Annotated in this window: 54 protein-coding genes (1 of these 54 only partly in view); 30 read left to right on the top strand and 24 right to left on the bottom strand. The window is 67.9% G+C overall.

Going from position 1 to position 54,822, the window contains the following annotated elements; genetic code table 11:
* Positions 1-322: the final stretch of a LysR family transcriptional regulator gene (locus AC1DMS_RS28825; RefSeq protein ID WP_307597294.1), read on the top strand. 650 nt of this gene lie to the left of the window's left edge; only the last 322 of its 972 coding nucleotides appear in the window; its start codon lies off the left edge, out of view; the stop codon is at positions 320-322.
* A gap of 5 nt (positions 323-327) precedes the next feature.
* Here the strand turns inward: AC1DMS_RS28825 and AC1DMS_RS28820 are convergent, their stop codons facing one another.
* The 7 genes from AC1DMS_RS28820 to AC1DMS_RS28790 form a co-directional block, all read right to left on the bottom strand.
* Positions 328-1,362 (bottom strand): serine/threonine protein kinase, encoded by a 1,035-nt coding sequence (locus tag AC1DMS_RS28820; RefSeq protein WP_478182032.1) that lies wholly within the window; start codon positions 1,360-1,362, stop codon positions 328-330.
* A gap of 33 nt (positions 1,363-1,395) precedes the next feature.
* Positions 1,396-2,514, bottom strand: coding sequence for a DUF2855 family protein (locus AC1DMS_RS28815; RefSeq protein ID WP_478182031.1), 1,119 nt, complete (start codon positions 2,512-2,514; stop codon positions 1,396-1,398).
* A gap of 202 nt (positions 2,515-2,716) precedes the next feature.
* Complete coding sequence (locus AC1DMS_RS28810) at positions 2,717-3,142, bottom strand: organic hydroperoxide resistance protein (protein ID WP_015867717.1); 426 nt, start codon at positions 3,140-3,142, stop codon at positions 2,717-2,719.
* Positions 3,143-3,231: 89 nt separating this feature from the next.
* On the bottom strand, positions 3,232-3,690 hold the full coding sequence (locus AC1DMS_RS28805) for a MarR family winged helix-turn-helix transcriptional regulator (RefSeq protein WP_062364206.1): 459 nt from the start codon (positions 3,688-3,690) through the stop codon (positions 3,232-3,234).
* Between the two features lie 662 nt (positions 3,691-4,352).
* Positions 4,353-5,195 (bottom strand): ABC transporter permease, encoded by an 843-nt coding sequence (locus tag AC1DMS_RS28800; protein ID WP_062364207.1) that lies wholly within the window; start codon positions 5,193-5,195, stop codon positions 4,353-4,355.
* Positions 5,196-5,207: 12 nt separating this feature from the next.
* Positions 5,208-6,191 (bottom strand): ATP-binding cassette domain-containing protein, encoded by a 984-nt coding sequence (locus AC1DMS_RS28795; protein WP_018905112.1) that lies wholly within the window; start codon positions 6,189-6,191, stop codon positions 5,208-5,210.
* 56 nt (positions 6,192-6,247) lie between these two features.
* Entirely contained in the window at positions 6,248-7,138 is an 891-nt protein-coding gene (locus AC1DMS_RS28790; protein ID WP_018905111.1) for a LysR family transcriptional regulator, read from the bottom strand.
* A gap of 132 nt (positions 7,139-7,270) precedes the next feature.
* Between AC1DMS_RS28790 and AC1DMS_RS28785 the strand changes: the two genes are divergently transcribed.
* Together AC1DMS_RS28785 and AC1DMS_RS28780 are read left to right on the top strand one after the other, a co-directional pair.
* A complete protein-coding gene (locus tag AC1DMS_RS28785) occupies positions 7,271-7,930 on the top strand; it encodes a glutathione S-transferase family protein (protein ID WP_018905110.1) in 660 nt (219 codons plus the stop codon).
* Positions 7,927-8,898 carry a pyridoxamine 5'-phosphate oxidase family protein gene (locus AC1DMS_RS28780; RefSeq protein WP_307595056.1) on the top strand — a complete coding sequence of 324 codons (972 nt, stop codon included), beginning with the start codon at positions 7,927-7,929 and terminating at the stop codon, positions 8,896-8,898. The genes AC1DMS_RS28785 and AC1DMS_RS28780 overlap by 4 nt, the downstream gene beginning before the upstream one ends.
* A 21-nt stretch (positions 8,899-8,919) precedes the next feature.
* On the opposite strand, the gene AC1DMS_RS28775 is transcribed toward AC1DMS_RS28780, so the two are convergent.
* The gene (locus AC1DMS_RS28775) at positions 8,920-10,101 is read right to left on the bottom strand and encodes a cytochrome P450 (protein WP_307595054.1); all 1,182 of its coding nucleotides are present in this window, start codon (positions 10,099-10,101) and stop codon (positions 8,920-8,922) included.
* 83 nt (positions 10,102-10,184) lie between these two features.
* Between AC1DMS_RS28775 and AC1DMS_RS28770 the strand changes: the two genes are divergently transcribed.
* A complete protein-coding gene (locus tag AC1DMS_RS28770; RefSeq protein ID WP_018905107.1) occupies positions 10,185-10,886 on the top strand; it encodes an ArsR/SmtB family transcription factor in 702 nt (233 codons plus the stop codon).
* Positions 10,887-10,895: 9 nt separating this feature from the next.
* Here AC1DMS_RS28770 and AC1DMS_RS28765 read toward each other — a convergent pair whose 3' ends face one another.
* Together AC1DMS_RS28765 and AC1DMS_RS28760 are read right to left on the bottom strand one after the other, a co-directional pair.
* Positions 10,896-11,855: a Bug family tripartite tricarboxylate transporter substrate binding protein gene (locus tag AC1DMS_RS28765; RefSeq protein ID WP_018905106.1), complete on the bottom strand. Its 960-nt coding sequence runs from the start codon at positions 11,853-11,855 to the stop codon at positions 10,896-10,898.
* Positions 11,856-12,005: 150 nt separating this feature from the next.
* On the bottom strand, positions 12,006-13,523 hold the full coding sequence (locus AC1DMS_RS28760) for an AMP nucleosidase (RefSeq protein WP_015867707.1): 1,518 nt from the start codon (positions 13,521-13,523) through the stop codon (positions 12,006-12,008).
* Positions 13,524-13,631: 108 nt separating this feature from the next.
* Between AC1DMS_RS28760 and AC1DMS_RS28755 the strand changes: the two genes are divergently transcribed.
* Positions 13,632-14,528 carry a ketopantoate reductase family protein gene (locus AC1DMS_RS28755; protein ID WP_478182030.1) on the top strand — a complete coding sequence of 299 codons (897 nt, stop codon included), beginning with the start codon at positions 13,632-13,634 and terminating at the stop codon, positions 14,526-14,528.
* Here the strand turns inward: AC1DMS_RS28755 and gorA are convergent.
* Both gorA and AC1DMS_RS28745 read right to left on the bottom strand, forming a co-directional pair.
* Complete coding sequence (gene gorA, locus AC1DMS_RS28750; RefSeq protein ID WP_369663705.1) at positions 14,525-15,883, bottom strand: glutathione-disulfide reductase; 1,359 nt, start codon at positions 15,881-15,883, stop codon at positions 14,525-14,527. The two genes, AC1DMS_RS28755 and gorA, sit on opposite strands and share 4 nt — an antisense overlap.
* Before the next feature lie 98 nt (positions 15,884-15,981).
* Positions 15,982-17,928, bottom strand: a complete 1,947-nt coding sequence (locus tag AC1DMS_RS28745) for a DUF6600 domain-containing protein (protein WP_436037297.1) — start codon at positions 17,926-17,928, stop codon at positions 15,982-15,984.
* Positions 17,929-18,066: 138 nt separating this feature from the next.
* On the opposite strand from AC1DMS_RS28745, the gene AC1DMS_RS28740 reads away from it, so the two are divergent.
* A complete protein-coding gene (locus tag AC1DMS_RS28740; RefSeq protein ID WP_369663703.1) occupies positions 18,067-20,130 on the top strand; it encodes a PEP/pyruvate-binding domain-containing protein in 2,064 nt (687 codons plus the stop codon).
* Positions 20,131-20,179: 49 nt separating this feature from the next.
* Here AC1DMS_RS28740 and AC1DMS_RS28735 read toward each other — a convergent pair whose 3' ends face one another.
* The 3 genes from AC1DMS_RS28735 to AC1DMS_RS28725 all read right to left on the bottom strand — a co-directional run bounded on the left by AC1DMS_RS28735 (position 20,180) and on the right by AC1DMS_RS28725 (position 23,988).
* Positions 20,180-22,093 (bottom strand): TRAP transporter large permease, encoded by a 1,914-nt coding sequence (locus AC1DMS_RS28735; RefSeq protein ID WP_369663702.1) that lies wholly within the window; start codon positions 22,091-22,093, stop codon positions 20,180-20,182.
* On the bottom strand, positions 22,090-22,758 hold the full coding sequence (locus AC1DMS_RS28730; RefSeq protein ID WP_478182029.1) for a TRAP transporter small permease subunit: 669 nt from the start codon (positions 22,756-22,758) through the stop codon (positions 22,090-22,092). The genes AC1DMS_RS28735 and AC1DMS_RS28730 overlap by 4 nt, the downstream gene beginning before the upstream one ends.
* Positions 22,759-22,878: 120 nt before the next feature.
* The gene (locus tag AC1DMS_RS28725; protein WP_015867700.1) at positions 22,879-23,988 is read right to left on the bottom strand and encodes a TRAP transporter substrate-binding protein; all 1,110 of its coding nucleotides are present in this window, start codon (positions 23,986-23,988) and stop codon (positions 22,879-22,881) included.
* A 221-nt stretch (positions 23,989-24,209) separates the two neighbouring features.
* Between AC1DMS_RS28725 and AC1DMS_RS28720 the strand changes: the two genes are divergently transcribed.
* Entirely contained in the window at positions 24,210-24,623 is a 414-nt protein-coding gene (locus AC1DMS_RS28720; protein ID WP_062364223.1) for a rhodanese-like domain-containing protein, read from the top strand.
* A gap of 176 nt (positions 24,624-24,799) precedes the next feature.
* Here the strand turns inward: AC1DMS_RS28720 and lysM are convergent, their stop codons facing one another.
* Complete coding sequence (gene lysM / locus AC1DMS_RS28715; RefSeq protein ID WP_278874158.1) at positions 24,800-25,261, bottom strand: peptidoglycan-binding protein LysM; 462 nt, start codon at positions 25,259-25,261, stop codon at positions 24,800-24,802.
* A gap of 134 nt (positions 25,262-25,395) precedes the next feature.
* On the opposite strand from lysM, the gene AC1DMS_RS28710 reads away from it, so the two are divergent.
* On the top strand, positions 25,396-26,166 hold the full coding sequence (locus tag AC1DMS_RS28710; RefSeq protein WP_436288181.1) for a type III pantothenate kinase: 771 nt from the start codon (positions 25,396-25,398) through the stop codon (positions 26,164-26,166).
* A gap of 18 nt (positions 26,167-26,184) precedes the next feature.
* On the opposite strand, the gene AC1DMS_RS28705 is transcribed toward AC1DMS_RS28710, so the two are convergent.
* The 3 genes from AC1DMS_RS28705 to AC1DMS_RS28695 are packed head-to-tail and all read right to left on the bottom strand — an operon-like array spanning position 26,185 to position 29,228.
* Positions 26,185-27,519, bottom strand: coding sequence for a serine hydrolase domain-containing protein (locus tag AC1DMS_RS28705; protein WP_436288180.1), 1,335 nt, complete (start codon positions 27,517-27,519; stop codon positions 26,185-26,187).
* Between the two features lie 10 nt (positions 27,520-27,529).
* The gene (locus tag AC1DMS_RS28700) at positions 27,530-28,345 is read right to left on the bottom strand and encodes a crotonase/enoyl-CoA hydratase family protein (protein ID WP_436288179.1); all 816 of its coding nucleotides are present in this window, start codon (positions 28,343-28,345) and stop codon (positions 27,530-27,532) included.
* A gap of 34 nt (positions 28,346-28,379) precedes the next feature.
* Positions 28,380-29,228 carry a 3-hydroxybutyryl-CoA dehydrogenase gene (locus AC1DMS_RS28695; protein ID WP_436288178.1) on the bottom strand — a complete coding sequence of 283 codons (849 nt, stop codon included), beginning with the start codon at positions 29,226-29,228 and terminating at the stop codon, positions 28,380-28,382.
* Positions 29,229-29,408: 180 nt separating this feature from the next.
* Here AC1DMS_RS28695 and purT point away from each other — a divergent pair, with 180 nt between their 5' ends.
* The 10 genes from purT (at position 29,409) to AC1DMS_RS28645 (ending at position 40,252) form a co-directional block, all read left to right on the top strand.
* Entirely contained in the window at positions 29,409-30,611 is a 1,203-nt protein-coding gene (gene purT, locus AC1DMS_RS28690; protein WP_015867693.1) for a formate-dependent phosphoribosylglycinamide formyltransferase, read from the top strand.
* A 63-nt stretch (positions 30,612-30,674) separates the two neighbouring features.
* The gene (locus tag AC1DMS_RS28685; protein WP_018905093.1) at positions 30,675-31,613 is read left to right on the top strand and encodes an alpha/beta hydrolase; all 939 of its coding nucleotides are present in this window, start codon (positions 30,675-30,677) and stop codon (positions 31,611-31,613) included.
* 110 nt (positions 31,614-31,723) lie between these two features.
* Entirely contained in the window at positions 31,724-32,554 is an 831-nt protein-coding gene (locus AC1DMS_RS28680; protein ID WP_478182028.1) for a helix-turn-helix domain-containing protein, read from the top strand.
* 17 nt (positions 32,555-32,571) lie between these two features.
* Entirely contained in the window at positions 32,572-33,447 is an 876-nt protein-coding gene (locus AC1DMS_RS28675) for a branched-chain amino acid ABC transporter permease (RefSeq protein WP_369663700.1), read from the top strand.
* A 94-nt stretch (positions 33,448-33,541) separates the two neighbouring features.
* Positions 33,542-34,618, top strand: a complete 1,077-nt coding sequence (locus AC1DMS_RS28670; protein WP_018905090.1) for a branched-chain amino acid ABC transporter permease — start codon at positions 33,542-33,544, stop codon at positions 34,616-34,618.
* Positions 34,615-35,445: an ABC transporter ATP-binding protein gene (locus tag AC1DMS_RS28665; protein WP_369663699.1), complete on the top strand. Its 831-nt coding sequence runs from the start codon at positions 34,615-34,617 to the stop codon at positions 35,443-35,445. The genes AC1DMS_RS28670 and AC1DMS_RS28665 overlap by 4 nt, the downstream gene beginning before the upstream one ends.
* 469 nt (positions 35,446-35,914) lie before the next feature.
* Positions 35,915-36,688, top strand: a complete 774-nt coding sequence (locus tag AC1DMS_RS28660; RefSeq protein ID WP_478182027.1) for an ABC transporter ATP-binding protein — start codon at positions 35,915-35,917, stop codon at positions 36,686-36,688.
* A gap of 4 nt (positions 36,689-36,692) precedes the next feature.
* Complete coding sequence (locus tag AC1DMS_RS28655) at positions 36,693-38,573, top strand: AMP-dependent synthetase/ligase (RefSeq protein ID WP_369663698.1); 1,881 nt, start codon at positions 36,693-36,695, stop codon at positions 38,571-38,573.
* A 43-nt stretch (positions 38,574-38,616) separates the two neighbouring features.
* A complete protein-coding gene (locus tag AC1DMS_RS28650; protein ID WP_018905086.1) occupies positions 38,617-39,783 on the top strand; it encodes an ABC transporter substrate-binding protein in 1,167 nt (388 codons plus the stop codon).
* 7 nt (positions 39,784-39,790) lie between these two features.
* A complete protein-coding gene (locus AC1DMS_RS28645; protein WP_369663696.1) occupies positions 39,791-40,252 on the top strand; it encodes an EVE domain-containing protein in 462 nt (153 codons plus the stop codon).
* 6 nt (positions 40,253-40,258) lie between these two features.
* Here AC1DMS_RS28645 and AC1DMS_RS28640 read toward each other — a convergent pair whose 3' ends face one another.
* Together AC1DMS_RS28640 and AC1DMS_RS28635 are read right to left on the bottom strand one after the other, a co-directional pair.
* Positions 40,259-40,912: a MarC family protein gene (locus tag AC1DMS_RS28640; protein WP_015867683.1), complete on the bottom strand. Its 654-nt coding sequence runs from the start codon at positions 40,910-40,912 to the stop codon at positions 40,259-40,261.
* Positions 40,913-40,914: 2 nt separating this feature from the next.
* Positions 40,915-41,661, bottom strand: a complete 747-nt coding sequence (locus tag AC1DMS_RS28635) for an SDR family oxidoreductase (protein ID WP_369663695.1) — start codon at positions 41,659-41,661, stop codon at positions 40,915-40,917.
* A gap of 73 nt (positions 41,662-41,734) precedes the next feature.
* On the opposite strand from AC1DMS_RS28635, the gene AC1DMS_RS28630 reads away from it, so the two are divergent.
* Positions 41,735-42,340 carry a 2-hydroxychromene-2-carboxylate isomerase gene (locus tag AC1DMS_RS28630; protein ID WP_174545063.1) on the top strand — a complete coding sequence of 202 codons (606 nt, stop codon included), beginning with the start codon at positions 41,735-41,737 and terminating at the stop codon, positions 42,338-42,340.
* A gap of 40 nt (positions 42,341-42,380) precedes the next feature.
* A complete protein-coding gene (locus AC1DMS_RS28625; RefSeq protein ID WP_278879459.1) occupies positions 42,381-43,064 on the top strand; it encodes a dienelactone hydrolase family protein in 684 nt (227 codons plus the stop codon).
* 21 nt (positions 43,065-43,085) lie between these two features.
* Here AC1DMS_RS28625 and AC1DMS_RS28620 read toward each other — a convergent pair whose 3' ends face one another.
* Positions 43,086-43,985, bottom strand: coding sequence for a LysR family transcriptional regulator (locus AC1DMS_RS28620; RefSeq protein ID WP_478182026.1), 900 nt, complete (start codon positions 43,983-43,985; stop codon positions 43,086-43,088).
* 259 nt (positions 43,986-44,244) lie between these two features.
* Here AC1DMS_RS28620 and AC1DMS_RS28615 point away from each other — a divergent pair, with 259 nt between their 5' ends.
* Positions 44,245-44,613: a LamG domain-containing protein gene (locus AC1DMS_RS28615; protein WP_278879461.1), complete on the top strand. Its 369-nt coding sequence runs from the start codon at positions 44,245-44,247 to the stop codon at positions 44,611-44,613.
* Between the two features lie 88 nt (positions 44,614-44,701).
* Here AC1DMS_RS28615 and AC1DMS_RS28610 read toward each other — a convergent pair whose 3' ends face one another.
* Both AC1DMS_RS28610 and hemB read right to left on the bottom strand, forming a co-directional pair.
* The gene (locus AC1DMS_RS28610; protein ID WP_436037287.1) at positions 44,702-45,862 is read right to left on the bottom strand and encodes a magnesium transporter CorA family protein; all 1,161 of its coding nucleotides are present in this window, start codon (positions 45,860-45,862) and stop codon (positions 44,702-44,704) included.
* Between the two features lie 3 nt (positions 45,863-45,865).
* On the bottom strand, positions 45,866-46,855 hold the full coding sequence (gene hemB, locus AC1DMS_RS28605; RefSeq protein ID WP_478182051.1) for a porphobilinogen synthase: 990 nt from the start codon (positions 46,853-46,855) through the stop codon (positions 45,866-45,868).
* A 364-nt stretch (positions 46,856-47,219) separates the two neighbouring features.
* Between hemB and AC1DMS_RS28600 the strand changes: the two genes are divergently transcribed.
* The 9 genes from AC1DMS_RS28600 to AC1DMS_RS28560 form a co-directional block, all read left to right on the top strand.
* On the top strand, positions 47,220-47,648 hold the full coding sequence (locus tag AC1DMS_RS28600) for a CopD family protein (RefSeq protein ID WP_015867675.1): 429 nt from the start codon (positions 47,220-47,222) through the stop codon (positions 47,646-47,648).
* A 14-nt stretch (positions 47,649-47,662) separates the two neighbouring features.
* Positions 47,663-48,778 (top strand): VanZ family protein, encoded by a 1,116-nt coding sequence (locus AC1DMS_RS28595; RefSeq protein ID WP_018905078.1) that lies wholly within the window; start codon positions 47,663-47,665, stop codon positions 48,776-48,778.
* A gap of 32 nt (positions 48,779-48,810) precedes the next feature.
* Positions 48,811-49,164: a (2Fe-2S) ferredoxin domain-containing protein gene (locus AC1DMS_RS28590; protein WP_015867673.1), complete on the top strand. Its 354-nt coding sequence runs from the start codon at positions 48,811-48,813 to the stop codon at positions 49,162-49,164.
* A gap of 72 nt (positions 49,165-49,236) precedes the next feature.
* Positions 49,237-49,869, top strand: a complete 633-nt coding sequence (locus AC1DMS_RS28585) for an alpha/beta hydrolase (RefSeq protein ID WP_015867672.1) — start codon at positions 49,237-49,239, stop codon at positions 49,867-49,869.
* A gap of 52 nt (positions 49,870-49,921) precedes the next feature.
* Complete coding sequence (locus tag AC1DMS_RS28580; protein ID WP_015867671.1) at positions 49,922-51,091, top strand: D-alanyl-D-alanine carboxypeptidase family protein; 1,170 nt, start codon at positions 49,922-49,924, stop codon at positions 51,089-51,091.
* Between the two features lie 190 nt (positions 51,092-51,281).
* A complete protein-coding gene (rpsL, locus tag AC1DMS_RS28575; RefSeq protein ID WP_013543948.1) occupies positions 51,282-51,659 on the top strand; it encodes a 30S ribosomal protein S12 in 378 nt (125 codons plus the stop codon).
* A gap of 153 nt (positions 51,660-51,812) precedes the next feature.
* On the top strand, positions 51,813-52,286 hold the full coding sequence (gene rpsG / locus AC1DMS_RS28570; RefSeq protein WP_007829591.1) for a 30S ribosomal protein S7: 474 nt from the start codon (positions 51,813-51,815) through the stop codon (positions 52,284-52,286).
* Positions 52,287-52,382: 96 nt separating this feature from the next.
* The gene (fusA, locus tag AC1DMS_RS28565) at positions 52,383-54,482 is read left to right on the top strand and encodes an elongation factor G (protein ID WP_015867670.1); all 2,100 of its coding nucleotides are present in this window, start codon (positions 52,383-52,385) and stop codon (positions 54,480-54,482) included.
* Positions 54,483-54,678: 196 nt separating this feature from the next.
* Positions 54,679-54,822, top strand: a 144-nt coding sequence (locus tag AC1DMS_RS28560) for a GTP-binding protein (protein ID WP_341888899.1), incomplete at its 3' end; no start/stop codon positions are given.

The following is a 54,822-nucleotide window of genomic DNA, read 5'->3' as shown; positions in this document are numbered from 1 at the left end:
CGAGGTGCGGCACGAGGTGCGCCACTGGCTCGCGGTGGTCTCGCTGGTGTCGCAGGGCATGGGCGTGGCACTGGTGCCGCAGGCCATGCGGCATTCGGCCCTGCGCGGCGCGGTGTTCCGGCCGCTCGACCGCGCGGTGGCGCAATCGGAGGCGCATGGCGTGTGGCGCAGCGGGCCGCCGAACGTGCTGGCCGAACGGCTGCTGCAGGGCGTGGCCAACGTGCAACCGGCCGCCGCCGGGCCGCCCCAAGGCGACCGGGCCTCCCCCTCGGGGGGTGGAGAATTACACGCAGCGAAGCGAAGTGAAAAGCCGGGGGGCTGACATTTCTAGGCGTAGAGCGGCTCTTCGGCCATCTGCTCGCACTGCTCCTGCAGCACGAGGATCTGGCCCTTCCAGTAGTCGCTGGAGCCGAACCACGGGAAGTTGATCGGGAAGATCGGGTCTTCCCAGCGGCGCGCGAGCCAGGCGCTGTAATGGATGAGCCGTAGGGTGCGCAGCGGCTCGATCAGCGCGAGCTCGCGGCGGTCGAATTCGCGGAACTGCTCGTAGCCGTCGAGCAGCCCCGAGAGCTGCGCGGCGCGCTGCGCGCGCTCGCCCGACAGCAGCATCCACAAGTCCTGCACCGCGAAGCCGGTGCGCGCATCGTCCAGGTCGACGAAGTGCGGCCCGCCGCCGGGGCGGTCAGTGGGGGTCCAAAGGATGTTGCCGGGATGCACGTCGCCGTGCAGGCGCAGCTTGCGCGGCTTGAAATCGGAGGCCGGGGCGCTCACCGCCAGTGCCGTGGCGGCAATCATGTCCAGTGCTTCGTTGCAGGCCTTTTCCCAGTCGCGCTGCACGTCGAGCGGCACCTTGTCGTTGGCCAGCAGCCAGTCGCGCGAGGCGATGCCGAAGGTCTGCAGGTCGAGCGCGGGCCGGGCCTCGAAGGGCCGTGCGCTGCCCACCGTGTGGATGCGCGCGAGAAAGCGGCCGACCCACTCGAGCACTTCGAAATCGTCGAGCTCCGGCGCGCGGCCGCCGCGGTAGGGGCTCACGCTGAAGGCGAAGCCGCCGTGGCGGTGCAGCGTGCTGCCGTCGAAGGCCAGCGGTGCCACGGCGGGCACTTCGGCCGCCGCCAGTTCGAGCGAGAAGCCGTGCTCTTCGAGGATCTCGGCTTCGCTCCAGCGCTCGGGGCGGTAGAACTTGACCACCACCGCACTGCGGTCTTCCAGGTAGACCTGGTAGACCCGGTTCTCGTACGAGTTCAGGCCCGTGAGCCGGCCATCGCCGTGCAGGCCGAGCGTTGCCAGGGCGTCCAGCACCACATCGGGCGTGAGGTTCTCGTAGGGATGGGTATTCGCGGGCGCAGCGGGGGAAAGGGTCATGCGGCGATTGTCGCTACCCCGGCGCCCGGAATGTCAGAGGCCGCCCGGTTGTTTGTAAAGCGAAAGGACATGGCCGATGCGCGGGTCGCCCTTGCCGGCCAGCACCTGCGCATAGGCGGCCTGCACCGCTTCGCCGCCGTGGTGGTGCTCGGCGCGCAGCCAGGGGTTCTTCGCGTCGGTCACGCTCGCCAGGAAGTGGTGCCAGGCGGCCACCATGCGCCGGCCGAATTCGTCGGCGCCCCATTCGGCGGTGCGCTTCTTGATCTGCGCCGGCGCAAAGAACAGCGTGGCGCGCGGACCGGCCAGGTCCTTGCCCGCGCCCTTGGCCGCGAGCTGCTCCACGTGCGTGCCGCCGATCGAGCAGCTGTACTTGAGGTTGGAAAAACGCGTGTGGATCGCGTTGCGCAGCCCGGCGTTGCCCGCAAAGTCCACATAGACGCAGGGCGTGGCGGCCGCGATGTCGTCGAGCGCGTCGTAGCTCAGCACGCGGTGGTAGCAGCCCAGGCTTTCGCAGAAGGCCACGTTGGCGGCGGAGGTCAGGCCGATCACCTCGACGCCTTCGCGCTGGTGCAGCTGGAAGGCGGTGCCGTAGGCCGTCTTGCTCGATGCGCTCGACAGCAGCATGGTGTTGGCGCCGAAGAAATCGTTGTCGGCCATGAAGTCGTCGATCAGCCACGAGGTGATGAACAGCGGGCGCAGCAGCGCCTGCACGTCCTCGGTGTCCGCGGTGTAGAGCGGATCGGCGTTGCAGCGGAAGTACTGGTTGTAGACCGCGGGCAGCTCGGCACGGTGCGCGGCGGCGTAGGTAAAACGCCCGGGCGAGAGGCGGTCGGGGCTCAGCACAGCGCCCGACGACATCGGCCAGTAGCCGTAGAGCCGCTCGCCCGCCGCCACGCCCGGGTGCAGCGACTGCACCACGCTGGCAAAGCCCCACACCGGGATGCTGCCCCAGCCTTCTTCCGTGGACGGAAAGAACTGCCAGTAGCTCATCGCATCGCCGAAGGCGGCGTAGGTGATGTTGTTGGAGGTGAGCGCAAAGCTGTCGATGCGCACGCGCACCTGGCCGTCGGCCAGCGGCTGGTCGGTGGCCGTGTGCAGTTGCGTGGTGGCGAGTTCGCCCTTGCGGACCAGGAAGCTGGTGGTGGTGCTCATGGTGTGGATCTCCATGGTGGTGGTGTGAGTTGCGCGGGATGGCGCGTGCTGCAGCCACATTAGCCAAGCTCGATGAAAGGCGCTATCGCGTTTCCCTGTTCCGCGTCACCCGCGGGACAACGCCGGCCATGAAAAAGAAAAAGCGCCCCGGCTTGTGGCCGGGACGCTCTTCTTTTTTTAACCCCTTGCGCAGGGGGCGGAATCAGGCGATCGAGAGTTCGACGTCGATGTTGCCGCGCGTGGCGTTCGAGTACGGGCAGACCTGGTGGGCCGCATCGACCAGCTTCTGCTTCTGCTCGGCGTCCAGGCCCGGCAGCGTGATGGCCAGCTTCACCGCAATGCCGTAGGCGGCGCCGCCGTTCGTCGGGCCAAGGGAAACGCTGGAGTCGATCGCCACGTCCTCGGGCACCTTCACGCCGATCTTCGGGCCGACGGCCTTCATCGCGCCGATGAAGCAGGCGGCATAGCCGACCGCGAACAGCTGCTCGGGGTTGGTGCCGGGCTTGCCCGAACCGGGCGAGCTGAGCTTGACGTCGATGGCGCCGTCGCTGGACTTGCCTGCGCCGTCGCGGCCGCCGATGGTGTGGGCTTCAGCGGTGTAGAGAACCTTGTCGAGCTTGGTGGTCATGGTGGTGATTCCTTGGGTTGGTGAGGGTGGTGAAAAAGAGCTTCTTTTTTGAATCGAAGCGGGGGAAACCTGTCTTGGGTGCGTGCGTGTCAGGCCGCTTTCCTGATGCGGTCGCGCAGCGTCTGGATCTGCTGGGTGAGCGAGATGAGTTCAGGCACCGAGCATTGCGCCGCGGCCATGAGGCAGCCGGGCACGCTGGCGGCGCGCGCCTTGAGCTTGCGGCCCGCGGCGGTGAGCGTGATGTGTACGCGGCGCTCGTCGGCCACGTCGCGCAGCCGTGTGACATAGCCGATGGCTTCGAGCCGCTTGAGCAGCGGCGTGAGCGTGCCGGAATCGAGCGAGAGGCGCTCGCCGAGCTCGGAGACCGTGGGGCCGTCTTGCTCCCACAGCGCGAGCATGACGAGGTATTGGGGATAGGTGAGCTGCAGCTTTTCCAGGACCGGCTTGTAGAGGCGGGTCATGGCCAAGGAGGCGGAATAGACGGCGAAGCAGAGCTGGTTGTCCAGCTTGAGCATTTCGTCTGAGGCTTGCTTGGTGCTGCTGCGCATGGCTGGAATTGTAGTTCGCAATTGAATTGCGTGCAATGTAATATTTTTGGATGCTGTTGTCGGGTTATTTTCCGGCCGGGTCTCGCCCCGGCGGGCGACCTACTTTTCTTTGCTTCGCCAAAGAAACGTAGGCAAAAGAAAGGCGACCCCACTGTCTGCGTCCCTTCGCTTCGCTACGGGCAACCTGCGGTGCTCGCGTTTCGCGGGGTCTCGCCCAAACTCGCTTCGCTAACAAGGGCGAGCCCTGATCCGCAAAACGCTGCGCTCCTCGGCGCATACAGAGGGGAGGGCAAACCACTCGGGCCTTTGCTTCGCTCGGCCACCAAGCCACCGCGGCGCGCAGCGCCGCGGTGGTTGGGATTGGATTGGGCCGTTGGTATTGGCTGTTGGTATTGGGGCCGAGCGAAGCGAAGGCTGCCCGTTCCCACCCCTTCTGTATGCGCCGAGGAGCGCAGATGGAGGCGGGATCAGGGCCGCAGCTGTCTGAGCGAAGCGAGTTCTGCGGACCCCCGCCGTAATCGAGCACCGCAGGTTGCCCGTAGCGAAGCGAAGGGACGCAGACAGTAGGGGTCGCCTTTCTTTGCTTACTTTCTTTGGCGAAGCGAAGCAAAGAAAGTGAGTCGCCCGCCGGGGCGAGACCCGGCCCCGGAACTCCAAAAAACCTACCCCCGAAACCTCTTCCGAGTCAAAGCCAACGCCACCCAAAAAGAAACAACCCCATAAACCACCAGCACCCCCGCATGCACCCACCACCCGCCAGGCCATTGATCCATGAACAGCGGCCGCACCAGCGCCACCGCATTGGTCAGCGGCAGCCACGCCGCCACGGCCCTCACGGCGGAAGGCAGCTGCTCCAGCGGAAAGAACACGCCGCTCAAGAACATCATCGGCGTCATGAACAGCGTGAAGTAATAAGTGAAGAAGTCGTACCCCTTCGCGAGCGCATTGAAGATCAGCGCAATCGACGAGAAGGTGATCCCCGCGCCGATCAGCACCATCCACGCGACGATCAGCTTGGGGCTGTGGCTGATGCCCAGCCCGAGCATCACGAACAGGATCGCGGTCACGGTGAAGATCGACTTGAACGCGGCCCACAGCATCTCGGCCAGCACGATGTCGTCCAGGCCGACCGGCGCGTTCATGATGCCGTCCCAAGTCTTCTGCACATGCATGCGCGAGAACGCCGAATACAGCGCCTCGAAGCTCGCGGCATTCATCGCGCTCATGCAGATCGAGCCGCTCGCGAGGAACAGGATGTAGGGCACGCGGGTTCCGTCGACCGACACCTCGCCGACCAGCGCGCCCATGCCGTAGCCGAAGGCCACGAGCCAGATCAGCGGCTCGGCGATGTTGCCGATGAGGCTGGGGATCGCGAGCTTGCGCCACACCAGCAGGTTGCGCAGGAACACGGGCCACCAGCGCAGCGAGAGCTCGGGCGCGCGCCACACGGAACGGGCCGGCGGCGATGGCGCGGCAGAAGAAGAACTTGCAGTCGTGGTATTCATGATCGTCGTGGCCTAGCCGTCCTCGCGGATCTGCCGGCCCGTGAGCTTGAGAAAAAGGTCTTCGAGGTTCGCGGGCCGATGAAAGGTGCGCAGACGGCCGTGCCGGCTGAGCGCGTCGAGCAGCCGGCGCGCATCCTGCGTGTAGAAGAACACGGTCTCGCCGCTCACTTCCACGCGCGCTGCCATCGCCTTCAGTTCGGGCGATTCGGCCAAGGACAGCGCGCCGTTGCCATACACCTCGACCACGTCGGGCTCCAGGTGCTCGGCGATCAGGTCGCGCGGGCGGCCCTCGGCGATCTTGCGGCCGTGGTCGAGCACCAGCAGGCGCGAGCACAGGCGCTCGGCCTCGTCCATGAAGTGCGTGGTCAGCAGGATCGACTTGCCCTGCTGCAGCAGCACCTGCAGGCGCTCCCACATCAGGTGGCGCGCCTGCGGGTCGAGCCCGGTGGTGGGCTCGTCGAGCAGCAGCAGCTTGGGGTCGTTCACCAGCGCGCGCGCCAGCGAGAGGCGCCGGCGCATACCGCCCGAGAGCTCGCCCGGCTTGGCATCGGCCTTGTGAGAGAGCGCCGCAAACTCCAGCAGCTGCGGCACGCGCTCGCGCACCTGCGCCTTGCTGAAGCCGAAGTAGCGGCCGTACACCACGAGGTTCTCGGCGCAGCTGAAGTCGGGGTCGAGCGTGTCGAACTGCGACACCACGCCGAGCTGCGCCTTGATGGCCAGCGCATCGCGCGGCATCTGCAGGCCCAACGCGCAGATGTCGCCGCCGTCGGGCGTGGTGAGGCCCAGGCACATGCGGATGGTGGTGGTCTTGCCGGCGCCGTTCGGGCCGATCACGCCCAGGCATTCGCCGGGCGCGATCTCGAACGACAGGTCGTCCACGACCGTGGTGCCGCCGTAGCGCTTGCAAAGGCGGCTGGCGTGGAAGAGCGGGGCGGAGGAAGAAGAAGAGGAGGGCACGCGGCCATTCTGACGCAGGCCCGCGAAGCCTGCCGCCATCGCTTCAACCGATGGACAAGCCGCGCGAGTTCGGAGCCACTGCTGCCGCCGCCGCCCTACATGCGCAGGCCGCTGAACTCGGTCTTCATCCAGTCGATGAAGGCGCGCGTGCGGGCCGGCAGCAGCCGCGCGTTCGGGTAGATCACGCTCACCGGCCGCGGCGGCGGCTCGAAGTCTTCCAGCACCAGCTTCAACCGGCCCTGCGCCACATGCGGCAGCACCTGGTAGGAGAAGAAGGTGCCGAAGCCCATGCCCGCGGCGCAGGCTTCGATGGCCGGCGCGAGGTGGTTGAACTCGAGGCGGCAGCTCGGCGTCACGCTCACGGTCCTGCCGCGTTCGTGGAACACCCACTGCGGCGGCGCGTCGACGCGGCCGCGCACGCAGGGCGCGCCATGGAGCTCGCGCGGATGGCGCGGCATGCCGTGGCGCGCGAGGTACTCGGGGCTCACCGCCACCACGCGCCGGATGGTGCCGAGCGTCTGCGCCACGAGCGACGAATCCGCGAGCGGGCTGATGCGGATGCCCACGTCGATGCCTTCCTCCAGCAGGTTCACCGTGCGGTCGTGCAGCAGCACGGTGCAGCGCACCTTGTCGTGGCGCTGCATGAAGCGCGTGATGGCGGGCGCCACGTACATGTGGCCGAACAGCACCGGCGCGGTGATGGTGAGCTGGCCCGCGGGCTCGCGCGCCTCGGCCTTGAGCGCGAGGTCGGCGGCGTCCGCGGCCAGCAGCACCTCGCGCGCGCTCGGCAGGTAATGGCGGCCCTCCTCGGTGAGCGAGAGGCGGCGCGTGGTGCGGTGGAACAGGCGCACGCCCAGGTGGGCCTCCAGCGCGGCGAGCGCGCGCACCACCGCGGGCAGCGAACTGCCGAGCGCCTCGGCGGCGCGGGTCAGGCTGCCCTGGTCGGCAATCTGCACGAAGGTCTGCATGGCCTTGAAACGATCCATGGCGCCATTAAACCGGAATAAACCGGATTAAGCCGATTTACGCAGCAGTCAAATGCAATAACGGCTATTCCTTCATTCAGCGCAAGAGAGAAGAATCCGGATCACGCCCACTCCACATTGCAGAGAACCACCATGAACGCCATCGCCTCCCCGCCCGCACAACCCATCAAGCTCTACGGCAGCGCCATCTCGGGCCACGTGCACCGGGTGCGGCTGTTCCTCTCGATGCTCGGCCTGCCTTTCGAAGTGATCGAACTCGACCTGAAGCAGCGCGCCCACCGCACGCCCGAGTTCCTGGCGCGCAACCCTTTCGGGCAGGTGCCGGTGATCGAGGACGGCGAAACCACGCTGGCCGATTCCAACGCGATCCTGGTCTACCTCAACGAGCGCTATTCGCCCGATCCGGCGCGCTGGATGCCGCGCGACCCGGTGGGCGCGGCGCGCGTGCAGCGCTGGTTCTCGGTGGCCGCGGGGCCGCTGGCCTACGGGCCGGCCGCCGCGCGCGTCATGGCGCTGTTCGGCCTGGCCGCCGATCCCGCCGAGACGGTCACGCGTTCGCATGCGCTGCTCGCGGTGATGGAGATTCACCTGGGGCAGCAGCCCTTCCTGGCCGGGCCCGCGGCCACGCTGGCCGACATCGCGAACTACGCCTATGTCGCGCATGCACCGGAAGGCCGCGTGTCGCTCGACGCCTACCCGCAGGTGCGCGCCTGGCTCGCGCGCGTGGAGGCGCTGCCCGGCTTCGTGCCGATGGTGCGCACGCCGGTCGGCCTTGCGGCGGCTGAATCATGATCGCCGCACCCTTTCACGCCGGCGAGCGCGCGCTGCAGGTACAGACGGGCTGGCGCGACCGCATGGAGACCATGGGCCCGCGCGTGATCCGCGACTACATGCCCGACCAGCACCGCGAATTCTTCGCGCAGCTGCCCTTCCTCGTGGTCGGCAGCCTCGACGCCAATCTGCAGCCCTGGGCCAGCGTGCTCGCGGCGCCCGCCGGCTTCGCGCATTCGCCCGATGCCACGCACCTGCGCGTCGATGCGCTGCCGGCGGCCGGCGATCCGCTGGCGGGGCAGCTCGTGCAGGGGGCCACGCTCGGCCTGCTGGGCATCGAGCCGCACACGCGGCGGCGCAACCGCATGAACGGCACGGTCGAGTCGCTCGATGCGGGCGGCTTCATGGTCGCGGTGCAGCAGAGCTTCGGCAACTGCCCGCGCTACATCCAGGCGCGCGAACCGGAACTGGTGGCCGCGCGCGGCGGCCGCGCGCCCGTGCAGCGGCTCGATGCGCTCGACCTCGATGCGCAGCGCCTCATCGGCAGCGCCGACACGCTGTTCATCGCCACCGCGTACCCAGGCGATGCGGCCAGCGGCGACGCGGCCGATGCGCGCTCGCACGGTGTCGACGTGTCGCATCGCGGCGGGCGGCCCGGCTTTGTTCGCGTCGACGCGGGCGGCGTGCTCACGGTGCCCGACTTCAACGGCAACCGCTTCTTCAACACGCTGGGCAACCTGGTGGCCCATCCGCGCGCGGGGCTGCTGTTCATCGACTATGACAACGGCGATCTGCTGCATGTGGCGGCCACCGCCGAGCTGGTGCTGGACGGCCCCGAGATCGCCGAGTTCGAAGGCGCCGAGCGGCTGCTGCGGCTGCATGTGGAGCACGCACTGCGCCGGCCCGCCGCCCTGCCGCTGCGCTGGGGCGACGCGGCGCTGTCGCCGCACCTCGAAGGCACCGGGCGCTGGGCTGCCGCGCGCGCCTGAACGGCCTTCGCGCTCCCGTCATCAATGAAAGACGGGAATGCGCGCGGCGACCGAGGGCCGGTAGTGCCAGCCGCGCGCGCGCAGCGCCGCGAGATCGGGCGTGCGATGCAGCACGGCCTCCAGACCCGCGGCGGCCAGCGTGCAGGCCAGCGCCTGGCCCGGGCAGGCGTGCATGCCGTGGCCGAAGCCCAGCATGCGGCGCCGCGCGCGCACGAGGCTGAAGCGCTCGGGCTCCGGGTTGAGCGCGGGATCGCGGTTGGCCGCGGCCAGCACCAGCAACACCGCATCGCCCGCCGCCAGCGGCGTGCCCGCGATGGTGACGGGCTCGGCCACGAAGCGCCGCGTGTTGTGCACCGAGGGGTCGTGCCGCGCCGTTTCTTCCACGATCGCCAGCAGCCCGACCTGGGTCTGCGCGGCCTCTTGCAGCGACGGTTCGCGCATCACCGCGATCAGGCTGTTGCCCAGCAGGCCGGCCGTTGCGTCGCAGGTCTGCGAGAGCAGGCCGACGAGGTTCGCGAGCAGCGCGCGCGAGAGCGGCGCGCTGGCCTGGCTCTCGGCGAGCGCGGCCGCGAGCAGTGTTCCATCGCGTGGCGTTGCGCCTGCGGCCAGCGCCTCGAAGCGCGTCATGAGTGCGCCCGCGGCCGCGCTCGCATCCTGCAGCTGCTCTGCCGTGGACAGCGGCGACAGGCAGGCGACAAAATCGCGCATCCACCGGTCCACCTGCGGCAGCGCCTCATCGGCAAAGCCCAGCAGGTGCGCGACGGTCCGCACCGGCATGGAAAACAGCGCGTCCGACACAGGCTGCACCGGCACATCGCGGGCGACCCGCAAGGCCGCGGTGCGCACTGCGCCCAGGTCCAGCCCCGCCAGCGCACGCTGCAGCGCGGGCCGATGGGCCTGGTGCGCCGTGCCGTCGTTCATGCGCACGAGGTGGCCGAACACCTCGCCTGCCGCGCTGCCCGCAATGGCGCGCGGCACCGGCTCGGCCGCCGGCCGCACGCGCAGCGCGCCGCCGTGCGCGAGCAGCAGCGATTCGATCACCTCCGCGCGGCTCGCGACCCACAGGCGCAGCGCCTCGTTCCACGCGAGCGGCGGCCCCGCGCGCAGTTCGGCGTAGTAGGGATAGGGATCGGCATGCGTGACGGCCGCGACGGGGTCGAGCGGCATGCCGTCGAAGGCGGAGGGCGTGGGGCTTGTGTTCATGCCGCGCAGTGTGCAATTGCCGCCGCCGCCACACTTCGGCCGCGAACGAAGTGTGGGATGCGGCGGCGTCTTAGGATCGGCGCATGGACACGAGCTCTTCTTCTTCCTCCAATGCCGACGTGCAGCTGGCCCGCCTGGCCGGTGCCATCGCCGAGCCCGCGCGCGCCCGCATGCTGAGCTGCCTGATGGACGGCCATGCGCGCACCGCGACCGAGCTGGCCACCGTGGCCGAGGTGGCCGCCTCCACCGCCAGCGCGCACCTCGCGCGCCTCAAGGAAGAGCGGCTGGTCGAGCTGCTCGTGCAGGGCAAGCACCGCTACTTCCGGCTGGCGGGCGACAACGTGGCGGCCGCGCTCGAAAGCCTGATGGTGGTGGCCGGCGCGCCGCGCACCGCGCAGTTCAAGCCCAGCACGCCGAGCCGCCTGCGCGCCGCGCGCACCTGCTACGACCACATGGCCGGCGCCGCCGGCGTCGCGCTGCACGACCGGCTGCACGCGCAAGGCTGGCTCAGCGGCCTGCAGAGCGGCTCGTACGAGCTCACGCCCGAAGGCGCCATCGCGCTGGAGAGCCTGGGCGTGGAGGTGGATGCGGTGCGCCGCTCGCGCCGGCGCTTTGCCTGCGCCTGCCTCGACTGGAGCGAGCGCCGCCCGCACCTGGGCGGCGCGCTCGGCGCGGCCTGGCTCCAGCTGTCGCTGCGCCGCGGCTGGGTGCGCCAGGAGCTCGACGGCCGCGCGCTTGCGCTCACGCCCAAGGCGCAGCGCGAGATGCCCGAGCTCTTTGCCTGAAGCGCGCGCTCAGGCCTTCAGCTTGAGCAGGTAGATCATCGGACCGGCCATCGCCAGGTCCAGCTCGAGGAAGCTCTCGAAATCCTTGCCCGCCATCCAGTACGCATCCCAGTTGTTGCGCTTGATGGTCTTCTGCCAGACATCGGCGTTGGTGGCGCGGTGCACCGCCTCGAGCAGCACGGCCCGGCGCTCCGCCGTCACCTTCTTGCCGGTGAGCACGCCGCGCCAGTTGGCCAGGTCGGCGTCCACGCCCTGCTCGCGCACCGACGGAATGCCCAGGAACGGCCGCTTCGACGACACGCCGATGGCGCGCAGCGTACCGTTGGAAAGACCCGCGCTGAACTCGCTGAAGCCCGAGATGCCCGCCACGGCCTTGCCGGTGGCAAGTGCTTCCACCACCTGCGCGCCGCCCGGGTAGGGCTGGTAGACCAGGCCCGCGGTGTTGCCGGCCACGCGGGCCAGCATGCCGGCGTACATGTGGTCCACGCCGCCGGCCGAGCCACCCGCGATGACCGCCTTGGCCGCATCGGTGCGCAGCTGGGCGATCAGATCCTTGGGCGTCTTGATCGGCGAATCGGCCTTCACGGCCACCACCTCGTAGTCGCTGGTGAGGCGCGCGACCGGCGCCACCTGCGCCATGGTGACAGCCGGCTTCTGCAGCGCCACCGCGCCGACCATGACCATGCCGCTCATCAGCAGGGTGTCGGGGTCGGCATCGTATTTCTCGACGTACTTTGCGAGGCCGATGGTGCCGCCCTTGCCGCCGATGTTCTCGTAGACCACATCGCCCGCCGCGCCCGAGGCCAGCAGCGCCGCGCCGAGCGCGCGGCCGGTCTGGTCCCAGCCGCCGCCTTCGTTGGCCGGAATCACGATGCGCAGCTTCGAAACGAGCTGCGGCTCGGCCGCGCCGGCCAGGCGAGGCCACAGCAGCGCAGGCCCGGCCCCGGCGGCAGCGGCCGCGCCCGCCATCCATGCATTGAAGTTGCGGCGAGAAAGCTTCCCGGGCGACGAGCGAGACATTTTGTTTCCGGTTGTGAGAAAGGTTGCCGGATGATGTCCGCGAAATGCGTCGCCCACCTACTTTCAAAAGTAGGTGAAAACCCTAGGTAAGCCCGGCGGTTACTGGAAGGCGACCTCCGCGAAGCTGCGCAGCTTGCGGCTGTGCAGCCGGGTCGAACCCTGCTCGCGCAGGATGTCGATGGCCCGCATGCCGATGCGCAGGTGCTGCTCCACGCGCTCGCGGTAGAAGTGGTTGGCCATGCCCGGCAGCTTGATCTCGCCGTGCAGCGGTTTGTCGCTCACGCACAACAAAGTGCCGTAGGGCACGCGAAAGCGGAAGCCGTTGGCCGCGATGGTGGCGCTTTCCATGTCGAGCGCCACGGCCCGGCTCTGGCTGAAGCGGCGCTGCGGCTGGTTGCCCGGCAGCAGCTCCCAGTTGCGGTTGTCGGTGCTCGCCACCGTGCCGGTGCGCATGATCTTCTTGAGGTCCGGGCCGGTGTAGCGCGTGACGTCGGCCACCGCTTTTTCCAGCGCGAGCTGGATTTCCGACAGCGCCGGAATCGGCACCCACAGCGGCAGTTCCTCGTCGAGCACGTGGTCCTCGCGCACATAGGCATGCGCCAGCACGTAGTCGCCGAGCTGCTGCGCGTTGCGCAGGCCCGCGCAGTGGCCCAGCATCATCCAGGCATGCGGGCGCAGCACGGCGATGTGGTCGGTGATGGTCTTGGCGTTGGCCGGGCCGACCCCGATGTTCACCATGCTGATGCCGCTGCAGTCCTCGCGCACCAGGTGGTAGGCCGGCATCTGCGGCAGGCGCGGCGGCGCCGTGCCCTGGCTGCCGTCGAGCAGGCCGCCGTAGTTGGTGCTGGCGCCCGCGGCCAGCCCGCGCCGGCGCGTGACCACGTTGCCGGGCTCGATGAAGGCCACGTACTCGCTCTTCTCGTCGGCCATGGCCTCGTGGCCCAGGCGCACGAACTCGTCGATATAGAACTGGTAGTTGGTGAACAGCACGAAATTCTGAAACCACTCGGGCGCGGTGCCGGTGTAGTGCCGCAGCCGGTGCAGCGAATAGTCCACGCGCGCGGCCGTGAAGAGCGACAGCGGCTGCGCCTCGCCCGCCAGCGCTTCGTAGGTGCCGTTGGCAATGCCGTCGTCCATCACGCCCAGGTCGGGCAGGTCGAACACGTCGCGCATCAGCGCGCGGCGCTCCTCGCTCATCGTGCCTTCGATGTGGTCGTTCTCGGCAAAGGAGAAGTGGATGGGGATCGGCTGCGTGCTGGTGCCCACCTCGATCTCGACCTGATGGTTCTCCAGCAGCAGGCGGAACTGGTCGAGGTAGTAGCGCGAGAACAGGTCGGGCCGCGTCAGCGTGGTCTCGTAGCGGCCCGGTCCGGCGACGAAGCCGTAGCTCAGCCCCGCGTTGGCCGGCGGCGTGTGGCGCGAGACGGTGTGCGTGTGCACCCGCACGAACGGGTAGCAGGCCCGCACCCGGCCCGGCAGCGCCTCCCCGGCCACGAAGCGCAGCATCGATTCGCGCAGGTGCGCGAGGCCCCCTTGGTAGATGGACTTGACCTGTTCGAGTGCGGCGGCGGCGTCGTTGAAGCGGGCGGGAGCGACGAAAGTGGGCATGTAGGGCATGACGGCATTGTGCAATGCCAATGCGGCGCCGGCATGCCCGCCCGCTGCGGCGCGGCGGCCGAACGGCTAACCTCGAAGCCTCCTGCAGACAACCAAGGAATCGAATCGATGAAAGTCGCAGTCATGGGCGCCGGCGCAGTCGGCTGCTACTACGGCGCCATGCTGGCGCGCGCGGGCCACGAGGTGGTGCTGATCGGCCGGCCTTGGCACGTGGAGGCCGTGCGCGCCCACGGGCTGCGGCTGGAGACGAAGACCTTCGACGAGCAGGTGCCGCTCGGCGCAAGCACCGAGCCGAATGCGGTGCAGGGCGCCCAGCTTGTGCTGTTCTGCGTGAAGTCCACCGACACCGAATCGGCCGCGGCGCAGATCGGGCCGCATCTGTCGCGCGATGCGCTGGTGCTCACGCTGCAGAACGGCGTCGACAACGACGAGCGCGTGCGCGCGGCGCTGCCGTCCAGCGAGGTGGCCGCCGCCGTGGTCTATGTCGCCACCGAGATGGCCGGCCCGGGCCACGTGAAGCACCACGGCCGCGGCGAGCTGGTGATCGCGCCTTCGCGCCACAGCGAGCAGGCGGCGCAGCAGCTGGTGGCCGCCGGCGTGCCCACGCATATTTCGGGCAACGTGCGCGGCTCGCTCTGGGCCAAGCTGGTGCTGAACTGCGCCTACAACGCGCTGTCGGCCGTGTCGCAACTGCCCTACGGCGAGCTCGTGAAGGCCACGGGCGTGGCCGAGGTGATCCGCGACGTGGTCGCCGAATGCCTGGCCGTGGCCAGGGCCGAGGGCGTCGAGATTCCAGGCGATACCGATGCGGCCGTCCGCGGCATCGCGCAGTCGCTGCCCTCGCAGTATTCATCGACCGCGCAGGACCTCGCACGCGGCAAGCCCAGCGAGATCGACCACCTCAACGGCTTCGTCGTGCGCCGCGGCGAGGCGCTGGGCGTGCCCACGCCCGCCAACCGCGTGCTGTTCGTGATGGTGAAGCTGCTCGAGGGCAAGCAGCGCTAGCCTGGCATGGGTTCGCGCATAGTCACGAACTCTTCGGCCGCCGTCGGGTGGATGCCGATGGTGCTGTCGAACAGCGCCTTGGTCGCGCCCGCGCGCATCGCCACGGCAAAGCCCTGCACCACCTCGCCCGCATCGGCGCCCACCATGTGCAGGCCCACCACGCGGTCGCTGGCCTTGTCGACCACCAGCTTCATGAAGGTGCGCTCGGTGCGGCCCGACAGCGTGTGGCGCAGCGACTTGAATTCGCTCGAGAACACCGCCACGTCGCCGAACTTCGCGCGCGCGTCGAGCTCGGTGTAGCCGCAGGTGCCGATGTTGGGGTGCGTGAACACGGCTGTCGGAATGAACTCGTAGTCGAGCCGGCGCCGGCCCTTGCCGAACAGTTCGTCGACCACCACCATCGCCTCGGCCAGCGCCACCGGCGTGAGCTGCACGCGCGTGGACACGTCGCCCACCGCATGGATCGACGGCACCGAGCTGCGGTAGTGCGCATCGACCGCGATGGCGCCGCGCTCGTCGAGCTTCACGCCCGCCGCGTCCAGGCCGAGACCCTGGGTGTTGGGCACGCGGCCGGTTGCAAAGAGCACCGTGTCGGCTTCGATCTGCTGGCCGCGCGCGAGCGTGACCGTGAGCCCGTGCGCCCCGCGCGTGATCGAGGTGGCCTCGCAGTTCAGCCGCACGTCGACGCCCGCCTTGCCCATCTCGTTGGCCAGGAACTGCCGCACGTCGTCGTCGAAGCCGGTGAGCAGGTGCGCGCGGCGGTGCAGCTGCGTCACCTGGGCGCCCAGGCCGTTGAAGATCGATGCGAACTCGCAGGCGATGTAGCCGCCGCCCACCACCAGCAGGCGCTTGGGGAACGGGTCGAGGTCGAACATCGCATCGGAACTGGCGATGTGCTCGCGGCCCGGAAAGTCGGGCACGTAGGGCGTGCCGCCGGTGGCCACCAGCAGATGGCGCGCGGTGTGGCGCTTGCCGTCGACCTCGACCGTGTGGCCGTCGAGCAGCTGCGCCCAGCCGGTGACCAGCACCACGCCGGAATTCTTCAGCAGCGAGGCATAGACGCCGTTGAGCCGCTTGATTTCCTTCGCGCGCTGCGCCTTGAGATGCGCCCAGTCGAACTGCGGCGCCTGCGGCAGCTGCCAGCCGTAGCCCGCGGCTTCCTCGAAGGATTCGGCATAGCCGGCCGCGTAGCTGTAGAGCTTCTTCGGAATGCAGCCCACGTTGACGCAGGTGCCGCCAAGGTCGGCCGCCTCGGCCAGGCCCACGCGCACCCCCTGCTGGGCCGCCATGCGCGCGGCGCGCACGCCGCCGCTGCCGCCGCCGATGACGAAAAGATCGAAGTCGAATGTGGGCATGAAAAGACGCTCCTTGGCGGCGACTGTAGCCGCCGGCCGAGGGCGCCGCTTGCGGCGGGACTTGCGCGGAGCGATGGCGCCGTGCAAGCCCTGGAGGTTCAGCGCTGGTCCGGAGAGGTCATCAACCTGCGCCGGTCGTCGCCGCCGCGCTGGCCTGGCTGAAGCTGCGGCTGCTGCTGCGGTGAAGGCGGTGCAGGCGCGAAGCCGCGCTGCTGCTGGAGGGCGCGCACCTGCGCTTCCTGCGCCTGGCGCATCGCGTTCTGCTGGGCCTGCTGTTGCGCCTGCACGGCGCGTTGCTGCATCTCCTGCTGCTGGCGCAGCATCTGTTGCTGGGCCAATGCCTGCTGCTGCGCCGCGCGCTGTTGCTGCTGCATCTGCTGCATTTGTTGTTGCTGCTGCAGGGCTTGCGCCTGGGCGCGCTGCTGCGCCTCCTGCTGCTGCCGCAGCGCCTGTTGCTGCTGTTGCTGGACCTGCAACTGCTGCTGCTGCTGCTGCTGCTGCCGCTGCTGTTGCCACTGGTCATGCGCGCCGCGCTGCTGCCAATCCTGCTGCTGGCGCAAGCCCTGCTGGCGCTGCCATTCCATTTGCTGCTGCTGCTGTTGTTGCTGCATCGCCTGCACCTGCTGCGCCTGCTGCATCTGCCGGGTTCGCCGTGCCTGCTCGTAGCGCAGTTCCTGCTGTTCGCGCGCCATCAGCTGCGTCGGCGGCAGCGCAGCGGCCGGCCGGCCGAAGCCGCCGCCGAAGCCTTGCATCGGGACGCCCGGCGCCGGCGCCACCGGCACCCGCGCGAAGCGGTCGTCCGGCAGCCGCACCAGGTCGCGCCGGCCGAAGGGGCCGCGGCCGAAGCGGTCGGCCGGCAGCACGGTCACGGCGCCCGCCATCTGCTGGTTGGCATAGAAGCCGTTGCGCAGCTCGGCCTGGCGGTTGCGGTAGGCCGCCATGCGGTTCACCTGGTCGAGGTAGCGCTGGCTCGCGTCATAGCCGGGCCGCCATGCCTCGCCGGGGGCCAGCGGGAACCAGCCCACGCCGCTGCGGCCGTTGCCGATCTGCAAGGCGGCATTGGCGCCGCTGCCGCCCACGAAGCCCACCAGCGCGGGCGAGTACACGGGCCGTGCGGCCGGCCGCCCCGGCACCCAGGCCCAGCGCGGTCCCAGGCGCGCCCAGCGGCCATAGTGGAAGGGCGCAAAGCCCCAGGGCGCAGCGTCGACCCAGGTCAGGCCCCAGGGTGCGATGTTGACCCACTGGCCGTCGCGGTAGGGCGCCCAGTCGGCATCCACGCTGCGCGGGAACCAGACATCGCCGTAGGTCGGGTCGCTCTGCCAGTCGCCGTAGGCGTCGAGCTGCTGGTAGCCGACGACTTCGCGCGACACATAGCGTGCGGAGATCGACTGGTCCTCGATGCGGTTGCGCTCGGCCACCCAGGCATCGAAGCTGCCGCTTTGCGCCGGCGCGCCGCCCACCGCGGCCAGGTTGCGGCCCGACACGGTGAGCTGCTGCCGCGCACCCAGCGATTGCGATTCGCCGTTCTCGCCGTGCAGCGTGACGCGGCCCGAAGCCACTGCGATCCAGGTGGTGCCGGCAGCGGGGTCGGCCGCCACGCGGTATTCGCCGGGCGCATCGATCACGACCGCGAGGTTGCCGGTGTCCACCTCGACACGCTGGCCCGCCAGCTCGTCGCGCACGCGCAGCTGCAGGTTGCCCTGGCTCGCGGTGAGGCGCACGGTGTCGTCGTCGAGTTCGGAGAATTCGATGTGCGTCTGCCCGTCCATGCGCAGCGCCGCAGAGCCGATGTGGACTTCGGCGCGCGCATTGCGGTCGGTCCAGAGCCGGTCGCCGGTGGTGAGGGGGCGGTTGGGCTGCGCGTCGTACCAGCTGTCTTCGCCGGCGGGCGCGAAGCTCACGGTGCCCTGCTGCAGGTTCAGGCGCGCCACGCGTCCCGGCGGGTCCTGCTGCGCGCTGGCGGCCGCACCGAGGCACAGCAGCACGAGGCCGAGCAGCCATCGGTGCCATGGCCGGTGAAGATCGAGAAAGGCGGGGCGGTTCATGGTTTGTCTCCGGTTCCCGGGGGCGGATGAAAGCGGTGGATATGTAACGCGCGAGAATCCGCTGCCGCTGTCAGCGCATGTCCCCTGCTTGGTGAAGCGCGCGCACATTCGGCAACCGCTTGTAATCGAGGACTCGGCATGAAAAACAACAAGAACGCCTGTGCACCGGGCGAATTGCGCTACCCAAACCATAGCGCGGCGCAATGGACCGCGGCGCTCGCGTGCGCCGCCATGGCCATGGCCGCCGCGCCCGCGCACGCGCAGCTCGCGCGCAAGCCTTCCTACTACCAGCAGCAGAACAGCAACAAGTCCGCCCCGGAAGGCGCACAGCTTCCCGCGCGGCCGGCTGCGCCCGCCTCGCTGCCGGCGCTGCGCAGCCGCGGCGACTTCGACACGCTGGCCCGCGTCTACGACGCCGGCACGCCGATGCAGCTGGCCCACGTGCTGTTCGCCGTCGACCGCCGGGCCCGGCCCGTGCGCACCTACTACATCGACACGCCGCGCTACCAGCTGCATGTGCGCTTCGTGCGCGAGACCGGGCTCGCGCCGCGCGCGGGCAAGCGCGAGATCGACCGCAACTACCTCGTGCCGGACCGCCGCTTCCTGTTCGGCACGCTGAGCTGGCAGCAGAACATCGGCAGCTTCACCTACGAGTTCTGGGAAGGCGACCGGCTCACTCCCGCGCTGCTGCGCGAGGCCGATGCACAGGTGAAGGCCGGCTTCTTCGCGCCCGTGAAGTTCAAGACCAATTCCACGCTGCACGAACGCATCGCGAACGAGGCGGGCGTCGACTTCGTCAGCCAGGAGGCGCTGATCCGCGAGCAGCCCTACATGCCGATGAACCTGGGCACGGCCACGGGGCGCGTGCGCATCGTGGACGAGGCTTCCGGCGCGAATGCATTGAACGCGCTGCTGCCGGGCGACATCGCCGTGCTGCGCCAGGTGCCGATCGGCCTGCCGCCCGTGGCCGGCGTGCTGACCGAGCGGCCGTCCACGGCGCTCTCGCACGTCAACCTGCTCGCCAAGGGCTGGGGCATTCCCAACGCCTATGTGCGCGATGCCGCGGCCGTGCTGCGCGAGCACGCAGGGCAGTGGGTGGCGCTCAAGGTGGCGGCCTCGGGCTACCAGGTGCGCCGCCTCACGGCGGAAGAAATTGCCGCGCTGCCGCCGCGCGCAGCACGTGCGGCGGCCACCGGCGCACTGCCAGGCAGCGGCAAGGCCGCGAAGCCGGACCTGCGTGAAACCCGCCTGCTGCCGCTCGCGTCATTGCGCGCCCGCAACAGCGCGCAGTGCGGCGCCAAGGCCGCCAATCTCGGCGCCGTGCTGGCCGCGCGCATTCCAGGCACGACCGTGCCCGACGGCTTCTGCATTCCCTTTGCGCACTACGACCGCTTCATGCACGCGAACGGCCTGGCCGAGCGCATCGCGCGCATGCAGCAGCAGCCCGGCTTCGCGGGCGATCCGCAGGTCCGGCAGAAGGCGCTGGCGCAGTTGCAGGGCGAGATCGCGCAGTGGCCCGTCGATGCGGCCGATGCGGCGGCGTGGCGCGCCGCATGGCAGGCGCAGCTCGGCGGTGGCGGCGTGTTCGTGCGCAGCTCGTCCAACTCGGAAGACCTGCCGGGCTTCAGCGGCGCGGGGCTCTACACCACAGTGCCCAACGTCAAGACCGGCGACGCGCTCGAACTCGCGGTGAAGAAGGTCTGGGCCTCGGTGTTCAACCCCGAGGCCTGGGAGGCGCGCAGCGCCGCGGGCTTCGGCGCCGAGTCGGTGCTGATGGGCGTGTTCGTGCAGACGGCCATTGATGCCACCAGCGCCGGCGTGATGATCACGCGCGACCCCTTCGACGCCGGCCACCCGCACGTCACCTACATCTCGGCCAAGCGCGGCATCGGCATCCGCGTGGTGGAGGGGCGGCGCGTGGCCGAGCAGGTGATGTACTCGAGCTGGTCCAAGGCGATCCAGGTGCTGAGCCGCTCGGCCGAAGAAACCGCGCTGCAGCTGGACAAGGACGGCGGCGTGAAGGAAGTACCGGTGGAGGCCGGCCGCCACGTGCTGACCGACGATCTGGTGGTGCGGCTGGCCACCGTGGGGGCGGCGGTGAAGCGTGCGTTCAACGGCGTCGACCAGGACATCGAATGGGCCACCGTGGGCGAGCGCATCGTGCTGCTGCAGGCGCGGCCGTACGTGGAGCGGCGGCGCTGAGCGCCGGCCTTCGCCGGCCGGTTCCGCTCACAGTGCTGCCAGCGGCGCTTCATCCATACAGGTACTGCGGCAGCCACAGCGTCAGCCCCGGCCAGATGTACATGAACACCATGCACAGGATCACGATCAGCATGTAGGGCATCATCCCCGCGAAGATCTGGTTGAGCGTCACGTGCGGCGGCGACACGCCCTTCAGGTAGAAGGCCGACATCGCCACCGGCGGCGACAGGAACGCCGCCTGCAGGTTCACGAACACCAGCACGCCGAACAGCAGCGGGTCGATCTGGAAGTGCGCGAGCAGCGGCAGGAAGATGGGCACGAAGATCACGATGATCTCGGTCCATTCGAGCGGCCAGCCCAGGATGAAGATGATCGCCTGCGACAGCAGCAGGAACTGCAGCGGGCTCAAGTTCATGCCCAGCACCCATTCCTCGACGATGCGCTGGCCGCCCAGCAGCGCGAACACCGCCGAGAACAGCGCCGAGCCCACGAACAGCCAGCACACCATCGAGGTGGTCTTGAGCGTGAGGAACACGGCCTCCTTGGTCTTCTTGAAGTTCAGCGTGCCGGCCTGCCAAGCCATCAGGAAGGCGCCGGCCGCGCCCACCGCGGCCGACTCGGTGGCGGTCGTGATGCCGAACAGGATCACGCCCAGCACCACCAGCGTGAGCGTGGCCAGCGGCATCACCGACGACACCAGCATGCGCAGGATCTCGAACTGCTCCGCGTCCATGCGCCAGTAGTACCAGGCCAGCAGCGCGAGCGTGAAGAGGCTGGCCAGCAGGAAGCCGGTGTAGAAGGCCTCGGGCACGGCGGCGGTCTTCGGCGCATCGACCGCTTCGCCCAGCTGCTGCAGGCCGCTCTCGGCCGCCGCGGGCGCCGGGGCCTCGCTGCCGGGGGGCTCCTCGACGCCGCCCGGCGGCTCCTGCAGGCCGTCTTCCGCCGTGGGCTCCTTCGGTGCATCGGACGTCGGCGGTTCGGCCAGCCCGGTTCCGGACGACGAAGCTTCGGGCGGCGCCTGCTGCTGCTGCGCCACCGGCGCCTTGCCGCTGCTGCTGTTGTCCGCCTGCGAGTAGATCGCCACGTACCACCAGACCGACCCCAGCGTCGCGGCCGCGAGCGCCAGCGGCACCAGCGCGCTCAGCAGGCCGCGCAGCAACATCCACCAGGTGATGCGCACGCCCTCGGCCGCGCCGCGCAGCGCGCGCGCCGGCGACACCACGGCCGCCGCGAGCGCGGGCAGCATGCGCGGCGAATAGCTGGCCGCGATGTGCGCAACCCAGGGCGAGACGGGGGCGCGCTGCTGGTCGGCCGGCAGCTTGGGCGCGACCTTCGGCTGCAGCATGGCCCAGCCGATCACGTAGACCAGGTAGAGAAAGGCGAGGAAGAAGCCCGGGAACATCGCCGCCGCATAGAGCTTGACCACCGACTGCCCGGCCACGGCCGCGTACACGATGATCATCACCGAGGGCGGAATCAGGATGCCGAGCGTGCCGCCCGCCGTGATGACGCCGGCCGCCAGCCGCGTGTCGTAGCCGGCGTTGAGCATCGGCCGCATCGCGATCACGCCCATCAGCACCACCACCGCGCCGACCAGGCCGCTCGCGATGCCCCAGAAGGTGCAGACGATCAGCGTGGTCACCGCGAGCGATCCCGGCACGCGGCGGAAGGCCAGCTGCACGCTGTGGAACATCTTGTCGACCAGCGCGCCGCGCTCCATCACGTAGCCCATCAGCACGAACAGCGGGATCGACAGCAGCGTCTCGTTGGTCATGGCACCGAAGGCGCGCTGCACCATCAGGTCGAAGATCCTGTTGTCCAGCCAGTGCGCGGCGGGATCGTAGAAGGCGATGAAGCCGAAGAACATGCCCAGGCCCATCAGCGTGAACGCCGTGGGAAAGCCCAGCATGATCACGACCACGATCAGGCCGAGCATCGAGAGGCCGAGTGCGGGTTCGCTCACTGGGTGCCTCCCGTCGTGCCGCTCTTGCGCTGCTGCGCGGCCTGCTCGATGGCCTTGGCCTTGTCGATCACCTCGCGCTTGTCGGCCTCGTCGACGAGGGTGCTGCCGGTGAGCTGTTCGCCGACCACGTCCATTTCCTCCGCGTCCTTCAGGCGCGGCGCCCACGCGCCAGTCTTCAGGCACAGCGCGCAGCGCACCATCTCCGCAATGCCCTGCAGCAGCAGCACGGCGCCGGCCACCGGAATCACGAACTTGAAGGGGTAGAGCGGAATCGGGACGGCATTGAAGGTCTGCTCGCGCATGGCGAGCGATTCGCCGAAGTAGGTCCAGCCCGACCAGGTGAGCGCCACCACGCCGGGCAGGAAGAAGAGGATGAACAGCACGAGGTCGAGCGCGGCCTGCGTGCGCGGCTTCATGCTGCCGTAGAGGAAGTCGCCGCGCACGTGGCCGGCCTGCGAGAGCGTGTAGGCGCCGCCCATCATGAACAGGGTGCCGTAGAGCATGTTGTTGGCATCGAAGATCCAGGCAGTGGGCGCGTTGAGCGCATAGCGCTTGAAGACCTCGCCGCACACCAGCAGCATCAGCGCCACGATGAGCCACGAGAAGGTCTTGCCCACGACCATGCTGAACCGGTCGACGGCGTGGAGAAAGCGTTGGATGGTCATGGCGAGATGGACGGGGACCGTTCGTGAAGCACCGTGGAGCCGGCCTTGCCGGTCCACAGGTGCTGTCGTCCCCTGGCAGGGAGTTGGCGAAGCGACACGAAGCGCGCGCAGACCGAGGGGTCAGCTCTTCTTCTTGCCGAAGTAGTGCGCGTAGGCCATCTTGAAGTCCACCCCGTAGTCGTTCTGCCATTGCAGCGCGCGTTCGGCGAAGATGCGCTGCGAATCCAGCACCTTCTTGAACAACGGGTTCTCCGCGGCTTTCTTCTCGATGGTCTTGTCCCATGCCGCGAGCTGTGCGCGCAGCACCGCATCGGGCGTCTTGTAGAACTTGATGCCGGCCTTCTTCATGTCGGCATAGTCCTGCGAGTTGCGCTGCACGGCCTTCCAGCTCATGTCGGCGCTCGCGGCCTGCACGGCGTAGTCGATGATGGAGCGCAGCTCCTGCGGCAGCGCGCTGTACTTGCCCTTGTTGAACAGCACCTCGAACTGCTCGCCCGACTGGTGGAAGCTTTGCAGCATGCAGTTCTTCACCACGTCGGGAAAGCCGAGCACGCGGTCACTCGACGCGTTGTTGAACTCGGCCGCATCGATCAGCCCGCGGTCCAGCGCGGGCACGATCTCGCTGCCGGGCAGCGGGTTCACCGCCGTGCCCATCTCGGTGAACATGTCCACCGCGAGCCCCACGGTGCGGAACTTGAGGCCCTTCATGTCCTCCACCTTGGCCACCGGCTTCTTGAACCAGCCCAGCGGCTGCGTGGGCATGGGGCCGTAGAGGTACGACACCACCTCCATGTTCAGGCTCTTGTAGATCTCGTCGAGCAGCGCCTTGCCGCCGCCGTAGTTGTGCCAGGCCAGCACCGTGTTGGCGTCCATGCCGAAGCCCGGCCCCGAACCCCACAGCGCGAGCGCCGAGTTCTTGCCGTAGTGGTAGGCGACCACGCCATGGCCGCCGTCCAGCGTGCCCTTGTTCACCGCCTCGAGCAGCTGAAAGGCCGGGACCACCGCGCCCGAGGGCAGCACCTCGATCTTCAGGCGGCCGCCCGCCATGTCATTGACCTTCTTCGCGAAGTCCTGCGCATATTCGTGGAAGATGTCCTTGGCTGGCCAGGTGCTCTGGAAGCGCAGCGAGGTGGTCTGGGCCATGCTGACCATCGGCGCCGACATGGCGCCTGCGGCCACGGCCGCGCCCTTGAGCAGGCTGCGGCGGCGGGGCGATTTGCTGTCTGTCATGTTGTCTCTCTCCGTACAAGTTCTGATGACAAGGAAACCCTGCCCGCCTCTTGGCGTTATCGTGTGGCGGGCCCAAGCCGCATCTTTGGCGCGCAGGAAAACGCGACAAACAGGGTTTTCACGAACTGGTGAAAAATTCCGTCATCCGGCGAGGGCGCCGGGCAACGAAAGAAGACCGCTGCCCTTGAAGTAACCCTATCGATTGGAAGGACGAGAAAGAGATGACCGAACCCGTTGGTGAAAAAGGCTATGCCGGCGACGTGACGCCCGAGCAGGCCGCGCAGTGGATGGCGAGTGGCGAGGCCGTGCTGGTCGACGTGCGCACCGATGCCGAGCGCGAATGGGTCGGCTACGTGCCCGGCGCCGTGCCGCTGGCCTGGAAGCAGTGGCCGGGCATGGCGCTCAACCCGGCTTTCGACGGCGGCATTCGCGCCGCGGGCGAAGACGGCAACAAGAAGCTGGTGCTGCTGTGCCGCAGCGGCGTGCGCTCCATCGCCGCCGCCCGGCGCGCCACCGAACTGGGCCTGGAGGCCTACAACATCCTCGAAGGTTTCGAGGGCAATCCGGACGAGAGCGGCCACCGCGGGCAGATCGGCGGCTGGCGCAAGCGCGGGCTGCCTTGGAAGCAGAACTAGGTTCGGGCTCGGGCTTTGTTCAGGGCGCGCTCCCGCCGACGGGGGGACATTCGCGGAGGGGTGTACCCGGTGGCCTGTGCACGCCGCCCTGAACAACAGCGCCAAACAAAACCACCCAATAAAAAAGCCCACCGAAACCAGTGGGCCTTTCCGCAGCAGTTGGCGGTTGAATCAGCTCACAGCGCCGGAATGCGCAGCTTCTGCCCCGGATAGATCTTGTCCGGATGGCTCAGCATCGGCTTGTTCGCCTCGAAGATCGCGTTGTACTTGTTGGCGTCGCCGTAGTACTTCTTGGAGATGGCCGACAGCGTGTCGCCCTTCACCACGTCGTGGTACTGCGCCGGCGGGGCGGGCGGTGCGACCAGGTTGTTGTCGACGCTCGTCACGTTCGCCACGTTGCCCGCGGCCAGCGCGGCTTTTTCGCTGGCTTCCTGCGAAGGCGCCTGGCCGGACAGCGTCACCACGCCGCTGCTCGCGGTGTAGGTCACTTCCAGGCCCGTGAGGCCGAGATTCTGCGTCTCGATGTAGGTCTTGATGGCGGCCGCGGCCTTGGCGTTGGCGTCCGGCTCGGCCGCCTGCGCCGACGATCCGCCGAACAGCTTCTCGCCGGCTTCCTTGATGAAACTAAGCAAACCCATGGTTCTCTCCTTGCGCCTTGGTTGAGGGGAATCGCGAATGTAGCGGCGAAACCGGGCACGGCCGCGTAGGTCCGCGCCGCGTGTGTCAACGATGCGCCAGCATCCGCGACAACAAAGTCGCAATAATCCCGCCCATGGCATCCCCCTTCCTCGCGATCGACATCGGCAATACCCGCCTCAAATGGGCGCTCTACGATGCGGCGCATCCGGGGGCCGCGCTGCAGGCGCATGGGGCGGAGTTCCTCGACCACATCGAGCGGCTGGCCGACGGCCCCTGGGCCGACCTGCCCGCGCCCGGCTCCATGCTCGGCTGCGTGGTGGCCGGCGACGCGGTGCGCCGCCGCGCCGAGGAGCAGATCGTCGAGCGCTTCGACTGCGCGCCGCGCTGGGTGGTGTCGAGCGCGGCCGAGGCCGGCATCGTCAATGGCTACGACCATCCCACGCGGCTGGGCGCCGACCGCTGGGTGGCGATGATCGGCGCGCGCCACCGGATGCTGGACGCGGGGTCGGCGCGGCCGATGGTGGTGGTGATGATCGGCACCGCCGTGACGGTCGAGGCCATCGATGCCGGCGGCAAGTTCCTGGGCGGGCTGATCCTGCCGGGCCACGGCATCATGCTGCGCGCGCTGGAGTCGGGCACCGCGGGCCTGCACGTGCCGACCGGAGAGGTGCGCGAATTCCCCACCAACACCAGCGACGCGCTCACCAGCGGGGGTACCTATGCCATTGCCGGTGCAGTCGAGCGCATGGTGCAGCACGTGCGCTCGCACTGCGGCGCCGAGCCGGCCTGCTACATGACCGGCGGCGCGGGCTGGAAGATGGCGCCCGTGATGAACGGGCATTTCGAACTGGTCGAGAGCCTGATCATGGACGGCCTGCTGGTGATCGCCCAGGCGCGGGGCTGACCCCATCCAGGGCCTCGGTCAGGGCCGCATCAGCGCCTCGGCCACGGCCTGGAAGGCCGGCAGCGTGAGCGGATCGTTGCCCGCACTGGCCGCCACCGGGTGCGCGGCATAGCGCACGATCACCATTTCCGCCTTCGGATCGACATAGATGCTCTGGCCGTGGATGCCGCGCGCCATGTAGGCGCCGTGCGGGTTGTGCGTGACCCACCACATGTTGCGGTACGACCAGCCCGGCAGCAGCGCGTAGCCGGCCTTGGCGAACTTGGCCGGGTCGGCGCCGCGCGCGATGTCCTCGACCACCGCCTTGGGAATGGCCTGCTGCCCGTTGAGCGCGCGGCCGCCGTTGCGCATGGTCTCGCCGAAGCGCGCCAGGTCGCGCAGCACGGTGTTGAGGCCGCCGCCGCCCGACTCGGTGCCGATGCGGTCGACCATGAAGTAGGCGTCCTGCTCGGCACCGATGCGGCGCCAGATCTTCTCGCTCAGCAGGTCGGCGAGCGGCTGGCCGCTGGCGCGGCGCAGGATCCAGGCGAGCACCTCGGCGTTCACCGTCTTGTAGGCGAAGGCGGCGTCGTGCGCGCCTTCCTTCTTCAGCGTGGCGAGGAATTCGTAGAAGGACTTCGGGCCCGTGTAGTTCGGGCCCTGCGCCAGCATGCCACCGGCGCGCGCGTAGTCCCAGATCTCGGCCTTCGGGTCGGCGTAGTTTTCCGAGTAGTGCACGCCGATGGTCATGTCCATCACCTGGCGCACCGTGGCGTCGCCGTAGGCCGTGTCCTTGAGCTCGGGCAGGTAGCGCGTGACCGGCGCCGACGGGTCGAGCCTGCCCTCGTCCGCGAGGATGGCCGCCAGCGTGCCGACAAAGGACTTGGTGACCGACATCGCAATGTGCGGCCGCTCGGGCGTGAGGGCGCCGAAGTACTTTTCGTAGACCACGCGGCCGCGGTGCAGCACCAGGATGCCGTCGGTGTAGGTGCGCGGGATCATCTGGCCGAAGCTCAGCGTCTCCTCGCTGCCCAGCGGCTTGAAGGTCACGGCCTCGAGATCGCTGCGCGGCGCCGCCGGCAGGGGACTCGGCGCGCCGCTGCCGCGCCACACGTTGGCCGTGGGCACGGTTTCGCGCACATGCGAGAAGCTCCAGCGCGTGCGCGGAAACACGCCGCCCGCCGGATCGTCGAAGGTGATGAGCCTGTCGGGCGGGGGCGGAAAGCCCTTCATCCAGCCCATCGCCTCGACCGAGGTGGCCGCGGGATCGGGAGGGGAGGTGGCGGGCGCCTGGGCCAGGGAGGTGGTGGTGTTCACGGCGAGCAGTGCGAAGGCGGCGGCGAGCGCCGTGCGTTTGAAGTGGATCGTCATCATCGTCGTCGTCTCAGCGGCCGCTGAAGCGCGCGGGCCGGCGCTCGACAAAGGAGCGCACGCCTTCGGCCGCGTCCTCGCTGTTCGAGAGGCGCTTTTGCGTCTCGATGAATTCCGACACGGCTGCGAGCGGTCCCTGTTCGACGGCCTTGATCACGTTGAGCCGCGTGGCCACCACCGCCAGCGGGGCCTGCGCCGCGATGCGCTGCGCAATGGCCAGCGCCGCGTCGAGCTCCTGCCCGGCCGGCACCACCTTCTGCACGAAGTTCAGGCGATAGGCTTCGGCGCTGTCGAACTCGTCGGCCGTCAGCAGGTGCAGCATGGCGTTGCCCACGCCCGCGCGCTCGGCCATGCGCAGCGTGGCGCCGCCCGTGGCCATGATGCCGCGCTGCACTTCCATCTGCGAGAAGCGGCAGTTGTCGGCCGCCACCACGATGTCGGCGCCCAGCATCAGCTCGATGCCCACCGTGAAGCAGATGCCCTTCACCGCCGCCACCATCGGCTTGGTGCGGCGGCGGTAGCCGGGCAGGCCGAAATCATGCGGCTCGACGAGGCCCGCCGGCACCGCCTTCTCGCCGCGCTTCATGTACTCGGTGACCGCCGGCAGGTCGAGCCCGGCCGTGAAGTGGTCGCCGAAGGCATGCAGCACGCCCACGCGCAGTTCGGGGTCGTCGTCCAGCCGGGTGTAGGCCTCGGCCAGCTGCCGGAACATCGGCGGCGTCCAGCCGTTGCGCTTGGCGGGCCGGTTGATGCCGATCAAGAGCACGTGGCCGATCACCTGGGTGTCGATGCAGCCTTCTGCCGGTGGCGTGGTGGGTATGGCGGTCATGGCGCTTGTCTCCTTGTTTTTGTCGAACGCTGGATCAGTAGGCGTACACGCCGCGGCCTGTCTTGCGGCCGAGCTGGCCCGCCGCGACCATCTCCTTCAGCAGCGGGCACGGCCGGTACTTGGAGTCGCCGAACTGCTCGAGGTAGACCTCCATCACGGCCAGGCACACGTCCAGGCCGATCATGTCGGCCAGCGCCAGCGGGCCGATCGGCTGGTTGCAGCCCAGCTTCATGCCGGCGTCGATGTCCTCGGCCGTGGCGATGCCTTCGGACAGCACGAAGAAAGCCTCGTTGATCATCGGCACCAGGATGCGGTTGACCACGAAGCCCGGTGCGTTCTTCACAGTGATGGGCGACTTGCCCAGCTTCTCGGCCAGCGCCTTGACCGCATCGTGCGTGGCGTCGCTCGTGAGGTAGCCGCGGATCAGCTCCACCAGCGCCATCATCGGCACCGGGTTGAAGAAGTGCATGCCGATGAAGCGGTCGGGGCGCGAGGTGGCGGCCGCGAGCTGCGTGATCGAGATCGACGAGGTGTTGGAGGCGATGATCACCTCGGGCGCCACCAGTTCGTCGACCTGCTTGAGGATCTTGAGCTTGAGTGCGTGGTTCTCGGTGGCGGCCTCGATCACCAGCTGCGCGCCCTTCAGGTCGTTGTAATCGGTCGAGCCCTTGATGAGCGCAAGCGCGGCGGCCTTCTGCCCGGCCGTGAGCTTTTCCTTCTTGATCAGGCGGTCCAGGCTGCCCGAGACGGTGGCCAGGCCCTTGTCGACCGCCGCCTGCGCGACATCGATCATCACCACGTTGACGCCCGACACCGCGCAGGCCTGCGCAATGCCGTTGCCCATTGTTCCGGCGCCGATGATGCCGACGGTCTGAATCGTCATGAGAAAACTCCTTGAAGAATAAAAGCGGAAAAAAAGCGAGCGGGTGGACGCGCCACCGCGGCAGGAGATCGATTGTGAAGCAGCCCCGCCGGCGCGCCGTTGCCGCGCGTGACACGGGCGGTGCGCGGGTGGCTTACAGTGCGGCGATTGCTTTTTCTTCCCCTCTTTTCGACTCCGACCATGACCACCCTCGGCACTCCTCTTTCCCCCTCGGCCACCCGCGTGATGCTGCTGGGCTCCGGCGAACTCGGCAAGGAGGTGCTGATTGCGCTGCAGCGCCTGGGCGTGGAGACCATCGCGGTCGACCGCTACGAGAACGCGCCCGGCCAGCAGGTGGCCCACCATGCGCGCACCATCACCATGAGCGACCCCGAGCAGCTCAAGGCGCTGATCGAGGCCGAGAAGCCCACGCTGGTGGTGCCCGAGATCGAGGCCATCGCCACGCCGATGCTGCAGCAGCTCGAAGACGCCGGCGTGGTGCGCGTGATTCCCACGGCCCGCGCCGCCCGCCTCACGATGGACCGCGAAGGCATCCGCCGCCTGGCCGCCGAGACGCTGGGCGTGCCCACCAGCCCCTACAAGTTCTGCGACTCGCTGGCCGAGCTGCAGGCGGCCATCGACGCCGGCATCGGCTACCCCTGCATCGTCAAGCCCGTGATGAGCAGCTCCGGCAAGGGCCAGAGCAAGATCGACGGCCCGGCCGACGTGCAGAAGGCCTGGGACTACGCCATGGCCGGCGGCCGCGTGAGCCACGGCCGCGTGATCGTCGAAGGCTTCATCGACTTCGACTACGAGATCACGCTGCTGACCGTGCGTGCCAAGGACGCGGCCGGCGCGGTGCAGACCCGGTTCTGCGAACCCATCGGCCATGTGCAGGTGAGCGGCGACTACGTCGAAAGCTGGCAGCCGCACCCCATGGCGCCGGCCGCGCTGCAGAAGGCGCAGCAGATTGCCGAGGCCGTCACGTCCGACCTCGGCGGCCAGGGCCTGTTCGGCGTCGAGCTGTTCGTGAAGGGCGACGAGGTCTGGTTCAGCGAAGTGAGCCCGCGTCCGCACGACACCGGCATGGTGACCATGGCCACGCAATGGCAGAACGAGTTCGAGCTGCATGCGCGCGCCATCCTCGGCCTGCCGGTGGACACCTCGCTCAAGAGCCCGGGCGCGAGCGCGGTGATCTATGGCGGCGTCGATGCCACCGGCATTGCCTTCGACGGCGTGGCCGAGGCGCTGCGGGTGCCCGGCAGCGACATCCGCCTGTTCGGCAAGCCCGAGAGCTTTGCCAAGCGCCGCATGGGCGTGGCGCTGGTGCATGCGGCCGACACCGGCACGGCCCGCAGGCTTGCCAAGGATGCCGCCTCGCGCGTGAAGCCGCGCAAGGCTTAGCCAGTTTTCGCAAGCCGCGCCAGGGCGGCGCGGGCATGGTCGGACCGATCCACCGGAGACACCATGCTGCATCCCCAGGCGCGCACCTTGCTCGACTTCATCGAGGCGCGCGGCATCCCGCCGACCCACACGCTTTCGCCGGCCGAGGCGCGCGCCTTCTATCGCGAGCGCCGCACCACCACCCAACCCGAGGCCCCGCCGGTCGCCGAAGTCCGCGAGCTGAACGCCGACGGGCCGCACGGCACCATCCCGGTGCGCCTCTACCGCCCGCTGGGCTCCACGCCCGGTGCCGCGCTGCCGGTGCTCGTGTACTTCCACGGCGGCGGCTGGGTCATCGGCGACCTCGACACGCATGACGTGCTGTGCCGCTCGCTCGCCAACGGCGCGGGCTGCGCGGTCGTGTCGGTCGACTACCGCATGGGGCCTGAGCACCGCTTCCCGGCCGCGGTCGACGACGTGCTGGCCGCCACCCGCTGGGTGCGCCGCGAGGCCGCCTCGCTCGGCCTCGATGCCGGCCGCCTCGCGGTGGGCGGCGACAGCGCGGGCGGCAACCTCGCGGCGGTGGCGGCCATTGCGGCGCGCGATGCCGGCGACCTGCCCATCGCCTTCCAGCTGCTGATCTATCCGGCCACCGACATGCGCCGCGGCCATCCCTCGCACCAGGCCAACGGCCAGGGCTACCTCCTGACCCGCGACACGATGGCCTACTTCCACGACCACTACATCGACGACCCCCTGCACGACCTCGACTGGCGCGCGTCGCCGCTGCTGCATGCCGATCTCTCCCGCCTGCCGCCCGCGCTGGTGCTCACGGCCGGCTACGACCCGCTGCGCGACGAAGGCATGGCCTACGCCGAGGCATTGACCGCCGCCGGCAACCGCGCCGCGTACGTCTGCTTCGAGCGCCAGATCCACGGCTTCATCACCATGGGCAAGGTGCTCGACGAGGCCGATACGGCCATCGCGCTGTGCTGCGCCGAGCTTCGCCGCGCGCTCGCCTAGGGAAAGTCCCCGCGCAAATGCACGCCGCGCAGCCGGCCCCCGCCGCTACGATCCAGCCAACGCAACGCCGGCCCCAGGCCGGCGGCGGCCCGATGCAGGAGACAGACACCATGCAGCGAACGAAGACGGCGCCGCCCGAAAGCGGCGGCGCGCAGCGCGGGGAGCGCCTGATGTGGCTCACGCACCAGCGCGTGTTCTACGCCGGGCTGCTCGGGGCCGCGGCCGAGCGCACGATGGGCGGGCACGGCGTGTACGTGTCGCCCGCGGGCGCGCCGCCGAACCGCCTGTGCATCGGCGGCGGCGCCTGGCAGACGGGCGAACTGCTGGTGGTGCCGCCGCAGGTGCCGCACCGCGTGGAAAGCGCGCATCCGCTCATCTTCAACCTGCTGATCGAATCGGAGTCGGTCGATCCCGCCCGCATGCCGGCCTTCATGCAGCACTGCGGTCCGGTCGATGCGCCAGCCTTCGTGCGGCGCATGCACGATGCCCATGCGCACCTGCTTGCCGCGTCGGGCCGCGGCATGAATATCGAGGGCTTCGATTTCGATGCGCTGTTCTTCGGCGAGCCGCTGGCGCCGCGCGCGCTCGATGCGCGCATCCGCAAGGTGATCGACGCCATCAACGCCGACCCGGCCGCACCCGCCTCGGCCGAAGACTGCGCGGCCTCGGTGCATCTTTCCTTCTCGCGCTTCCTGCATCTGTTCAAGCAGGAAACCGGCATGGCGTTCCGCGCCTTCCGCGCCTGGAAGCGCGCGCGCAGCCTGCTGCGCTACGTGCGCCAGGCCGGCACGCTGACCGACATCGCGCTGGACACCGGCTACCCCGATTCGACGCACTTCAGCCACTCGATCCGCCAGGTCTACGGCCTGAAGCCCAGCGACATCCTGGCGGGTTCCCGCCGCCTCGCGCTGCACGACGCGGCCGGCGGCTTCAGGCACTAGCCGCAAGAAGAGGCCCCATGCAGATCCTCCAACTCCTGCTGTCGGGCATTGCGCAAGGTTGCATCTACGGGCTGATCGCGCTGGGCTTCGTGCTGATCTACAAGGCCACCGAAACCGTGAGCTTCGCGCAGGGCGACCTGATGATGCTCGGCGCCTTCGGTGCGTTTGCCGGCATGTCGCTGCTCGGCCTGCCGTTCTGGCTCGCGGCCCTGCTGGCGGTGGTGGCGATGGCGGCCTTCGGCGTGCTGCTAGAGCTGGTGGTGATCCGCCCGATCCTCGGCCAGCCGCAGTTCTCCATCGTGATGCTGACCATCGGCATCGCCTACGTGGCGCGCGGGCTCATCACCATGGTGCCGGGCATCGGTACCGACACCCACACGCTGCCCGTGCCCTACAAGGACCAGATCTGGAAGCTGGGCGAACTGGTGGTCAACCTCGAACAGCTCGCGATCATCGTTGCCACGGCCATCCTCTGCGCCCTGCTGTTCGCGATGTTCCGCTATAGCAAGCTCGGCATCGCGATGCAGGCCTCGTCGCAGAACCAGCTCGCGGCGTACTACATGGGCATTCCGGTGAAGCGCCTGAACGGATTGGTGTGGGGGCTCGCGGCGGCGGTCGCGGCCATTGCCGGCATGCTGCTCGCGCCCATCACCTTCGTGCACGCCAACATGGGCTTCATCGGGCTCAAGGCCTTTCCGGCCGCGGTGGTGGGCGGCTTCGGCAGCCTGCCGGGCGCGATCGTCGGCGGGCTGGTGATCGGCATCGTCGAATCGTTCGCGGGCTTCTACCTGCCCGACGGCTTCAAGGACACGGCCCCGTACATCGTGGTGCTGCTGATGCTGATGATCAAGCCCAACGGATTGTTCGGCGAGAAGCTGCGAAAAAAAGTCTAGAAGCATGTGCCCCCACGCTCGTCACTTCGTGTACTCGCTGCCCCCCGAGGGTGCGCAGGTCCGCCTTGGGGCGGCCCGGCGACGGACCTGATTCATGCGCTTCATCTTCAAGACCAGCTACGACCAGGACATCCGCCTCGCGCGGCACGGCGGCCATGTGTTCTGGTATGGCCTGCTCGCCGCGTTCCTCGTCGTCGCACCCTGGGCGATCGACGAGTACTGGCTCGCGCAGCTGACCTTCGTGCTGATCTACGGCATCGTCGGCCTGGGCCTGATGCTGCTGGCGGGCTTCACGGGGCAGTTCTCGATCGGGCACGCGGCGTTCCTTGGCGCGGGTGCCTACACGCAGGGCGTGCTGACGAACCTGGGTGTGCCGTTTCCGATGGCGCTGCTCGCGGCCGCGGCGCTGTCGGCGGCGGTGGGCGTGGTGGTCGCGCTGCCGGCCCTGCGCGTGAAGGGCATCTACCTGGGCATCGCCACGCTGTCGTTCGGCTTCATCGTGGAGGAAGTGTTCGCGCGCTGGGAGAGCGTGACGGGCGGCAACGCGGGGCTGCATGTGAAGCCGCCGCAGCTCTTCGGCTGGTCGCTCGGGTCGGGCAACGGCTTCTACTTTCTGTGCCTGGTGGTGGCGGTGCTCAGCACGCTCGGCATCCTGAACCTGCTGCGCTCGCCGACCGGCCGCGCCTTCGTCGCGATCCGCGATTCGGAGATCTCGGCGCAGAGCATGGGCATTCACCTGGCGCGCTACAAGACGATGTCGTTCGCGATCTCGGCCGCGCTCGCGGGGCTGGGCGGCGCACTGTATGCGCACAAGCTGAGCTTCATCTCGCCGGACCAGTTCAACATCCTGCAGTCGATCGACCTGCTGCTGATGGTGGTGATCGGCGGCCTGGGCTCGGTGCATGGCGCGTTCCTGGGCGCGATCTTCCTGATTGCGATGCCGCAGCTGATCTCGATGGGCAAAGACTGGCTGCCGGCCGTGGTCGGCCAGGCACCGGGGCTGCAGGGGCTGGTGTACGGCGTGGTGCTGATCGCGTTCGTGCTGTTCGAGCCGCTGGGGCTGTATGGCCGCTGGCTCAAGATCCGCACCTGGCTGCAGCTCTTCCCGTTCTACCGCAAGGGCCTGTTCAAGCGGCAGAAGTCGTTCACCAAGTCGGATCGCCTGAGATGACGAGCAGCAGCAGCGGCGACGTTCTTCTTTCGGCCAAGGACCTGAGCGTGCGCTTCGGCGGCGTGCTCGCGGTCAACAAGGTGAGCTTCGACGTGCGCCGCGGCGAGGTGTTCACGCTGATCGGCCCGAACGGCGCGGGCAAGACGACGGTGTTCAACCTGATCAGCCGGATCTACACGCCGACGATGGGCGAGATCACGTGGCATGGCGAGGCCGCGGGGCCCTTGGCGCTGACGCAGCAGGCACCGCACGCGATTGCGGCACTGGGCATTGCGCGCACCTTCCAGAACATCGAGCTGTTCGAACACGCGACGGTGCTGCACAACCTGCTGATCGGCCGCCACACGCACCGGCAGACGGGGTTCTGGAGCGAGGTGTTCTTCACGCCCGCCACGCGGCGTGCGGAGATTGCGGCGCGCGAGAAGGCGGAGCAGGTGATCGACCTGCTGGACCTGCAGCATCATCGCGACTCGATGGTGGCCGGCTTGCCGTATGGCGTGCGCAAGGTGGTGGAGCTCGCGCGTGCGCTGTGCACCGAGCCGAAGCTGCTGCTGCTCGACGAGCCTTCTTCAGGGCTCAACGTCGAAGAGACGGCGGACATGGCGTTCTGGATCCAGGACATCCAGCATGAACTGGGCGTTTCGGTGCTGATGGTCGAGCACGACATGTCTTTGGTGTCGAAGGTGTCGGACCGCGTGCTGGCCATGAACATGGGCGAAGTCTTGGCCACCGGTACGCCGCGCGAGGTGCAGGCGGATGCGCGTGTTGTCGAGGCCTATCTTGGGACTGTGGATGACGTGAGCAGCTTGAGGAGGGTGGCGGCGTGAATGTCTTGTTCGCTGCTTCGTTGGAGACGCCCGGTATGCGGTGCGGCGCGGTCGCCCCCACTATGCCGGCCCTTCGGGCTCCCTTCCGGTGCTCGCCTTCCGCGGGGTCTCGCCCAAACTCGCTTCGCTCAAACAAGGGCGAGCCCTTATCCGCGGAAAGCTGCGCTCCTCAGCGGCACAGAGGGGGCGCCCGCCCCGCACCGCACACCGGGCTCGAGCGGAGGTGGAACCACCCTGAGCGTGCCCACGGCGTTGGGGCCCATGCCCCGGGCGGGCCGTTGAGGCACCGCCGAGCAGCGGAGCGACAAGCGGATCAGGGCTCGCAGCTGTTTGATCGAAGCGAGTTCTGCGAGACCCCGCTTGGCGTGAGCAGCGCAGGGAAGCCCGAAGGGCCGGTGACGTCGGCCCGCCCGGGGCATGGGCCCCAACGCCGCTCCCCGCCCTTGTCGAAAACTCGAGGGACAACGAAGTGACCGACGTCGTCCTCCAGTTGCTCAACGTCGAAAGCGCCTACGGCCCCATCAAGGCCATCCGTGGCGTGAGCCTGAAGGTCAGGCAGGGCGAAATAGTGACCGTCCTGGGTTCGAACGGCGCAGGAAAAACAACCATCCTCAAAACGATCTCCGGAATCATCGACCCGAGAAAAGGCAGCATCGAATTCCAGGGCAAGGACATCACCGCCAAGGACCCGGCCCACATCGTCCAGCAGGGCCTGAGCCATGTGCCCGAAGGCCGCGAGGTGTTCCCGCTGCTGTCGGTGAAGGACAACCTGCTGATGGGCGCCTACACCCGCAAGGACCGCGACGGCGTGGCGCGCGACATGGAAAGCGTCTATGCCTACTTTCCGATCCTGCGCGAGCGCGCCACGCAGGATGCGGGCCTGCTCTCGGGCGGCCAGCAGCAGATGCTCGCCATCTCGCGCGCCATCATGGCCGCGCCGCATCTCATCCTGCTCGACGAACCCAGCCTCGGCCTCAGCCCCAAGCTGACGAAGGAGATCTTCGAGATCGTCGTGCGCATCAACCGCGAACGCGGCACCACCATCCTGCTGGTCGAGCAGAACGCCAACATGGCGCTCGACGCCTCCGACCACGGCTACGTGCTCGAGAACGGCCGCATCGTCATGGAAGACACCTGCGAACGCCTGCGCGAGAAGGAAGACATCAAGGAGTTCTATCTCGGCGTCAAGGACGACGGCGTGCGCGGCGAGCGGCGCTGGAAAAAGAAGAAGACCTGGAGATGACGGCATGAGCACAACCACCCTGCGCGCTCCCGCCGGCCTCTGGGACCTCGCGCACCTGCAGCCGAGTCCGGGCATCGCCGTGCCGGGCGACACCATCCCGGCCGTGTTCTGGAAGGCCGTGGAGCTGCGCGCCGACAAGGTCTGGATGCGGCAGAAGGAATTCGGCATCTGGCGCGCCTGGACCTGGCGGCAAACCGCCGAGGCCGTGCGCGAGATCGCGGGCGGCCTGCTGGCGCTGGGCTTCGGCCAGGGCGAGCGCGCGTCGATCCTTGCCAACACCGTCATCGAGTGGGTGCTGTGCGACGTGGCCGTGCTCAGCTGCGGCGGCGTGTCCAACGGCATCTATCCCACCGACGCGGCCTCGCAGGTGCACTACCTCTGCGAGGACTCGCGCACCACCGTGCTCTTCGTCGAGGACGACGAGCAGCTCGACAAGGCGCTCGAGGTGCGCGCGCAATTGCCGATGCTGCGCAAGGTCGTGGTGTTCGACATGGAAGGCCTGCGCGAGCTCGACGACCCCGGCGTCATCAGCCTGGATGCCCTGCGCGCACTCGGCCGCGACCACCTGCAGGCCCATCCGCAGGCGCTGGCGCAGCGCATTGCCGCCTGCCGGCCCGAAGACCTCGCGATCCTGGTCTACACCTCGGGCACCACCGGCAAGCCCAAGGGCGCGATGCACAGCCATCGCGGGCTGGTCTACACCATGCGCGGCTACAACACCCTGCTGGCCCAGGGCGAGGGCGACGAGCGCATGTGCTTCCTGCCGCTGTGCCACATCGCCGAGCGCATGGGCGGCGAATACTTTGCGATGTACACCGGCTCGATCCTCAACTTCGTCGAGAACCCGGAGACGGTGCCCGAGAACGTGCGCGAGATTTCGCCCACCGTGTTCACCGCCGTGCCGCGCGTGTGGGAGAAGTTCTATTCGGGCGTGATGATTGCGCTGAAGGAAGCCAGCCGCCTGCAGCAGGCCGCCTACGGCTGGAGCATCGGCGTCGGCCGGCAGATCGCCGATCGCGTGCTCGAGGGCCGGCCGGTGGGCGCCTGGCTGCGCTTGAAGTTCCGGCTGGCGCGCTGGCTCGCGCTCGACAACGTGCGCAAGCTCATCGGCATCCACCGCGCGCGCTTCCTCGTGACCGGCGCGGCGCCGATCTCGCCCGAGCTCGTGCGCTGGTACCTGGCGCTGGGCGTGCCCATGCTCGAGGTCTGGGGCATGACGGAATCGTGCGGCGCCTCCACGGGCGTGCCGCCCTCGCGCATCCGGCCGGGGTCGATCGGCCCGGCCACCAGCTACAACGAGGTGCGCCTCGATCCGAAGACCGGCGAGATCCTGGTGCGCGGCCCCAATGTCTTCATGGGCTACCTCAACCTGCCCGAGAAGACCGCCGAGACCATCGACGCCGACGGCTGGCTGCACACCGGCGACGTGGGGACGGTCGACGCGGAAGGGTATTTCCGCATCACCGACCGCATGAAGGACATCATCATCACGGCAGGGGGGAAGAACATCACGCCGAGCGAGCTGGAGAACGAGCTCAAGTTCAGCCCCTACATCACCGACGCAGTGGTGATCGGCGACAAGAAACCCTACCTCACGGTGATCGTCATGATCGACCAGGAGAACGTCGAGAAGTTTGCGCAGGACCACGACGTGCCGTTCGGCAACTACGAGAGCCTGACGCGCGCGCAGGAGGTGCTGGACCTGATCCAGGGCGAGATCGACCGCGTCAACGCGAAGTTTGCACGGGTCGAGCAGATCAAGAAGTTCTTCCTGCTCGAAACACAGCTCTCCGCCGAGGACGAGGAGCTCACGCCGACGATGAAGCTCAAGCGCAAGCTGGTCCAGGCCAAGTACGCCGAGCGCATCGAGGCCATGTACCGCTGATTCACCGCTGATCCATTTTTCGCCAACCCGAGGAGACAACCCCATGAAGCTCAAGACAGTGACGACCCTGGCCGTGCTGGGCCTGGCCGCAGCGTTCGCGTCGGCGCAGCAGCAACAGGGCGTGGGCAAGGACGAGATCCGCATCGGCACCATCCAGGACCTGTCGGGCCCGCTCGCGGGCTTCGGCAAGCAGGCGCGCAACGGCATGCAACTGCGCGTGGACGAACTCAACGAGCAGGGCAGCATCAATGGCCGCAAGCTCAAGCTCTTCGTCGAGGACTCGGGCTACGACCCGAAGAAGGCCGTGCTCGCGGCGCAGAAGCTGGTCAACCAGGAGAAGATCTTCATCATGGCCGGCCACATCGGCACCGCGCAGAACATGGCGGCCATGCCGGTGCAGTTCGAGAAGAACATCGTCAACTTCATGCCGATCACCGCGGCGCGCGAAATGTACGAGCCGCTGAACCGGCTCAAGTATTCGTTCGCCGCTACCTACTACGACCAGATCCGCCTGGCGTTGCCCAAGATGATCAAGGAGAAGGGCGCCAAGAAGGTCTGCACCATCTACCAGGACGACGAGTTCGGGCTCGAGGTGCAGCGCGGCGCCGAGGCGGGCCTGAAGACCGCCGGCATGGAACTGGCCGAAAAAACCTCGTTCAAGCGGGGCGCCACCGACTTCAGCTCGCAGGTCGCCAAGATGAAGGCCGCCAATTGCGACCTCGTGGTGCTCGGCACCATCATCCGCGAGACCATCGGCACCGTGGGCGAGGCGCGCAAGACCGGCTTCAACCCGACCTTCCTGGGTTCGAGCGCGTCCTACACCGACCTGATCCACAAGCTCGGCGGCAAGGCGATGGACGGCATCTACGCCACCATGACGGTGCAGAACCCCTACACCGACGAGCAGTCGCAGCCGCTGCGCTTCTGGGCCAACAAGTACAAGACCAAGTTCAACGAAGACCCGACGGTGTTCTCGGTGTACGGCTACGTCATCATCGATTCGTTCATCAAGGCGGCGCAGAAGGCCGGCCCGAACCTCACGACCGACAGCTTCATCAAGGCCATGGACAGCATGACCTTCGAGCCCGACATGTTCGGCAGCCCGAAGAGCAGCTACACCGCCACCAAGCGCCTGGGCAACGATCAGTCCCGCCTGTCGCAGATCAAGGACGGGAAATGGGTCGTGGTTTCCGACTATGTGACACCATAACGGGACCATGCCCAATTACTGGTTGATGAAATCCGAGCCCGACGAGGTCTCGATCGACGATGCGCTCGCCGCGCCCAACGCCACCGTGGCGTGGACCGGCGTGCGCAACTATCAGGCACGCAACTTCATGCGCGACGGCATGAAGGTCGGCGACGGCGTGCTGTTCTATCACTCGAGCTGCCCCGAGCCCGGCATCGCGGGCATTGCGCGCGTGGCCTCGGGCATCAAGCCCGACCCGACGCAGTTCGACCCCAAGTCGCCCTACTACGACCCGGCGTCGAAGAAGGACGATCCGCGCTGGCTGCTGGTCGACGTGCAGGCCGTGCGCAAGACGCGGCTGCTGCCGCTGCCCGAGCTGCGCGCCAGGCCCGAGCTGGCGGACCTCGTCGTGCTGCGCAAGGGCAACCGGCTGTCGATCACGCCGGTCGAGCCCGCGCACTGGCGCATCATCGAGAAGATGCTGGGCTGAAGGGCGTCAGCCCACGCGCTGCAGGATCGGAAACAGCTTGCCCAGGCCGTCGGCCATGACCTCGACCGCGAGCGCCGCGAGGATCAGGCCCATGAGCCGCGTCATGATGTTGATGCCCGTCTTGCCGAGCACGCGCGCAATCGGCTGAGCCAGCGAAAACGCCAGCGCGGTGGCCAGCGCCACCACCACGCCGTAGCCCACCAGGAGCCCGAGCTCCCACAGGTGCTGGGTCTTGTCGGCGTAGATCACCACGGTCGATATGGTGGCCGGCCCGGTGAGCAGCGGAATGGTGAGCGGCACCACTGCGATCGATGCGCCCATCGAGGCCTTCACTTCGGTGGCCCGCAGCTCCTCGACATTGGTCTTGCTCTCGGCCGGCTTGGCGTTGAGCATCGAGAGCGAACTCATGAGCAGCAGCAGCCCGCCGCCCACCTGGAAGCTGGCAATCGAGATGCCGAAGAACGCCAGCAGCTGCAGCCCGATCAGCGCGCTGACCGCAATCACCACGAAGGCGCTGAAGGCCGACATGCGCACGGTGTGCCGGCGCTGCGCATCGGAATACCCCTGCGTGTAGTGGATGAAGAAGGGCACGATGGCCAGCGGGTTGACGATGGCCACCAGCGTGACCAGCGGCTTGATCAGGTCCATCGAGGTGCTCATACCTACCTTCCCCCGGTCACGTCGAGCAGCGCCATGGTGGTGTAGCTCGCTTCGGCGGACAGCAGCCACAGGATCGCGCCGGCAATTTCCTCGGCGCTGCCGGTGCGCTGCATCGGCACGGTGGGTGCGAGCTCGAAGGCGCGCTTGGGCATGCCGCCGGAGGCGTGGATCTCGGTGTCGATCAGGCCGGGGCGTACCGCGTTGACGCGAATGCCCTCGGCGGCCACTTCCTTGGCCAGGCCGATGGTGAAGGTGTCGATCGCGCCCTTGGCGGCCGCGTAATCGACGTACTGGCCCGGCGAACCCAGCCGCGCGGCGGCGCTCGAGACATTGACGATGGCGCCGCCCGATCCGCCGTGCCGGGTGCTCATGCGCCGCACCGCCTCGCGCGCGCAGACGAAGCTGCCGATCACATTGACGCGGAACATGCGTTCCAGGCGCGCCACGCTCATTTCGTCGACCCGGGCCTGCACGTCGACGACGCCGGCGTTGTTGACCAGCGCCGTGAGCCGGCCGAGCCGGGCATCGACCTTCTCGAACATGGCCAGCACCTGGGCCTCGTCGCCCACGTCGGCCTGCACGGCCATGGCGGTGCCGCCGCCCGCGCGGATGGCGCGCACCACCTCGTCGGCGGCGAGCGAGTTGTTCGCGTAGTTGACGGCCACCGCGTAGCCGCGCTGCGCTGCCAGCAGGGCGGTGGCGGCGCCGATGCCGCGGCCGCCGCCCGTGATCAAGAGCACCTGGTCCAAAACCTACCTCCTGCAGAGAAACTGCGTGTCAGTTAAAACCGTTGGCTTGGATTACATCATCGGGGGCATGCGCATGAGCATTGACAAGACCATTGACTATTACTTTGCGCCACAGAGCCCATGGACCTATCTGGGGCATTCCCGCTTTGCCGCGATCGCCGCGGCCGCCGGCGCCACGGTGCGCGTGCGGCCGATCGACCTGGGCAGCGTGTTCCCGGTGTCGGGCGGGCTGCCGCTGGGCAAGCGCGCGCCGCAGCGCCAGGCGTACCGGCTGGTCGACCTCGCACGCTGCTCGCGCCACCTCGGCCTGCCGCTGAACACCAAGCCGAAATTCTTCCCGGTGGCCAGCGACGACGCGGCCCGGGTCATCATCGCGGTCGACATGCACGACGGCACCGAGGCCGCCATGCGCATGTGCGCGGCGGTGTTCGCGGCCGTGTGGGTGCAGGAGCGCAACATCGGCGACCCGAAGGTGCTCGATTCGCTGGTGGTCGAATGCGGGCTGTCGCCCAAGCGCGCGGAGCAGTCGCAGAGCCAGGCGGTGCAGGAGCGTTACGAGGCTTACACGCAGGAAGCGATCGACATCCAGGTGTTCGGTGCGCCAAGCTATGTCATCGATGGCGAGATATTCTGGGGCCAGGACCGGCTCGACTTCGTCGAGCGCGCGCTGCGCCAGTAACCGGCATTCCATTCAGTTGCGATTCAAGGAGCAAGACATCATGGGTCAATTCATCGATCTGAAAGCCAAGGACGGCTTCACCTTTCCCGCCTACGTGGCCGAGCCCGCCGGCAAGCCGCGCGGCGCGGTGGTCGTGGTGCCGGAGATCTTCGGCGTCAACTCGCACATCCGCTCGGTGGCCGACGGCTACGCGGCCGACGGCTACCTGGCGGTGTCGCCCTCGACCTTCCACCGCGTGAAGCCGGGCGTCGAGCTCGGCTACAGCGACGAGGACATGAAGGCCGGCTTCGCGCTGAAGACCGCGGTCGAGGCGCTGCCCGCGCCCGGCGTGCTGCAGGACATCGAGGCCGCCGTGGCCTATGCCTCCAAGGCCGGCAAGGTCGGCATCGTGGGCTATTGCTGGGGCGGCCTGCTGGTCTGGCGCGCCGCCAGCCTGGTTCCGGGCATTGCCGCCGCGGCGCCCTACTACGGCGGCGGCATGACCACGCCGGAAGAAACCGCGCGCCAGCCCAAGGTGCCGGTGCTCGCGCATTTCGGCAACCAGGACCACTGGATCCCGCTGGACACCATCGAGACCTTCAAGAAGGCGCATCCCGAGGTGCAGGTGCACGTCTACGAATCGGGCCACGGCTTCAACTGCGACCAGCGCGGCTCCTACAACGCCGAGGCCGCCAGGCTCGCACGCACGCGCACGCTCGAATTCTTCGCCAAGCACGTCGGCTGAGCGCGGCCGGAGCCCGGCGGTTTATTGCTTGCGCGCGCCCGCGCCGATGCGGGTCTGCAGAAAGTCGAGCAGCGCACGCAGCGCGGCGCTGTTGTGGCGCCGCTGCAGGTAGGCCGCCGACAGCCACATGTCCTTGCGCGCATAGCCCTGCAGCACCGGCACCAGTTCGCCGTGGTCGATGTGCGACTGCACCAGGATCGAGGGCAGGTAGATCACGCCGAAGCCGCGCATCGCCACCCGGATCAGCGGCGCGCCCTCGGTGCAGTCCATGCGGCTCTTCACCGGCACGTCCAGCGGCTCGCCGCCGTCGTCGAAGCGCCAGACCGGCTGGACGCCCAGCAGCGAATGCGTGAGCGCCTCGTGTCCCGCAAGGTCGCGCGGATGCCCGGGCTTGCCGTGCTTCTTCCAGTACACCGGCGAGGCGCAGACCACCATCTCCATCAGCATCAGCTTGCGCACGATCAGGTTGGCGTCCGCCACCGGGCCGCTGCGGATGTCGACATCGATGCCTTCTTCCGCGAGGTCGACCGTGCGGTTGGTCAGCTGCAGGCTGATGCTCACGTCCGGGTAGTAGCGCATGAAGTCGGCCAGAAGGCCCGGGAACTCGCCGTTGCCCATGCCATGCGGCGCCGAAATCCGCAGCCGGCCGCCGGGCTGCCTGGCGCGCTCCTGCAGCTCGGCCTGCGTGAGCTCCACCATTTCGAGCACCGGGGTGCTGCGCTCGAGCAGCAGCTGCCCGGCATCGGTCAGGCTCACGGAACGCGTGGAGCGGTTGAGAAGGCGCACGCCGAAGCGCGTTTCGAGCTCCGCCACGTACTTGCTGACCGTCGCCTTCGACATGTCGAGCTTCTTTGCCGCGTGCGAGAAGCTGCCATGCGAGGCCACTTCCCGGAAGGTTCTGATCAGATCGAGACTGTCCATGTCAAAGCGCCCATTGTTTCCGTTCCGCGGCCGGCCCGCTTCGATTTTCGGGGAAGCCCCGGCATTTGCAGGCGCCGGTGCGCGCTCGGTTCGTGTGCATGCCGCCGGCGCGTCATTGTTTCAATAGAGGAAACACCGTGTCTCTGTTCCGCGTGATTTACACCGGCCGTTCAGTTGGAAACTCGCCGCACAGGTGAGCACGAACGAATGAACGAGCGAGCCTGGTGGACGAACCATCCAACCAACACAAGGAATTGACATGAAGACCTCGCACATCCTCGCCGCCGCTGCCCTGACCCTGCTGGCCGCCACCGGCGCCCAAGCCGAAACCTACGATGGCGTGAACACCGCCGTCTCGACCAAGAGCCGCGACGAAGTCAACGCCGAAGCCGTGCGCGCCGCATCGGCCCCCAACCAGAACGTGACCCGCGGCTCGCGCGGCCCGGAAACGGTCGCCGTGTCGAAGGACCGTGCGCTGGTCGAAGCCGAAGCCGTTCGCACCGCCTACGCTCCCGACCAGAACGTGACCTCGGGCTCGCGCGTCAACAGCAAGGTCGTCTCGACCATGCCCCACCCGATGGACGCACGCGTCCAGGCCCAGCAAGGCTCGGGCGCCGTCGCCAAGTAAGACCGGCGAAACCGCTGCTGCCCCTCGCGGGCAAGCAAAAAGGCCACGCATTTGCGTGGCCTTTTTGCTTTCAGGCGGGTTGCGCGCTTCAGCGCGTGCGCGCCAGGTAGCGCTTGCGCCAGAACACCAGCACCAGCAGCAGCGCGATCACCAGCATCGCGGTCATGGCGATCCAGAAGCCATCGGCCTTGTGCACCAGCGGAATGAACTCGAAGTTCATGCCGAAGATGCCGGCAATGAGGTTGAGCGGCAGGAAGATGGCCGTCAGCACGGTGAGCACCCGCATGATGTCGTTGGCGCGGTGGCCCTGCACGCTGAAATGCATCTGCACCGCGGTCTCCGCGTTCTGTTCGAGCCGGCGCACGTGGTGCACCACGCGCTCGATGTGCTCGAGCACGTCGCGGCTTCGCACCATGATCAGTTCCCGCTCGCGCTGCTCCGCCTCGCCCTTGGCTGGGGGCAGCGTCTCGAGCGAGTCGATCCAGTCCTGGATGGCCGCGCGCTGGTCCTCGCAGATCTCGTCCAGGTGGTGCAGCGACTGCCGGGCTTCCATCAGCGCGCCCCAATTGGTGAAGCGGCTGCGCGGATCGATCAGCTCGGTCTGCCAATGGTCGAGCTGGCGCGTGAGTTCGCGGCGCATGTCCAGGTAGCCGTCGACGATCTGGTTGATGACGCGCAGCATCAGGTCGGCGGTGCCGGTCGGCACGCGGGCCGAGGTGGCGCGCACGTCGAGCGCGGGGGCGCCCTTGTCGTCCGGCGAGCCGGCGGCGAGCAGCCGGGCGGCAAACAAGTCGCGCACCGCGCCGTCCTCGGGGTGCACCGACAGCAGCACGCGGTCGAACAGCGCGAAACCCACGGGGCGGGTGTCGACCCGGCGCAGCACCGGAGGGCCGCGGCGCAAGGGTGCGGGAAGGGGCGGCTCGCCGCCCGTGGTGCCCTTGCCATTGCCCAGCGCCGCCTGGCCAGGGCCGCTCGAAAGGCGCCGGAACACCAGCACGTCGTATTGCGAGGTGTAGTCGTAGTGCGAGGGCAGCTGGTCGTTGAGCAGGTCCGCCACATGCAGGTCGACCAGCTGCGCCTGGCAGAGCGACTGCAGGATCTGCTGGACCGCGGGCAGCGAGGCGCGGAATTCGTCCCGCGTGAGCGAAATCCAGAGATAGCCTTGCGCCGCGCAGGCCCCGGGCAGCGCGAGCGGAGCCAGCGCCGGGTGCTCGCTCACGCGCGAGGGGTCGATTTCGAAGATGCGCATGCGCTATTGTTTTTGCAGCAACCGCGCGGCGTCGAGCGCAAAGTAGGTGAGCACGCCGTCGGCGCCGGCGCGCTTGAAGGCGAGCAGGCTTTCGAGCACCACCGCATCGTGGTCGAGCCAGCCGTTCTGGGCCGCGGCCTTGAGCATCGCGTATTCGCCGCTCACCTGGTAGGCGAAGGTGGGTACGCGAAATTCGTCCTTCACGCGGCGCACGATGTCCAGGTAGGGCATGCCGGGCTTGACCATCACCATGTCGGCGCCCTCGGCAATGTCCAGGCCCACTTCGCGCAGCGCCTCGTCGCTGTTGCCCGGGTCCATCTGGTAGACCTTCTTGTTGCTCTTGCCGAGCGTCGCGGCCGAGCCCACGGCATCGCGGAACGGGCCGTAGAAGGCGCTCGCGTACTTGGCGCTGTAGGCCATGATGCGGGTGTGGATGTCGCCGCGGGCTTCCAGCGCGGTGCGGATCGCGCCAATGCGCCCATCCATCATGTCGCTGGGCGCCACAATGTCCACGCCGGCTTGGGACTGTGTGAGCGCCTGCTTCACCAACACTTCCACGGTGGCGTCGTTGAGGATGTAGCCGGTGTCGTCGAGCAGGCCGTCCTGCCCGTGGCTGGTGTAGGGGTCGAGCGCCACGTCGGTCATGACGCCGAGCTCCGGAAAGCGCGACTTCAGCGCCGCGACCACGCGCGGAATCAGCCCCTCGGGATTGAAGGCCTCGTCGCCCGCGGGCGTCTTGAGGCCGGCATCGATCACCGGAAAGAGCGCCATCACCGGGATGCCCGCCTCCACGCACTGCTCGGCCACCGGCAGCAGCAGGTCGAGGCTCAGGCGATCCACGCCGGGCATCGACGCCACGGCATCGCGCCTTTTCTCGCCTTCCTGCACGAACACCGGGTAGATGAGGTCGTGCGCCGTCAGCGCATGCTCCCTGACGAGGTTGCGGGTGAAGCTGTCGCGGCGCAGGCGGCGCGGCCGGCCGGCGGGATACATGGCAAAGGAAGATGGCGTCATAGGCGGAAAATTGTGCCTGAAGCGCCAGTTCGTGCATCGGGCGCTCGTCCGCGGGTTGTCCGACAACCACGCCGGCGGCGTAAATCGAAGGTTCTCGTTTTTTCGTGCGGAATTGTCAAAGAATCTGCCCCGAGCCGCTTGAAACTTTGTTTCGCCTTTGTTAAATTCAAAAGCGGGCGGTTTACCGCTCCCCGCTTTTCCTCCCTGAGCGGGTGCCTTGATGTGTGACAGCAAAAGGGCTTCCCAGCCCGACGTGAAGACGTCGGGCTTTTTTTTGCCCGCTGCATCCGCGCCGGCGCCAAAGCCCGGCCTGCACGGCGCGGCCCGCCACTAAACTGGCCCCATGCTCTGGGTTAAATCTCTTCACATCGTCTTCATTGCCAGCTGGTTCGCGGGGTTGTTCTACCTCCCCCGGATCTTCGTCAACCTGGCGATGGTGCCGCCCGAGTCCGTGGCCGAACGCGAGCGCTTGCTTCTGATGGCACGCAAGCTGTTGCGTTTCACGACCTTCCTGGCCATTCCGGCGCTGGGTTTCGGCCTCTGGCTCTGGCTGGGCTATGGCATCGGGCGCGGCCCCGGCAACGGCTGGCTGCATGCCAAGCTGGCGCTGGTGCTGGCGGTGATCGGGTATCACCATGCCTGCGGCGTGCTGCTGCGCCGTTTCGTGGCCGGGGGCACCCAGCGCAACGACCGCTGGTACCGCTGGTTCAACGAACTGCCGGTCCTGCTGCTGCTCGGCATCGTGGTGCTGGTGGTCGTCAAGCCGTTCTGAGCCTGAAAGCCAAGGTGGAGACGCAGCACAAGTCCGCCGCGCTGCCCCTGGCGCTGGCCTACGCGGCGCTGATCGTCTATGCCAGCCTGTACCCGTTCGCCGACTGGCGCGACCAGGGCATTGCGCCGTGGGCCTACCTGTCGGCCTCGTGGCCCAAGTACTGGACGGGCTTCGACTTCGCGATCAACGTGGGCGGCTACGTGCCCTTCGGCTTCCTGTGCGCGCTGGCGGTATTGCGGACGCGGCGCGACGCCAGCGTCTGGCGTGCGGTGCTGCGCGCCACGCTGGCCGGCGCGGCCGTGGCCTTTGCCATGGAAACGCTGCAGAGCTATCTGCCTGCGCGCATTCCCTCCAATGTCGACCTGGGCCTGAACAGCTCCGGAGCGCTGCTGGGGGCCCTGCTCGCGGCGGGGCTCGAGCGGCTCGGCGCGGTGGCGCACTGGAGCCGCACGCGCTCGCTGTGGTTCGTCGAGGATTCGCGCGGCGCGCTGGTGCTGCTCGCGCTGTGGCCGCTGGCGCTGCTGTTCCCGGCAGCCGTGACCTTCGGCCTCGGCCAGGTGTTCGAGCGGCTCGAAGTCGCGGTCTCCGAGTGGCTGCTCGACACCCCCTTCATCGACTGGATGCCGCTGCGCCAGTTCGAGCTGGAGCCGCTGGTGCCGGCCGTCGAGCTGCTGTGCGTGATGCTCGGTGCCCTGGTGCCGTGCCTGCTGGCTTTCATGGTGACGCGCACGGTCGCCCGGCGTGCCGTGCTGCTGCCGCTCACGCTGCTGGCGGGCATCGGCGCCTCGGCGCTGTCGGCGGCGCTGAGCTACGGCCCCGAGCACGCATGGGCCTGGCTGGGCCTGCCGGTGCAGGTCGGCATTGCGACGGCGCTGGTGGCCGGCGTGCTGCTGCTCGGAGCGCCGCGGCGGCTCTGCGCGGCCCTGCTGCTGGTGGCGCTGGTGATCCAGCTGAGCCTGTTGAACCAGGCGCCCGAGAGCGCCTATTTCGCACAGACCCTCGCCACCTGGGAGCAGGGGCGCTTCATCCGCTTCCACGGGCTGGCGCAGTGGCTCGGGTGGCTGTGGCCGTTCGCGGTCCTTGCCTATGTGGTGGCCGCGCTGTCGCGCCGGGGGCGGCCGGCAGGCTGATGGCCTGCGGCGGGCGTCACTAAAATCTACCGATGCCCAGTTCCTCTTCTGCCGCGCCGCGCGGCTATTACGGCCGCCACATCTTCTTTTGCCTGAACGAGCGCAAGAACGGCGAAGACTGCTGCGCCCTGCACAACGCCCAGGCGGGTTTCGACCGCTGCAAGGCGAAGGTCAAGGAGGCGGGGCTGGCCGGTCCCGGCAAGGTGCGCGTCAACAAGGCGGGCTGCCTGGACCGCTGCGCCGGCGGCCCGGTGGCGGTGGTCTATCCCGAAGCGGTCTGGTACACCTTCGTCGACGCCGACGACATCGACGAGATCGTCGACTCGCACCTGAAGAACGGCCAGGTCGTCGAGCGCCTGCTGCTGCCTCCCGATGTGGGCCGCTGAACTTTTGGCGGGATCCCGCGCTCGTACCGTGCACCCAAGCCCTCGGGGCCGGTCAGTTCCATTCCTCGCATCATGAATTCCCAGACCGAAAAGATCCGCCTCCAGGGCGCCGCCGGCGCCATCGAGGTGCAGCGCGACCAGCCAGCCGAGGCCGCGCGCGGCATCGCCGTGATCGCCCATCCGCATCCGCTGTTCGGCGGCACCATGGACAACAAGGTGGTGCAGACCCTGGCGCGCGCGTTTGTCTCCTGCGGCTGGACCGCGGTGCGTTTCAACTTCCGCGGCGTGGGTGCGAGCGAAGGCGTGCACGACGAGGGGCGCGGCGAATGCGAAGACATGATGAACGTCGTCTCCCAGCTCGCGCCCGAAGGCCCGCTGGCGATTGCCGGCTTCTCGTTCGGCGCCTTCGTGGCGAGCTCCGCGGCCGAAAAGCTCTGGGCCGGCCGCGACCTGCGGCAGCTCGTGCTGGTTGGAACGGCGGCTTCGCGGTTTTCGGTCGCCACGCTGCCGGCCGAGGCGCACGAGCGCACGCTGGTGGTCCACGGCGAGGCCGACGACACGGTCCCGCTGGCGGCGGTCATGGACTGGGCGCGGCCGCAGTCACTGCCTGTCACGGTTATTCCGGGGGGCGGCCATTTCTTTCACGGACAATTGCCCCTCCTCAAAAGCCTGGTCGTCCGCCATCTGCGCGCGGGCGCCGCATGAAAAGCCTCACGGGCTTGCGTTTTCGTCTCCTCCCGTCTCTCCTATTGCTCCCATGAATCGTTTTTTTGACGCGTTTCGCGCGCTGGTGCTGGCCGCCGCCGCATCGGTTGGCATGATCGCCGCTGCCCAGGTGCCGGCACCGCCCGAGATCGCCGCGCGCAGCTACCTGCTGCTCGACGTCACGGCCAACCAGATCCTTGCGCAGAAGGACATCGACAGCCCGGTCGAACCGGCGTCGCTCACCAAGCTGATGTCGGCCTACATCGTGTTCGACGCGCTGCGCGCCAAGAAGATCACGCTGACCCAGACCATGCCGGTCAGCCAACGCGCCTGGAAGATGCCCGGTTCGCGCATGTTCATCGATCCCAAGATGCAGGTGCCGGTCGAAGACCTGATCAAGGGGCTGATCGTGCAGTCGGGCAACGACGCCACCGTGGCGCTGGCCGAAGGCGTGGGCGGCACCGTGGAGCATTTCGTCGAGCTCATGAACGCCCAGGCCAAGGCGCTGGGCATGAAGAACACGAGCTACAAGAACCCCGAAGGCCTCACCGCGCCCGGCCACACCACCACGGCGCGCGACCTGAGCATCCTTGCGACCCGCCTGGTGCGCGACTTCCCGGAAGAAGCCAAGTACTACGCGATCAAGAAGTACCGCTACCCCGGCACGCCCTCGACCAACGACACCAACCGCAACCTGCTGCTGTTCCGCGACCCCACCGTCGACGGCCTGAAGACCGGCCACACCGAAGCGGCCGGCTACTGCATGATCGCCACCGCCAAGCGCGACTTCCCCAACCTGACCGGCGGGCGCCGGCTGCTGTCGATCGTGCTGGGCACCTCGGGCGAGACCGTGCGCGCGAACGAATCGCAAAAGCTCCTGAACTGGGGCTACACCGCCTACGACGCCGTGCGCCTGTTCGACGCCGGCCAGCCGGCCGCCACGCCGGCGGTCTGGAAGGGCAAGGCCAACACGCTCAAGCTGGGCCGCCCGGAAGCCATCGTGGTCGCGGTACCGGCCGGTACCGCCAGCAAGATCAAGACCCAGGTGGCGCGCCCCGATCCGCTGGTGGCGCCGTTCACCAAGTACCAGCCGGTGGGCTCGCTCAAGGTGACGCTGGACGACCAGCCGCTGGCGGACGTGCCGCTGGTGGCGCTGGAAGGCGTCGAGCAGGCCGGCATCCTCGGCCGCGCCTGGGACGCCGTCCGGCTCTGGATCAAGTAAGGAAGGGCGCCAGGCAGCGCCGGCCGACGCTGTCCTTGCCGTTTCAAGCCCGCCTGCTATACTCGTGGGCTTTTCGGAATTTTCCGAAGGGTTTCACGTTTTCGTTATTCCCGGTTTCCTTGCCTTGCGTCACGACAAGGCAGGGGCGGCTTCACAGCCAGGGCCGGGTTGTTTTGGGACTAATTCATTCATGCCAACCATCAATCAACTGGTGCGTCAGGGTCGAACGGTCGAAAAGATCAATTCGAAGAGCCCTGCCATGCAGAACTCGCCGCAACGCCGCGGTGTCTGCACCCGCGTCTACACCACGACGCCCAAGAAGCCCAACTCGGCGCTTCGTAAAGTTGCCAAGGTCCGCCTGACCAACGGCTTCGAAGTCATCTCCTACATCGGCGGCGAAGGCCACAACCTGCAGGAACACAGCGTCGTGCTGGTTCGCGGCGGTCGTGTCAAGGACTTGCCCGGTGTTCGCTACCACATCGTGCGCGGTTCGCTCGACCTGCAAGGCGTGAAAGACCGCAAGCAGTCGCGTTCCAAGTACGGCGCGAAGCGTCCCAAGAAGGCTTAAGCCTTCCTGTCGTAGAAAACAAACAAGCGGTGTTCGGTTGCCTTGGCGGGCACATCGAACGAAGTGACCCAATGTCGGGTCGAGTAAGTGAGAGTCCGGAATGGCTCTCGCGGTATCGGAAACGATGCCAACTGAAGCAAAGAGGTTAGAAAAATGCCACGTCGTCGCGAAGTCCCCAAACGTGAAATCCTGCCGGATCCCAAGTACGGCAATGTCGAGCTGTCGAAGTTCATGAACGTGATCATGGAAGGCGGCAAGAAGGCTGTTGCCGAGCGCATCATTTATGGCGCGCTCGACTTCATCGAAAAGAAGAACCCCGACAAGGACCCGCTCGAGGCCTTCACCGTTGCCATCAACAACGTGAAGCCGATGGTCGAAGTCAAGTCGCGCCGCGTCGGTGGTGCGAACTACCAGGTGCCGGTCGAAGTCCGCCCGGTCCGCCGCCTCGCCCTGTCGATGCGCTGGATCAAGGAAGCCGCCCGCAAGCGCGGTGAGAAGTCGATGGCCCTGCGCCTGGCCAACGAGCTGATGGAAGCCACGGAAGGCCGTGGCGGCGCCATGAAGAAGCGCGACGAAGTGCACCGCATGGCAGAAGCCAACCGGGCATTCAGCCACTTCCGCTTCTAAGAATCAAACTTCGCTTGGGCGTTGGGTGTTGAGTGTCGGGCGACGTCGCCCGTGCTCAAGGCCCAGCGCTCAACGCATTTAACCCGAAAGTAAATCATGTCCCGCAAGACCCCCATCGAGCGCTACCGCAACATCGGCATCTCCGCGCACATCGACGCCGGCAAGACCACGACGACCGAGCGCATCCTGTTCTACACCGGTGTGAACCACAAGATCGGTGAAGTGCACGATGGCGCCGCCACGATGGACTGGATGGAGCAAGAGCAAGAGCGTGGCATCACGATCACCTCGGCTGCCACCACCTGCTTCTGGAAGGGCATGGCCGGCAAGTTCGAAGAACACCGCATCAACATCATCGACACCCCCGGCCACGTGGACTTCACCATTGAAGTCGAGCGCTCGATGCGCGTGCTGGACGGCGCCGTCATGGTGTACGACGCGGTCGGCGGCGTGCAGCCCCAGTCGGAAACCGTCTGGCGCCAGGCCAACAAGTACAAGGTTCCGCGCCTCGCGTTCGTCAACAAGATGGACCGCACCGGCGCCGACTTCCTGCGCGTGCGCCAGATGATGGTGGACCGCCTGAAGGCCAACCCCGTCGTGATCCAGATCCCGATCGGTGCCGAAGAGCACTTCCAGGGCATCGTCGACCTCGTGAAGATGAAGGCCATCATCTGGGACGAAGACAAGGGCGTGACCTTCACCTACGGTGAAATCCCCGCGAACCTGACCGACGTCTGCAACGAATACCGCGAAAAGCTCGTCGAAGCCGCTGCCGAAGCGAGCGAAGAGCTGATGAACAAGTACCTCGAAGGCGGCGAGCTGTCCGAAGAGGAAATCAAGAAGGCCATTCGCCAGCGCACCATCGCCGGCGAAATCCAGCCGATGCTGTGCGGCTCGGCCTTCAAGAACAAGGGCGTGCAGGCCATGCTCGACGCCGTCGTCGAATACATGCCCGCTCCGACCGACATTCCGCCGGTCAACGGCACCGACGAAGACGAAGCCCCCGTCACCCGCAAGGCTGACGACAACGAGAAGTTCTCGGCGCTCGCATTCAAGCTGATGACCGACCCGTTCGTGGGCCAGCTGACCTTCGTGCGCGTCTACTCGGGCGTGCTGACCAAGGGCGACAGCGTCTACAACCCGGTGCGCGGCAAGAAGGAGCGCATCGGCCGTATCGTGCAGATGCACGCGAACAACCGCGAAGAAGTCAACGAAATCCGCGCCGGCGACATCGCTGCCTGCGTGGGCCTGAAGGAAGTCACCACGGGCGAAACCCTGTGCGACCCGGCAGCCGTCGTGACGCTCGAGCGCATGGTTTTCCCGGAATCGGTGATCTCGCAGGCCGTCGAGCCCAAGACCAAGGCCGACCAGGAAAAGATGGGCATCGCCCTGCAGCGCCTTGCCCAGGAAGACCCGTCGTTCCGCGTCAAGACCGACGAGGAATCGGGCCAGACCATCATCGCCGGCATGGGCGAGCTGCACCTCGAAATCATCGTGGACCGCATGAAGCGCGAGTTCGGCGTGGAAGCCAACGTGGGCAAGCCGCAGGTGGCCTACCGCGAAACGATCCGCAAGACCGTCGAGGAAGCCGAAGGCAAGTTCGTGCGCCAGTCGGGCGGCAAGGGCCAGTACGGCCACGTCGTGCTCAAGCTCGAGCCGCAGGAAGCCGGCAAGGGCTTCGAATTCGTCGACGCCATCAAGGGCGGTGTGGTTCCTCGCGAATACATCCCCGCAGTGGAAAAGGGCGTTGTGGAAGCACTGACGCAAGGCGTGCTGGCGGGCTACCCCGTCGTCGACGTCAAGGTCACGCTGCACTTCGGCTCGTACCACGACGTGGACTCGAACGAAATGGCGTTCAAGATGGCCGCGATCTTCGGTTTCAAGGAAGGCGCCCGCAAGGCCAACCCCGTGATCCTCGAGCCGATGATGGCCGTGGAAGTCGAAACGCCTGAAGACTACGCCGGCAACGTGATGGGCGACCTCTCGTCACGCCGCGGCATGGTGCAGGGCATGGACGACATGATCGGTGGCGGCAAGTCCATCAAGGCCGAAGTGCCGCTGTCGGAAATGTTCGGCTACTCGACCACGCTGCGTTCGATGTCGCAAGGCCGCGCCACGTACACGATGGAGTTCAAGCACTACGCCGAAGCTCCGCGCAACGTTGCCGAAGCCATCGTGGCTGCTCGCGCAAAGTAATGTCTTTGCGGGACAGACCAGGATTTGCGCAGCAAATCTGCTCTGTCCCCAACTGATTAAAAAGAATGTGGGGTCGCGCAGTGCGCGGCTCTCTTTGTCTGCGATCCGGTGCCGCCACGTTCCCGTGCGAGGCGAACCAGCAATCGGGTGCAGACATAAAACCAATACACGGGAATGCTCTTTCAAGGATTGAAAAATGGCAAAAGGTAAATTCACCCGCACCAAGCCGCACGTGAACGTGGGCACGATCGGTCACGTTGACCACGGCAAGACCACGCTGACGGCGGCCATCGCCACGGTGCTGTCGGCCAAGTTCGGCGGCGAAGCCAAGGCCTACGAC

The sequence above is a fragment of the Variovorax sp. 05T418 genome (assembly GCF_056396385.1).
The sequence above is the reverse complement of the archived record's forward strand: the minus strand, read 5'-3'. Positions and strand labels throughout refer to the sequence as shown.

What these genes read in the sequence shown, in the direction of transcription:
- AC1DMS_RS28700 (WP_436288179.1), bottom strand. Translation starts at nt 28,345, where the DNA reads ATGACCGCCATACCCACCACGCCACCGGCAGAAGGCTGCATCGACACC.
- gorA (WP_369663705.1), bottom strand. Translation starts at nt 15,883, where the DNA reads ATGCCCACATTCGACTTCGATCTTTTCGTCATCGGCGGCGGCAGCGGC.
- AC1DMS_RS28695 (WP_436288178.1), bottom strand. Translation starts at nt 29,228, where the DNA reads ATGACGATTCAGACCGTCGGCATCATCGGCGCCGGAACAATGGGCAAC.
- AC1DMS_RS28665 (WP_369663699.1), top strand. Translation starts at nt 34,615, where the DNA reads ATGACGAGCAGCAGCAGCGGCGACGTTCTTCTTTCGGCCAAGGACCTG.
- AC1DMS_RS28760 (WP_015867707.1), bottom strand. Translation starts at nt 13,523, where the DNA reads ATGCCCTACATGCCCACTTTCGTCGCTCCCGCCCGCTTCAACGACGCC.
- fusA (WP_015867670.1), top strand. Translation starts at nt 52,383, where the DNA reads ATGTCCCGCAAGACCCCCATCGAGCGCTACCGCAACATCGGCATCTCC.
- AC1DMS_RS28720 (WP_062364223.1), top strand. Translation starts at nt 24,210, where the DNA reads ATGACCGAACCCGTTGGTGAAAAAGGCTATGCCGGCGACGTGACGCCC.
- rpsL (WP_013543948.1), top strand. Translation starts at nt 51,282, where the DNA reads ATGCCAACCATCAATCAACTGGTGCGTCAGGGTCGAACGGTCGAAAAG.
- AC1DMS_RS28730 (WP_478182029.1), bottom strand. Translation starts at nt 22,758, where the DNA reads ATGACCATCCAACGCTTTCTCCACGCCGTCGACCGGTTCAGCATGGTC.
- rpsG (WP_007829591.1), top strand. Translation starts at nt 51,813, where the DNA reads ATGCCACGTCGTCGCGAAGTCCCCAAACGTGAAATCCTGCCGGATCCC.
- AC1DMS_RS28745 (WP_436037297.1), bottom strand. Translation starts at nt 17,928, where the DNA reads ATGAACCGCCCCGCCTTTCTCGATCTTCACCGGCCATGGCACCGATGG.
- AC1DMS_RS28600 (WP_015867675.1), top strand. Translation starts at nt 47,220, where the DNA reads ATGCTCTGGGTTAAATCTCTTCACATCGTCTTCATTGCCAGCTGGTTC.
- AC1DMS_RS28650 (WP_018905086.1), top strand. Translation starts at nt 38,617, where the DNA reads ATGAAGCTCAAGACAGTGACGACCCTGGCCGTGCTGGGCCTGGCCGCA.
- purT (WP_015867693.1), top strand. Translation starts at nt 29,409, where the DNA reads ATGACCACCCTCGGCACTCCTCTTTCCCCCTCGGCCACCCGCGTGATG.
- AC1DMS_RS28645 (WP_369663696.1), top strand. Translation starts at nt 39,791, where the DNA reads ATGCCCAATTACTGGTTGATGAAATCCGAGCCCGACGAGGTCTCGATC.
- AC1DMS_RS28630 (WP_174545063.1), top strand. Translation starts at nt 41,735, where the DNA reads ATGAGCATTGACAAGACCATTGACTATTACTTTGCGCCACAGAGCCCA.
- AC1DMS_RS28765 (WP_018905106.1), bottom strand. Translation starts at nt 11,855, where the DNA reads ATGGCGGGCGCGGCCGCTGCCGCCGGGGCCGGGCCTGCGCTGCTGTGG.
- AC1DMS_RS28610 (WP_436037287.1), bottom strand. Translation starts at nt 45,862, where the DNA reads ATGCGCATCTTCGAAATCGACCCCTCGCGCGTGAGCGAGCACCCGGCG.
- AC1DMS_RS28785 (WP_018905110.1), top strand. Translation starts at nt 7,271, where the DNA reads ATGAACGCCATCGCCTCCCCGCCCGCACAACCCATCAAGCTCTACGGC.
- AC1DMS_RS28675 (WP_369663700.1), top strand. Translation starts at nt 32,572, where the DNA reads ATGCAGATCCTCCAACTCCTGCTGTCGGGCATTGCGCAAGGTTGCATC.
- AC1DMS_RS28725 (WP_015867700.1), bottom strand. Translation starts at nt 23,988, where the DNA reads ATGACAGACAGCAAATCGCCCCGCCGCCGCAGCCTGCTCAAGGGCGCG.
- AC1DMS_RS28780 (WP_307595056.1), top strand. Translation starts at nt 7,927, where the DNA reads ATGATCGCCGCACCCTTTCACGCCGGCGAGCGCGCGCTGCAGGTACAG.
- AC1DMS_RS28640 (WP_015867683.1), bottom strand. Translation starts at nt 40,912, where the DNA reads ATGAGCACCTCGATGGACCTGATCAAGCCGCTGGTCACGCTGGTGGCC.
- AC1DMS_RS28625 (WP_278879459.1), top strand. Translation starts at nt 42,381, where the DNA reads ATGGGTCAATTCATCGATCTGAAAGCCAAGGACGGCTTCACCTTTCCC.
- AC1DMS_RS28820 (WP_478182032.1), bottom strand. Translation starts at nt 1,362, where the DNA reads ATGACCCTTTCCCCCGCTGCGCCCGCGAATACCCATCCCTACGAGAAC.
- AC1DMS_RS28810 (WP_015867717.1), bottom strand. Translation starts at nt 3,142, where the DNA reads ATGACCACCAAGCTCGACAAGGTTCTCTACACCGCTGAAGCCCACACC.
- AC1DMS_RS28680 (WP_478182028.1), top strand. Translation starts at nt 31,724, where the DNA reads ATGCAGCGAACGAAGACGGCGCCGCCCGAAAGCGGCGGCGCGCAGCGC.
- AC1DMS_RS28585 (WP_015867672.1), top strand. Translation starts at nt 49,237, where the DNA reads ATGAATTCCCAGACCGAAAAGATCCGCCTCCAGGGCGCCGCCGGCGCC.
- AC1DMS_RS28705 (WP_436288180.1), bottom strand. Translation starts at nt 27,519, where the DNA reads ATGATGACGATCCACTTCAAACGCACGGCGCTCGCCGCCGCCTTCGCA.
- AC1DMS_RS28795 (WP_018905112.1), bottom strand. Translation starts at nt 6,191, where the DNA reads ATGGCGGCAGGCTTCGCGGGCCTGCGTCAGAATGGCCGCGTGCCCTCC.
- lysM (WP_278874158.1), bottom strand. Translation starts at nt 25,261, where the DNA reads ATGGGTTTGCTTAGTTTCATCAAGGAAGCCGGCGAGAAGCTGTTCGGC.
- AC1DMS_RS28620 (WP_478182026.1), bottom strand. Translation starts at nt 43,985, where the DNA reads ATGGACAGTCTCGATCTGATCAGAACCTTCCGGGAAGTGGCCTCGCAT.
- AC1DMS_RS28790 (WP_018905111.1), bottom strand. Translation starts at nt 7,138, where the DNA reads ATGGATCGTTTCAAGGCCATGCAGACCTTCGTGCAGATTGCCGACCAG.
- AC1DMS_RS28655 (WP_369663698.1), top strand. Translation starts at nt 36,693, where the DNA reads ATGAGCACAACCACCCTGCGCGCTCCCGCCGGCCTCTGGGACCTCGCG.
- AC1DMS_RS28580 (WP_015867671.1), top strand. Translation starts at nt 49,922, where the DNA reads ATGAATCGTTTTTTTGACGCGTTTCGCGCGCTGGTGCTGGCCGCCGCC.
- AC1DMS_RS28800 (WP_062364207.1), bottom strand. Translation starts at nt 5,195, where the DNA reads ATGAATACCACGACTGCAAGTTCTTCTTCTGCCGCGCCATCGCCGCCG.
- AC1DMS_RS28775 (WP_307595054.1), bottom strand. Translation starts at nt 10,101, where the DNA reads ATGAACACAAGCCCCACGCCCTCCGCCTTCGACGGCATGCCGCTCGAC.
- AC1DMS_RS28685 (WP_018905093.1), top strand. Translation starts at nt 30,675, where the DNA reads ATGCTGCATCCCCAGGCGCGCACCTTGCTCGACTTCATCGAGGCGCGC.
- hemB (WP_478182051.1), bottom strand. Translation starts at nt 46,855, where the DNA reads ATGTATCCCGCCGGCCGGCCGCGCCGCCTGCGCCGCGACAGCTTCACC.
- AC1DMS_RS28615 (WP_278879461.1), top strand. Translation starts at nt 44,245, where the DNA reads ATGAAGACCTCGCACATCCTCGCCGCCGCTGCCCTGACCCTGCTGGCC.
- AC1DMS_RS28815 (WP_478182031.1), bottom strand. Translation starts at nt 2,514, where the DNA reads ATGAGCACCACCACCAGCTTCCTGGTCCGCAAGGGCGAACTCGCCACC.
- AC1DMS_RS28805 (WP_062364206.1), bottom strand. Translation starts at nt 3,690, where the DNA reads ATGCGCAGCAGCACCAAGCAAGCCTCAGACGAAATGCTCAAGCTGGAC.
- AC1DMS_RS28740 (WP_369663703.1), top strand. Translation starts at nt 18,067, where the DNA reads ATGAAAAACAACAAGAACGCCTGTGCACCGGGCGAATTGCGCTACCCA.
- AC1DMS_RS28770 (WP_018905107.1), top strand. Translation starts at nt 10,185, where the DNA reads ATGGACACGAGCTCTTCTTCTTCCTCCAATGCCGACGTGCAGCTGGCC.
- AC1DMS_RS28590 (WP_015867673.1), top strand. Translation starts at nt 48,811, where the DNA reads ATGCCCAGTTCCTCTTCTGCCGCGCCGCGCGGCTATTACGGCCGCCAC.
- AC1DMS_RS28710 (WP_436288181.1), top strand. Translation starts at nt 25,396, where the DNA reads ATGGCATCCCCCTTCCTCGCGATCGACATCGGCAATACCCGCCTCAAA.
- AC1DMS_RS28670 (WP_018905090.1), top strand. Translation starts at nt 33,542, where the DNA reads ATGCGCTTCATCTTCAAGACCAGCTACGACCAGGACATCCGCCTCGCG.
- AC1DMS_RS28755 (WP_478182030.1), top strand. Translation starts at nt 13,632, where the DNA reads ATGAAAGTCGCAGTCATGGGCGCCGGCGCAGTCGGCTGCTACTACGGC.